Origin of the sequence: Enterococcus cecorum (assembly GCF_052119425.1) — a bacterium.
Lineage (GTDB): Bacteria > Bacillota > Bacilli > Lactobacillales > Enterococcaceae > Enterococcus_E > Enterococcus_E cecorum_C.
On the sequence record NZ_JBQKFH010000018.1, the window covers coordinates 1 to 45,710 of the forward strand.

Consider the following 45,710-nt stretch of genomic DNA (forward strand, 5'->3'; position numbering starts at 1 on the left):
TAAGATAAGCATTTACAACTTGCTTTTTAAACTCAAAAGAATATTTGGACATAAAAATACCGACCTCCAATTGTTAGATTTTATGGTCTAACTTTTGGGGGTCGGTACAAATAACCATTCAGTCTTCCTTCTTTATTACCATCTTATTTTAGTAACTAAATATCGCAGACAAGTGATTGATGATGAAATATCTGATTATGCCAAAGCTACTTTTGAAAGAATTTCAGAATCGTATCATATTACTTTAGTTGAGTGGAATCATGACAAAGATCACATTCATATTATGTTCAAAGCTCATCCTAAAACAGAATTAACAAAATTTGTAAGCGCTTATAAAAGTGCCAGCTCAAGATTGATAAAACGTGACTTCCCAAGAGTCAAACAATTTCTTTGGGAAGAGCAGTTCTGGTCTAAAAGTTTTTGTCTGTTGACGACTGGTGGAGCACCAATTGATGTGATTAAGAAGTATATATAGATAGTAGGTGAATCTTATGGAACAACTAAAAGCATATAAATTCAGAATCTATCCAACAGAGGAACAAGAAATCTTCTTTGCCAAAACTTTTGGTTGCGTTCGTAAGGTCTACAATCTAATGCTTAATGATCGAAAAAAAGCATATGAAGAAGTTAAAAATGATTCTTCTAAAAAAATGACTTTTCCAACACCGGCTAAATATAAGAAAGAATTTCCATTTCTGAAAGAAGTCGATAGCCTCGCTTTGGCCAATGCCCAACTTCATTTAGATAAAGCATACAAGAATTTTTTTCGGGATAAATCTGTTGGCTTTCCACGTTTCAAAAGTAAGAAAAATCCTGTTCAGAGTTATACAACGAATAATCAAAATGGTACAGTTGCTTTGATTGATAGTAAATTCATAAAAGTTCCTAAATTGAAATCATTAGTAAGAATTAAGCTTCATAGACAACCAAAAGGGATGATTAAATCTGCTACAATATCACGGCATTCTAGCGGTAAATACTATATTTCTTTGTTATGTAAAGAAGAAATTAGCGAGTTACCTAGAACCAATTCTGCCATTGGTATTGACTTAGGTATTACAGATTTTGCGATTCTTTCAGATGGACAAAAAATTGATAATAATAAATTCACGTCCAAAATGGAAAAGAAATTAAAACGTGAACAACGCAAGTTATCTAGACGTGCCTTATTAGCTAAGAAAAAAGGTATTCCTTTATCTGAAGCTAAAAATTATCAAAAACAAAAACGCAAAGTAGCTAGATTGCATGAAAAAGTAATGAATCAACGTACTGATTTTCTGAATAAGTTAAGTACAGAAATTATCAAAAATCACGATATTATCTGTATTGAAGACTTAAACGTAAAAGGTATGTTGCGAAATCATAAATTAGCAAGAAGTATTTCTGATGTATCTTGGTCTAGCTTTGTGGCTAAGTTGCAATACAAAGCTGACTGGTATGGACGTGAAATCATTAAAGTGAATCAGTGGTTTCCGTCTAGTCAGATTTGTTCAGAGTGCGGACATAAAGATGGCAAGAAATCGCTCGATATTCGAGAATGGACTTGCCCTATTTGTCATACTCATCATGACCGTGATATCAATGCTAGTATCAATATTTTGACCGAAGGTCTAAGAATACAAACATTGGCTTAGGTACAATCAAAAACCGTAGGAACTACGGGGATAGCTTGGTAAATAAGAGAAACCGCTGTTAGTGAAGAAATAAGCTATCAAGTATGCTCTATTCCCAAGAAGCTCCCACTTCAAGCGTTAAGAACCGTTAGGTTTAGCTAAGTGGTGAGTAGTTCACTAACCTTATGCGTTTATTTTATTGTATACGGTGAACGGATGTAATCGTTTTTGAAATTTTTTCTCGCTTAGTTGGTATTTTCTGACTAAGCTTTTTTATTTGCTTGTTTTTGCCTTAGATTGGTGATTCATTATTAGGGAAAATATTTATACCTTGGCGCACTTGAACCTCATTTTGGGACATTTTGTACTGCTATCTACATAGGACATGATCACATTCGAATAAGCGGTTTTGAAGATGTTTATTGATTTTTGTTTGTTAAGGACTTAAAATTGTGATAAAATACCAAAGACAAGGCGTTTTTAGCAAGACACCAGATTAATAGGAGGAAATTTTTGTGAAGATCACATTACTATATGGTGGACAAAGTGCTGAACATGAGGTTTCGATTTTATCAGCATTTTCCGTCTTAAACGCAATTTACTATGATTATTATCAAGTTCAATTAGTGTATATTACCAAAAATGGTCAATGGGTAAAAGGACCGTTATTAACACAAAAACCTGAAAGCCAAGAAGTCTTGCACTTAACTTGGGAAGGTGAAGGTAAAACGGGTCAAATTATCAACCCAGGTGCGATTAAAGAAGAAGGGACAATTGTTTTCCCACTTTTACATGGACCAAATGGCGAAGATGGGACGATTCAAGGATTTTTAGAAACTTTGAAAATGCCTTATGTCGGTACAGGAGTTCTTGCCAGTGCGTGTGGCATGGATAAAATCATGACCAAATATGTCTTACAAGCAGGAGGCATTCCACAAGTGCCGTATGTTCCAGTGTTAGCCATGCAATGGAAACAAAATCCACAATTAATCTTTGAACATTGCGAAGGTTCCTTATTATACCCAATGTTTGTCAAACCGGCGAATATGGGTTCAAGCGTGGGAATTTCTAAGGCTGAAAACCGTGATGAATTAGAAGCAGCTTTAAATGAAGCATTCTTATATGATACACGCGTGATTATCGAGCAAGGAATTGAAGCCCGTGAAATCGAAGTTGCTGTTTTAGGTAATGAAGATGTTCGTACGACTATGGCGGGTGAAATTGTTAAAGATGTCGCTTTTTACGATTATAATTCAAAATATATCGACAATAAAATTGTGATGCAAATTCCAGCACAAGTACCTGATGAAGTGCAACAAAAAGCACAAGAATATGCCAAAAAAGCTTATACGATGCTTGGTGGCTCAGGATTAAGTCGTTGTGATTTCTTCTTAACCAATAAGAACGAATTATTCTTAAATGAATTAAACACAATGCCTGGATTTACACAATTTAGTATGTATCCAAGCCTTTGGGAAAAAATGGGCTTACCTTATGGCGATTTAATTGAAGAGTTGATTCAATTAGGCTTGAACCGCTTTAACCAACGTCAAACCTTAATTACAGAAGCTCCCGATGGCGATAAATTGTAAAATCAATATCCCAAACACCTTTGCAGCCATCTTGCAGAGGTGTTTTTCATTGAAAGTTAGCAGGTGACTATTTAGTAACCTTAACAGATTGGAGACAAAGAAAAATGAAATTAACAATTAAAGAAATAGCACAAGTCTTGGGGATTTCTGGCATAGTAGATGAGCGAGAAATTTCTAGCGTGGAGTTTGATAGCCGTAAAATTGAAAAAGATGGCTTGTTTGTACCACTTCCTGGAACGCGCGATGGTCATGATTTTGTCCATGCAGCAAAGGAAAATGGTGCGATTGTCACTTTCTGGCAAAAAGATAGAGTAGAGGTGCCGAGTGATATAGTGGTTTTACCCGTTGCCGATGTCACGAAAGCTTTTCAGACACTTGCCCAGTACTATAAACAAAAAATTGCTCCAAAAACGGTGGCAATTACCGGTTCAAATGGGAAAACGACCACCAAAGATATGACAGCTAGTGTGTTAGCGCAAAAATATCGTACCTATAAAACCCAAGGCAACTACAATAATGATTTAGGTGTACCTTATACGATGCTTCATATGCCAGATGATACAGAAGTGTTAATCTTAGAAATGGGAATGGATCATGCAGGTGAAATTCATTTTCTAAGTCAACTAGGGCAACCAGATGTGGCGGCTATCACTTTAATTGGAGAAGCGCATTTAGAAAATTTAGGTTCACGGAAAAATATTGCTAAAGCGAAAATGGAAATTGTGGACGGCCTAGCGAAAGATGGCGTGCTTTTTGTGCCAGCAGATGAACCTTTACTCGCAGACTTGATTGCGCCTCTTAGTCAAGAAGTACAAACATTTGGCTTGGCACAAGGCGATTTACAAGCAGCTATTACTAATGAAACTAGTGAAAGTACTTCTTTTGTAGTCGATGAAGAAACTTTTGTCATTCCAGTTTTAGGCGGGTATAATGTCAAAAATGCTTTAATTGCTTATGGTGTGGGTCGTTATTTAGGACTTTCCCGCGAACAAATCAAAAATGGTTTGGCTCAAGTGGAATTGACCAAAAATCGCACACAGTGGTTACAAGCAAAAAATGGGGCAAAACTCTTAAGCGATGTTTATAACGCCAATCCAACAGCTATGCATCTCGTGCTTGAAAGCTTTGGTCGACTGACTTTACCAGGTCGCCGAATTGCGGTATTAGCTGATATGTTGGAATTAGGTCCGGATAGTTTAGCGATGCATGCAAGTATGGCTGATGCAATTGTTGGCCATTACGATTTTGTCTATCTTTATGGCGAACAAATGCAAGCACTAGCCAATCGTCTAACTGAATTGAATGTGCCTCATGCTTACTTTATTCCAGCACAACGACAAGCCTTTTTAGAACAAGTGAAACAAGAAATAAAACCAACAGATAGTGTCATTCTGAAAGGAAGCAACGGCATGCAGCTATCTGAATTAGTCGCTCTTCTAACTGAATAATCAAGAAACGCTCTAGCTATAATGCTTAGAGCGCTTTTTTATGCTTTCAATGCGTGAAAATCATCAAAAATAGGCAGCTGTGTTATAATTAAAGAAAAAGAAAATGAGAGGTGATGTGCGTGAAATCAATCGTAATTACAGGTGGTGCGCGTGGGATTGGCCGTGCCTTGGTTCAACACTTTGCAAAGAATTGGCAAGTTTTTGTCATGGATATTGATGAAAAGGCTTTAGCTGATTTACGGCAGAATGTGGAAGAAAATGTGCATTTGTTTACTGGAGATTTAGCTAATGAAGAGGATTTGACCCAGTTTGTGGATTTTGTCTTAACTCAGTCGGAAAAAATCGATGCCTTTATTCATGATGCTGCAATCGATCGTAAGGGACTGCTTTCGGGTGCGAGTGCGAATGATTTACTGGAGGTTTTGAAGGTGAATGTAGTCGCGGGTTATGCTTTGATGGCGGCTTTTCAAAATCATTTTACACAAGATGGTGCAGCAATCTTTTTATCCTCTACGCGAAATCATCAAAGCATGCCAGATAATGAAACCTATGTGACTTCCAAGGGCGCGATTTTATCAATGGTGCATGCTCTAGCCAATAGCTTAGCAGGAAAGGTCCGCGTGAATGCGATTAGTCCTGGTTGGATTGAGACCAGAGATTGGCAAGTTCCAAAAGAAGCAGTCGTGCTCTCACGTGAAGACCATGCGCAACAATTAGTGAGACGAGTAGGTGTACCAGCCGATATCGTGGCGATGGCGGAGTTTTTACTCGATACACAAAAAGCCGGTTTCATTACTGGACAAGAAATGATTGTCGATGGCGGCATGAGCAAACAAATGATTTATCATGAAGAATTTGGCTGGACGTATCATGAATAAGCTTTCATTATTTTTTTGAATAGTTGCTATAAGGGAAGAAAAATGTATAAATGAAACTTTGTGATAAAATAGACTTGTAAGAAAAATTGAGAGAAATAATATATAGAAAAGAAGGAATGAATCATGAAAAAAACAAGTCGTCGGGTCGTAGTAGTAGGTACAGGTTTTGTCGGTACAAGTATTGCTTATTCTATGATTAATCAAGGCATCACCAATGAATTAGTGTTAATTGATGTCAATAAGGAAAAAGCAGAAGGAGAAGCACTTGACCTTCTAGATGGCGTTGCATGGGGTAGTCAAAATGTCAATGTTTGGTCTGGAGATTATAGCGATTGTAAGGATGCAGATATTGTTGTAATTACGGCTGGTGCGAATCAAAAACCAGGACAAACACGTTTAGAATTAGTCGATATTAACGCCAAAATCATGAAATCTATTGTAACTGAAATTATGGCGAGTGGTTTCGATGGTTCTTTAGTGATTGCTTCTAATCCTGTAGATGTTTTGACGTATATCGCTTGGCAAACTTCAGGACTTCCTAAAAATCGCGTCATCGGTACTGGTACGACACTAGATACTACTCGTTTTAGAAAAGAATTGGCTTTACGTTTACACCTTGATCCAAGAAGTGTGCATGGCTATATCATTGGTGAACACGGTGATAGTGAAGTGGCTGTTTGGTCGCATACCACAGTGGGTGCCAAACCAATTTTAGAATACATTGTGAATAATGAACATTTGAATGTTGATGATTTAGAAGGCATTGCGGAAAAAGTGAAGAATGCTGCTTATGAAATCATTGACCGTAAAAAAGCGACTTATTACGGAATCGGTATGAGTACTGCAAGGATTGTGAAGGCCATTTTGAATAATGAAAATACGATTTTACCGGTTTCGGCTTATTTAAACGGTGAATTTGGTGAAGAAGATATCTTTACCGGGGTGCCTGCAGTGGTGAATCAAGAAGGTGTGCGTGAAATTATCGAACTCCGCCTAGATCCAAAAGAAAAAATTCAATTTGCTAAATCAGTCGCACAATTGCGTGAAGTTTTGGCTACGGTGAAGGATTAATCAGAATTGAAATGAGAATCTACTGAGAAATTAGATGAAAAAACTTGAAAACTTGCTGAAAGTTTCAAAGTGTGGTATGCTACTTGGTGGAAAAGTGCAATGAAACAATTGGCAAAGAATTTATTGTAGGAAGTAGAACTTTCTAATAGATAGATAATTGGGCTAAGATCTTTATCCTAGCCCTTTTCTTTACGTATAGACCCATGATTTGGCAGTATTTGTCAATCGTTTTATCGCCTAAAATTTAAATAGACTAGCGGGATGCTAAATGAACGTCTATTTAAGCGAGTGTTTACTCAATTTAGGAGGATTTATTTGAAATTTACAGAACTTAATTTATCAGAAGCATTATTATCTTCAATCGAACGTAGCGGATTTGAAGAGGCAACCCCAATTCAAGAAGCGACTATTCCTTTAGCTTTAGAAGGTCGCGATGTTATTGGACAAGCCCAAACAGGTACCGGGAAAACCGCTGCCTTTGGTTTGCCGATGTTAGAAAAGATTGATCCAAACAATGCGCAATTGCAAGGCTTGGTCATCGCGCCCACTCGTGAATTAGCGATTCAAACCCAAGAGGAATTATATCGCTTAGGTCGTGATAAAAAGATTCGTGTGCAAGCTGTCTATGGTGGTGCGGATATTAACCGCCAAATCCGTCAATTAAAGAATCGTCCCCATATCGTTGTTGGGACACCTGGTCGAATGCTAGATCATATCAACCGTCACACATTAAAACTTTCAACTGTGCAAACGCTGGTCTTGGATGAAGCAGATGAAATGTTAAACATGGGATTTTTAGAAGATATCGAAGCCATTATCTCTAAAGTACCTGAACAACGTCAAACGCTATTATTCTCAGCAACGATGCCACCAGAAATCAAAAATATCGGTGTGCAATTCATGCAAAATCCAGAACATGTACGGATTAAAACGAAAGAAATGACCGCTGATTTAATCGAGCAATTCTTTGTACGTGCAAAAGAATATGAAAAATTTGATATCATGACCCGTTTATTAGATGTGCAAACACCTGAATTAACGATTGTCTTTGGTCGTACGAAACGCCGTGTGGATGAATTAGCGAAAGGTTTAGAAGCACGCGGCTATAAAGCAGAGGGAATTCACGGAGATTTATCTCAGCAAAAACGAATGAGTGTCTTACGTAGCTTTAAAAATGGTGATTTAGATATCCTAGTCGCAACAGACGTGGCCGCTCGTGGTTTAGATATTTCTGGTGTGACCCACGTTTATAACTATGATATTCCACAAGATCCTGAAAGCTATGTTCACCGGATTGGTCGTACAGGTCGTGCCGGTAAGATGGGTGTGTCTGTCACTTTTGTCACGCCAAACGAAATGAGTTACTTACACGTCATCGAAAACTTAACCAAAAAACGCATGACACCATTACGTCCACCAACCGAAAAAGAAGCCTTCAAAGGTCAATTAGGCCAAGCGATGGAAGAAATTGAAGCGAAAATGGATGAAAATGGCTTGGAACGTTACATGCAAGCGGCTGAAGAATTGTTAGAAGAATATTCTGCACAAGATTTAGCAGCATTATTAGTCAAAACAATTGCCAAAGACCCAGCCGATATGGTTCCAGTTAAGATTACCCCAGAACGTCCATTACCACCTAGCAAAAAAGGCTTTAATAAAAATAATCGTCGTGGGGGCAATTCACGTAATCGTCGTGACTACAACCGCGATGGCAAATATGGTCGCAATAAAAAAGACTATGGTAAAGACAAACGCCGTGAAAATCGCAAAAACAATAAAGGTGAAAAGAAACGTGGCTTTGTTATCCGTAGTAACCATTAATCAATAAGACATTTAACCAATTCAGTTTACCTGGTATAAAAAGGTTAGCTGGGTTGGTTTTTCTCATTTTTAGGTAATATTTTGATGTTTTATTGAGAAGTAGTGGGAGTTATAGGGATTTAGTTCATAAATTACTCTTAAATTTTCAGAATGTTTTTTGTTTTTTTAAGAAAATTTTGGTAGAATGGGTGTAGTTTTGAAGAAAGTGAGAGAAATATGATTCAAGGGATTGGCATCGATGCGGTGGAGTTAGATCGTATCCAAGAAATAATTGAAAAGAAATCCAGTTTCATCCAACGGGTATTGACTTCCAATGAATTAGCGATTTTTGAAGGTTTATCGTTGAAACGCCAGGTGGAATTTTTAGGTGGTCGTTTTGCGTGTAAAGAAGCCTTCTCCAAAGCTTGGCACACTGGTATTGGTGCAGTAGGCTTTCAAGATATCGAAATCTTACGCGACGATAAAGGTGCGCCTATCGTGACCAAATCGCCTTTTGATGGAGAAGTATTAGTGAGTATTACCCATACCCGCGATACAGCCTTTGCGCAAATTCTCTTACAATCAGGAAAGAAGGAATAACAATGCAGGCTTCTTATTATCGCCCGACGAGAATTACTGTCGATTTGTCTGCGATTAAAGAAAATATTGAATTACATAAGCAAAAATTAGCTTTGGGTCAGTCGATTTTTGCCGTAGTGAAAGCTGATGCCTATGGACATGGCGTACTTCCAGTTGCAAAGGCGGCAATCGAGGCTGGTGCTGTGGGCTTTTGTGTAGCTACCTTAGATGAAGCCCTAGAATTACGTACAAATGGATTTTTAGAACCGATTATTGTTTTAGGTCCGATTGATTATGAAGGGCTGAAATTAGCAAGTGAATATGAAATCAGTATTCCAGTAGTGGATTTGGATTATTTAGATGGATTAATTGCTAAGGTACAAACTTTATCATTATCGAAACCATTATTATTACACTTGGCAATCGATAGTGGGATGAGTCGGATCGGTATTCGCACCAAAGAAGAATTACATCAAGCAGAAGCAAAAATATCCGCTCATTCAGATTTACTTTTTGAAGGAATTTTCACTCATTTTTCAACAGCTGACCAAGAGGATGATAGTTATTTTAAACAGCAGATTTCAATGTTTAAAGCCTTACTCGGTTCATTATCTCAACAGCCTAAATATGTCCATGTGGAAAATAGCGCCACGACACTTTGGCACGAGACTTTAGGAAACATCGTACGCTTAGGTATTTCAATGTATGGTTTAAATCCATCAGGTAAAGCGCTTGAATCACCAATCACTTTACGTCCAGCTTTATCTTTGACTTCAGCGTTAACCCAAGTCAAGTTTGTTAAAAAAGGAACAGGAATTGGCTACGGGAAAACTTATGAGGCTCAGCAAGACGAATGGATTGGAACAGTGCCAATTGGTTATGCGGATGGCTTTATTCGAAAATACCAGGGTTATCAGGTACTAGTAAATGGCCAATTATGCGAAATTGTTGGCAGAGTATGTATGGATCAGATGATGATTCGTTTACCAGAACAAGTCGCGCTTGGCAGTAAAGTAACGATTGTCGGACGCGATGGCCAACAAGAACGAACTTTACAAGATATGGCAGATTACGTGGATACGATTCATTATGAAGTGGCGTGTCTTTTATCGCCGCGTATTCCAAGAGTCTATATAGAAGAAAAGAGGTAGACCATGATTCGCAGAGGAGACTTATTTTTTGCGGATTTATCCCCTGTTACGGGCTCTGAACAAGGTGGGGTGCGCCCAGTCGTGATTTTGCAAAATGATACGGGTAATTTTCATAGTCCAACGGTAATTGTGGCAGCTATTACCGCGAAAACTTCGAAATGCAAATTACCGACACATGTAGAAATCACTTCTCATGCGGATAACCTAGACCGCGATTCAGTTGTCTTAACAGAGCAAATTCGCACCATAGATAAATGTCGCCTGAAAGAAAAAATTGGTTCCTTAGATGTCGAACAAATGCAGCAAGTCGATTATGCCCTAAAAATCAGCTTAGGACTCATCCCTTGCCACGCATGCAAAACCAAAGAAAAACAATAACAGGCTAGTGGAAGGTCGTAAATCGGCTCGATCAGCCATGAGCGGATAAGTTTGTCCAGAACGTCGGGAAAGTCCGAAAAGAAAAGACTTTCCTAGACGAGCTGGCTTATACGCAAAGTGGCTAGTCGATTTACGCCGTATAGAATAAAGGATGTGAGGCGGGTCGAACAGCTCCAAGCAGCTAAGATTGTCCGGAATGTCGGGAAAATCCATTATGTTTTAAGATTTTCCAAGACAGGCCGGCTTAGATGCACAGGAGCTACCCGCCGAACACAGATTAAATAAAGGTCGTAAATCGGCTCGATCAGCCATGAGCGGATAAGTTTGTCCAGAACGTCGGGAAAGTCCGAAAAGAAAAGACTTTCCCAGACGAGCTGGCTTAGATGCACAGGAGCTACCCGCCGAACACAGATTAAATAAAGGATGTGAGGCGAACTTGATCCACATCCATAATAAAGAATATGTAAAGAGCATCTGTATCACGTTGTGGATAGCGCGATACGGATGCTTTTTTGATTAATCAAATTTTGGATAAATAGCTACACGATTTTCCTGAATGGGAATAATTTGAATCGCTTGCTCGTAAAAGTTTTGTAAGTTATCGGGTTGCATCAATAAATCGAGTGGACCTTGGGCAAAAATTCGACCTTGTTTGAGCATCAATAATTGATTTAAACTATCAGGTAATTCATCAATATGATGGGTAACAAAAAGCAAAGTAGGTGCCTCTGGTGTTTCCATTAATTGATTGATAAAACCTAAAAATTGTTCTTTCGCAAATAAATCCAAGCCATTGCACGGTTCGTCTAAAATCAAAAGTTCAGGTTTACTGATTAAGGCACGGGCGATTAAAACAATTTGCTTTTCACCTTGAGAAAGTACTTGAAATGGTTTGCCGATTAAATGTTGGGCATGCAATTGAACTAAAATTTCTTTTGCCTGTTCCAATTCGCTTTTCTTATATTCTTGATAGATGCCAAAGCTTGCAAATTTTCCAGATAAGACAATTTTTTCAGCACTTTCATATTGAGGAATGCGTGTTTGCATGTGATTGGCAATCCACCCAATTCTCTTATTTAATTCAGGAATAGAGGTATGACCGAATGTTTGACCAAGCACGGTTAATTTACCAGTTGTCGGCCAAAGATTTCCAGTAATTAATTGCAAGAGTAGTGATTTTCCGGCACCATTTAGTCCTAAAATCCCCCAATGCTCGCCTTTTTTGATTTGCCAATTGATATCTTGGAGTAAAGTCAGTTGATTTCGAATTAAAGAAACATCTTCAAAAGATAAAATCATGTGACCACACACCTTTCTATTTTTCTTCCTTTTATATTTTTAAATTATAGCGCAACAAAAAGAAATTGCAACGGTAGTAAAACTTATGAATATAGATTGAAAACGATTTAAAATTCGCTATAATAAAGATAACGAAAGGGTGGTTGTATGTTGGAATTGTGGCAAACCTTATTGAGTAAATGGCGTTTAGGCGAAAAAGTGCATCAAGGGATTACCTATCGCTTGGTGAGTAAGTCTTTTAATCAGTATGAGTTGAGTAAAATTATCATTGGTCCATGTGGGGAAAAGAATTATCATCCACGGATTATGATTGAAGAAATTGATGGTCGACCAGTGGCGCAGAGCTTAATTGATTATGAAGTTACTCCGATTTTGAATCTAAAACGTGAAAATGATGAAGAACAGATTAATCAAGCTTTTGTGCAATTGATGGAAGAATTTATAGCCATTGCTTAAAGTTTGGCAGAAGTTTATTAGATTTTTGGTCCTATCAACAGAATTTTCGCTTGCTACGAAGATTAGGGACTAATGAGGCGATGATTCGGCGTTCTTTGTTCCACCAGTTAGCACTATATTTCTATTTGCCATTAATTGGTGCAATATTAGAAACTGGAATTGCCTTACTCTTTTTGAGAGAGATTGAAGGAAAAAGTAAAAGAACCATCCTCTCCTTTTTGGGAGAGTGATGGTTCTTTTTAGTCATTATGAGCTCGTAACGCACTGATAATAGCGACGACATCTACCACTTCTTGGAACATGGCACCAATAAAGGTTGGAATCAATCCAAATGATGCGATAAACATTAAGACAACACACACTGCAATCCCAATGAGCACAGATTGTTGGGCAATTTTTACGGTATCTTTAGCAATCGTAATACTTTGGGCGACTTTGCTAAAATCATCTCTTAAAATGACGACATCTGCAGTTTCGCTGGCAGCCGTTGCCCCGTGAGCCCCCATTGCAATCCCGACACTCGCAGTGGCAAGCGCAGGAGCATCATTAATTCCATCGCCAACCATTGCCGTTAATCCGTGATTTGCAATGGTTTTTTGGATATGGCTAATTTTTTCTTCGGGTAGACATTCAGCAAAGACATCTTCAGTATCAATGCCGACTGCTTTGGCCACTTTTTGGGCAGCTAATTTTTTATCGCCTGTTACCATAATTAAGTGTTGTATTCCTAGATTGCGCAGTTGTTGAATCGTCTGTTTAGCTTCTGGACGTAATGTATCAGTAAAGGTAAAGTGACCGAGATATTGACCATTTTGTGCGACAAAGACACTGGTTTTATTGGTCAAATCTCGAGGAAGCCCCGTTTGAATCAGACTACTTTTACCAATCATATAAGTATGGTTCTCAACACTACCTTTAATTCCTTGCCCTTTGATTTCACTGATGGCATCAATTGGTAAGAATTCAATATGTTGATTTTTGGCTTCTTGGACGATACTTCTAGCTAAAATATGGGTAGAGTTTTGTTCTAGACTTGCTACAATTTGTAAAAAATCAGTTGTTGAAATAGCATCAGTATGCGCAATATTTTCAACTTTCAATATTCCTGAAGTGATGGTTCCTGTTTTATCAAAGGCAATGTTTTTTAGGTGAGCCAGTTTCTCTATTGCTGTTCCGTTTTTAACAACAATTCCATGCCGGCTTTCACGACTCATCCCAGCCACGAAAGCAATCGGCGCTGCTAAAATTAACGGACATGGAGAAGCAACGACCATGACTTGTGCAAAACGAATGGGATCTTTACTTAAATACCAAGCAATTCCACCTAGAATATAAGCAAGTAAAGTGAATGGAATGGCATATCTATCTGCCATTCGGACAAAGCTTGCTGGCGTTTCACTGGATTGTTGCACCAGTTGCACCAAGCGTTGGTACTGACTATCTACGGCTAAATGCGTTACTTTTAAATGTAAACTGACATCCCCATTGATCGCTCCTGACATCAAGTTTTCCCCTTGTTTCTTTTCAACAGGAATGGATTCACCTGTTAAGGAAGCTTCATTAATGGTTGCTACTTCATCTAATAATTCCCCATCGATTGGAATCATTTCATTAGGTTTAACGACAATTGTTTGCCCCACTTTAATTTTTTCTAGTGGATAGTCGACTAATTCTTCCTCTTCAATCACGTGAGCAATTTCAGGTGTTTGGTCGAGTAAGCTTTGTAATTCTTGGTTTGCTTTTTTTCCAGCATAATTTTCCAATGATTCGCCACCAGTAAGCATGATAAGGACGACTAAGCTGGCCCAATATTCACCAACGATTAGTGTTGAGACAATAGCTGTAATTGCTAAGATATCGACGCCAAAATTTCCTTGACGCAAAGTTTGAATCATTTCAATAAACATCGAAAAGGCAATGATACTACTGATAACGGTCACGATGACTTGTGCTGCTAGCTCTTGATGAAAAACAAATTGCAAAATAAGTGCGATTACGCCAATTAGAATAGTTATATATAATTTTTTTTGATCAGACATTTTTCTTCCCCTCTTTCACCTTGAGTATAGCATCAATCAAACTTAATTGATAATTAAATAACCTAATTGAGAACGATAATCGTTGATATATGTAATTGATAATCTTTTTCAATTGCAATTATTTTAAATTAGGTTTAAACAAGCCAAACCATACAAAATTTGGTAAAATAAAACTAAGGATGTGAGGCGACTCGATTAGCTACGAGCGGATAAGTTTGTCCAACACGTCGGGAAAGTCCGAGAAGTAAAGACTTTCCCAGACGGGGTGGCTTATACGCCGAAGTAGCTAGTCGCCGAACACAGATTAAAACTAAGGATGCGAGGCAGCTTGGGAAGCCTCGAAGAAATTCGTGTGCTTACCTACCGCTGAGAAAATCGGATGAAAGGAGATTTTCACAAGCGGGAGGGCGAATTTCACAATGTCTAGCTGCCGAACACAGATTAAACAAAGGATGTGAGGCGGGTCGATTTGAGATGAGTTGCTAAGATTGTCAGAATTAATAGAAAAAAGTAAGATGTGCTTTTTTAGATAGTAATTATAATGAATAGATAAAGAATAAGCGAGGATGTGATAACGATGAAAACAATTAGAGCAATCAAAGAACTTTACCTGATGGATTGGCGTCGAATTTTTTCCGTTCCTACAGCGGTATTCTTGGTGGTAGCGATGCTGATTCTACCTTCACTGTATGCTTGGTTTAATATCAAAGCTTTGTGGGACCCTTATGGCAATACGAGAGATTTACCAATTGCGGTGTATAGTGCGGATGCTGGAGTGAATTTAGAAGGAAAGAAAATTGATATCGGTCAAATGGTCAGCGAACAGCTCCATCAAAATCATCAATTAGGCTGGACTTTTGTGAAATCCAAAGACGTTTTAGAAGATGGGGTTCGTTCAGGAAAATATTATGCTGGCATTTATTTACCAAAGAATTTTTCCAAAGATTTAGTCAGTTTTATAGGTGGAACGATTGAAAAGCCTGAAATAGAGTATTTTTACAATGCTAAAATCAATGCCATCGCACCTAAAATAACTGATAAAGGCGCCTCAACATTACAAAGTGAGATTACGGATAATTTTATCGCAACTTCTAGTCAAATTTTAGCCGAAACGATGAACAAAGCCGGTGTTTCCTTAGAGACCAACTATGGCGAAATTGAACATTTAAGTCAATTATTGATGAAGACTAACGACAATTTAGCGCAAATGGATGCGTATGTGAATCAGTTAAAAGATTTACAACAAAAATTACCTGAAATTAAGGAAAAATATGCTTTAGCGCAAAAAGTTCCGAATTATTATCCAGAAATCAATCGACTGGCAGATAAATTAATCGCTGTCAACCAACATACCAATCAGCTAGATCAGGTAGGACAGACGCTTTTAAAGGTGCAAAAACAATTGCCAGCTATTCAACAGGTGCCTAACCGTTTAGATCAATTAAATCAAGATTTTTCCAAAGTGCAGCCAATTTTAACTAAGAGTATAGAAGAGGCGAAGAGTGCGATAAGTTTAGTAACTCAAGTGCAAGGGTTAGTACCAACGATTCAAGATTTTAATGACAAATCGAATCAATTACTAACAGACTCGGTTACAGGTGTCGAAAAATTCCAGGAAGCTTTGCCAAGTATTGAAAATAGTTTAAATCTGCAATTACAAACACTTTTACTCTTTTCACAAACCATGAGCAGCTTTTTAGACCAACTTAGTCAAGATTTGCAAGTAGTTGATCAAGCGCAACTTACCCCTGAGCAACGCCAACAACTACAAATGCTAGTCACAAAAATAGATGAACGAGTGAATCAAACGAAACAAACGATCGAAAAACAAATCCAATATTTAGAAGTACTAGGGAAAATTACGGGTAAAGATTTTAGCCAGTCTATCAGTCAATTAAATCAATTGTTAGCCAAAATCACTCAAATGCAAGAAAAGGCTGGACAAATCAATGGCGTGCTTGCTAATTTACCAAATCAATTAACAACTGCACAGAAGTTAGTGAGTCAACTTCAAGGGATAAACAATGATTTTAACCGTATCTTGCAAGAAATTGATTTAACTGGATTAAGTAGCCAAATTAATGACACGTTAAGCAATCAATTATTGCCAATCCTTAAAGACAGCCAAAAAGTATTAGGTGAGGTTAGCCAAATTGACTTAAAAGATCTATTAGATAATACAAATCGCGTGTTAAATCAAGGTATTCAAATTTTAGAAACAGTTTCTACGGATTTACCTAGTTATCAACAAAAACTTCAAGCAGCTAACCAACTTGCGAAAAGTCATATGGGCGAATTTACGAATGGTGTGAATCAAGCAGTGCAATTCTATCAAAATGATTGGCCACAAACCAAACAAAAATTGGCCCAAGCAAGTCAATTTGCACAACAAGATTTGCCAGTGATTGAAAGAGATTATCGACAAGCACTCAAACAAATTGATGCGAAAATGCCTGAATTAGATCAAACCATTCAGCAGGTGAATACGTTTATCAATCAAGATTGGCCAGTGGTACGTACAGCCATCCAAAAATCAGCGCAAGCCTTGCAAGTAGGCGAAACCAAATTGCCATTGGATGAACTAATCGAATTGTTGAAAGTGAATGCTCAAAAAGAAGCAGATTTCTTCAAAGAACCAGTGAAGTTAAAAACAACGGCCTTTTATCCAATTAAGAATAACGGTTCGGCTAGTGCACCGTTTTATACTGCACTTTGTCTATGGGTGGGCTCATTATTACTTTCAAGTTTAGCAAGTACGAGTGTGTATCTGAATGACCGTCAAAAAGGCAAATATACTTTACGTGAACAATTCTTTGCTCGTATGCTCTCGTTCTTAACGATAGGACTCGGCCAAAGCTTAATTGTTGTACTGGGTAATCTGTATTTATTGAATGTCAGTGTCACAAATCCAGGTTGGTATATTGCGTTTACTGTCTTTATTGGACTTACCTTTATGTCGATTATTTATGTGCTTGTTAGTCTTTTTGGTAATGTCGGTAAAGGTCTGGGAATTATCTTGCTGGTGCTTTCGATATCCGGTGGTGGCGGAAACTATCCAATCCAAGTTTCCGGTGCATTCTTTAGATGGATTAATCCATGGTTGCCATTTACGTATGCGGTCAATTTATTACGAGAAGCAACAGGAGGAATTTACTTGAGAAATATGTGGGTAGATATCATCTTCTTGATTTGCGCTGGATTATTATTTGTCATTTTTGGCACCATCTTCTTCCCAACAAACGACGCCATGGTGAAAAAATTCAACCACCGCACCAAAAACAGCCACTTCTTTCACTAAGGATGTGAGGCGGGTCGGTCAGCTCCAAGCAGCTAAGGTTTCCTTAACTTATGAAAAACGACGAAATGCATTTTATTGTGTATTTCGTCGTTTTTTGGTATTCGTGATATTTTGTGGTACAATGATGGGGCGATTAATAGAATTAGAAAGTAGGAAAAATATGTTAACAACAGAAGATTTTGATTTTGATCTACCTGAAGAACTGATTGCGCAAACCCCGTTAAAGGAGCGGACAAGTTCTAGATTGTTAGTGATGAATCGCCAAACAGGAGAATTAACTGATAAACATTTTTACGATATTATTGATTATCTGAATCCAGGCGATGCTTTGGTAATGAATAATAGCCGAGTATTACCAGCTCGCTTACATGGCGAAAAGGTCGAAACTGGCGCACACTTAGAAATTTTGCTTTTGAACAATACAGTCAATGATGAGTGGGAAGTCTTAATTAAACCAGCAAAACGTGCCAAAGTCGGAACAGAAATTTCTTTTGGTGATGGTCGATTGAAGGCAGTCGTTAAAGAAGAATTAGATCATGGTGGTAGAATAATTGATTTCAAATATGATGGGATTTTTCTTGAAATATTGGAATCATTAGGAGAAATGCCACTACCTCCATATATCAAAGAACGCCTAGAAGATCCTGATCGTTATCAAACAGTTTATGCCAAGGAAAATGGCTCAGCAGCGGCACCAACTGCGGGGCTACACTTTACTAAAGATTTATTAGCCAAAATCGAAGCTAAAGGTGTGAAATTGGTTTATTTGACACTTCATGTTGGTTTAGGGACCTTTAGACCAGTGAGTGTGGATAATATTGCAGAACATGAAATGCATAGTGAGTTTTATTCATTAAGCCCTGATGCTGCACAGACGCTCAATGAAGTGAAGGCGAATGGGGGTCGAATTGTTGCGGTAGGTACGACTTCTATTCGTACTTTAGAAACGATTGGTAGCAAATTTGATGGAAAAATTCAAGCAGATAGTGGTTGGACCAATATCTTTATTACACCAGGATATGAGTTCAAAGTAGTGGATGCTTTTTCTACTAATTTTCACTTACCTAAGTCAACTTTAGTGATGTTAGTGAGTGCTTTTGCGGGTCGTGAACAAGTGCTTGCTGCTTATCAACACGCCATTGAAGAAAAGTATCGTTTCTTTTCATTCGGCGATGCAATGTTCATTTTTTAAGTCAAAATAAAACGGGGAAGCTGCTCATTGCCTCCCCGCTTTTTTAATGGAAATCATCCGGTTCAATAAGATGTTCTTTTTTTGCCAACTCATTATAAAAGACTGCTTTTGTCATGTACATATAAGGATTAAGCCATAAATAACCAAGCCCTAGAGTCATAAAACATAAAATTTGCCAGCCGATGAAACTTAAATCTAAGACGAAATATTCAAACTTATGGCCTTTCATCATTTGCTCGCTGCGTTTCAGACATTCAAGTAAATCAGGACGTTCTCCGGTTTTTTCATAAAGATCATAATAGACAAATTCAGCCTGAGAGTAAGCGTAACCTTTGATAACACCCGGAATGATTAGTAGCAAACTCCATCCTAAAAGAAAAATTCCTCTTAAAATGTACAGGCAAAATAAAGGAATGAGATGCTTTCTAGAAATTGTCTGAAAGCCATCGTTGATAAGACTGATTTGTGTTTTTTTGCCACGACTCAGATTAATAAAAGTCCAAAAAATCGCAGTTAAAAGATAAAAACTAATTAGATCTACAAAACAACTTGAAGGTAAATCAGAGAAATCTAAAGAATAAGATAATACAGAATCAAAGGAGCGGTTTTGCAATAAGCTAGAATGAATCATAGCGTAAACAGTACTAGCTAAAAAGCCAGTGTAAGTAATACCAATGGATAATAAAGTTGGAATGAGGCAGATTAAAATCGCTTGCGTATAGCGCCCTTTGAGTAAATATTTCGCTTGTAGTTTTAGTTCAGCACGAGACATGAAATCACTCCTTTAAAGACATTATAGCAAAAAAAGTTTTCAAAAAATACTGAAAGTTATTCATGCTTTTTAGTTGCAAACGGTTACAACTAGTGCTATACTATCATTGTAAGGGAGGAAAGAAGCTGAGAGATAAAAGTAAATAATCAATAAAACACCCAAGATTTACTACTAATAATGGAAAAGGCGTCGACTATATAGCACGCATGAAACAAAAAAGTAAAAGAGAAAGTAGTAGCAAGAGCAACAAAATTTGTTAAATCTACAAGATTCACCTAAAGTGTATGCAAAGTCAACTTGCAATGTAGTGTAAGAGGTACGCAGTGAGAAAGTTTATTAGTGCCCGAATAATTTTAGTGTAGAGATTGTAAATGAAACAACGATTTGTAAAAAGCAAGGACTTTGCTACCAATCATCTCAGCTCGGCCTTCTAATTAGGACTCGGTTTATCCGGGTCCTTTTTTTGCACTTGATTCAGTCAATTGTTTGTTTTATGATAAAGAAAAAAAGATTTCTTAAATGGAAAAGGTGAGAGAATGGGACAAACGAAACCTTATGGCACTGTTTTGATTAAGGCGGCAAAAATTATTGATTGTATTGCTGAAAATCCCCATATCGGCTTACAAGAAATAGCTCATCAATGCCAAATGACCATGCCTACAACTTTAAAAATTTTAGATACATTAAATTTAATAGGTTATGTCAAAAAAAGCGAAGAAAAAACCTATCAATTAGGGGCAAAACTAGTACGTTATGCCAATCAGAATATCGAACAAATTGATTTGATTGAGCAAAGTTTGCCTCACTTGGAAAAACTACAAGAAAAAATTGATGAGACAATTCATTTGGGCGTTTTAAGTAATTCTGAAATTTATTACGTCAATAAATTAGAACCAAAATTTCAGTCAATTCGTATGTCATCAAAAGTTGGGATTAGTCGCCCACTATATAGTTCAGCGATGGGCAAGGCAGTTCTGGCGATGATGAGCGAATCTGAAGTGGATAGTTATTTAGAGACAAATGAATTAAAGCCATTTACCGTAAATACAATTACAAATCCACTAAAATTAAAGCAAGAATTATCAGAAATTAGAGCGAGTGGGATTGCTTTTGATAATGAGGAAATGGAAAAGGATATTTTTTGTATAGGTACTGCATTGATGAATAAGGGACAGATCGTTGGGGCGATGAGTATTAGTTTACCTAAATTCCGTGTAACAAATAGCTATCAAGAGAAGGTCATCCAAGCAATTTTAGAAGCAAAGGCCGATATTGAAAAAGAATTAAAATAATATACATAATTAGATGTTGAAGATTTGGTCATGGTGCTAAGTCTTCTTTTTTTTATGTGGAAAATTATTTAATAAGATCCCTTTCAAATATTTTGATTTTGCGGTATACTCTACTTGTATTTCTAAAAGGTAAATTATAATTTCCAAATAAGAAAGAGTGATAGAGATGAAACGTGTGGATATTCTAAACAAGCTGGCTAATTGTGGTGTCATTGCAGTGGTTCGCGGTGATTCAGCACAACAAGCAATCAAAGCAAGTGAAGCGATTGTTGCAGGTGGCATGAAAGGAATCGAATTAACCTTTACAGTACCAAATGCGCAAGAAGCCATCCGTACTTTGTCTGAAAAGTATGCTGATGATGAAGAAGTGGTAATCGGTGCAGGTACGGTTCTGGATGCTACGACTGCTCGTTTAGCGATAATGGCAGGTGCAGCATTTATTGTAAGTCCTTGTTTTGATATAGAAACAGCCAAAATTTGCAACCTATATCAAATTCCTTACCTACCGGGATGTATGACTATTAATGAAATGAAGGAAGCCTTAAAAGCGGGTGCAGATATCGTGAAATTATTCCCAGGATCTGCTTTTGGTCCGAAAATTGTTGGCGCATTCAAAGCACCATTGCCACAGTTAAACATTATGCCGACTGGTGGTGTGAGCTTGGATAATATGGCGGAATGGTTCAAAGCAGGTGTCGTTGCTGTCGGTGTGGGCGGTAATTTATTAGCACCTCTAAAAAATGAAGATTATCCTGCAATTACCAAAGTAGCGGGACAATATATGGCTAAATTACAAGAAATTCGCGAGGGATAGTTATGGCAGAGATACTTACTTTAGGAGAAATTATGCTTAGACTTTCAACAAAAGAAAACCGGTTAGCCTGTACAGATGAGATGCTTGCACATTATGGCGGAGGAGAAGCCAATGTAGCGATTAGTTTGGCCAATTTTGGTCATCAAGCATACTTTGCCAGTAAAGTACCCGATAATGCATTAGGTTTAGCGGTTAAACGGCATTTGAATCGTTTTGGTGTGCATACTGATTTTCTACTTTTTGGTGGTCAGCGCTTAGGTGTTTACTTTTTAGAACAAGGAGTGGGTATTAAAGCGGCTAATGTCATTTATGATCGCGCCTTTTCGAGTTTTTCTCAGATGACTGAAAATGAATGGGAAAGAATGGATTTGTTTGCAGGGATTGATTTATTACATTTATCTGGGATTACACCTGCTTTAAGTCCTGCTTGGCTAGAATTGTTAATCAAATTGATGAAAGAAGCAAAATCAAGAGGCGTTAAAATCAGTTTTGACATTAATTTTAGAGGTAAACTTTGGAGTCAAGCCCAAGCAGCGGAAGCACTAAAAAAAATTTTGCCTTATGTTGATTATTTATCTGCTGGTCGTCTAGATGCCCAATATTTACTTGGTATTAAGCATGCAGAACTTCTACCACTAGAACAATGCTACCAAGAAATGCAAAAACTTTATTCAAATATTCAAGTGATTTATTCGACCAATCGGACCATACTTTCTGCCAAACATAATCAGTTACAAGGAACACTTTATTATCAAAATGCCTATTATGAATCTAAAGTGATCGACATCCCTGAAATTGTTGATCGTGTAGGTGGCGGGGATGCTTATTCTGCAGGGATTATCCATGGTTTGCTTAGTGAATATGAGCCTCAAGCGATCGTAGACTTTGGAACCGCGGCTTCAGCATTAAAACATATGGTCTATGGCGACTGTAATCAATTTACGCTATCAGAAGTGCAAGCCTACCTTGAAAATGATTCTAGTAAAATAAACCGATAATATTTGTAAAAAAGCCTTTTCAAAACCGGTTTACTTATGTATAATGAATTTGTAAATTTCTTAAATGTAAAATATATTTTCTTTATAGGAAATAAGTGTAAGGAGGAAAAGAGAAATGCAAAAGATGGAAACGCGTTACGCACACGCACCCGAAGATATCCGTCATTATTCAACAGAACAGTTACGTAAGGAGTTTTTAGTAGAAGAAGTCTTTGTACCAGGCGATATTCGTTTAACTTATACGCATAATGACCGTATGATTTTTGGAGGAGTGACCCCTACGACAGAACCACTCGAAATTGTATTGTCGACTGAATTAGGTGTCGATTTCTTCCTAGAACGTCGTGAATTGGGTGTCATTAATATTGGTGGCCCTGGTTTTATCACGATTAATGGTCAAAAAGAAGAAATGAAAAAACAAGATGGTTACTACATCGGTATGGGAACGAAAGAGGTCAAATTTGAGTCTCAAGATGCAAGTAATCCAGCAAAATTTTATGTAAGTTCAGTGCCTGCTCATCACACCTATCCAAATATGAAGATTAGCATTGATCAGATTAAACCATTAGAAACAGGCGAAAAATTAACTTTAAATGAACGTAAAATTTATCAATATGTTCATCCAAATGTTTGTCAAAGCTGCCAATTACAAATGGGTTATACCATCTTAGAACCAGGTAGCTCTTGGAACACGATGCCATGTCATACACATGAACGTCGCATGGAAGCTTACGTGTATTTTGATATGGAAGCGGATACTAAAGTGTTCCATATGATGGGTAAACCGGATGAAACAAAGCATTTAGTAATGGGTAATGAACAAGCGACAATCTCACCTAGTTGGTCTATTCATTCAGGTGTCGGAACAAGCAATTATTCCTTCATTTGGGCAATGTGTGGCGAAAATATTACCTATACTGATATGGATATGGTCGCAATGGATGATTTAAGATAATACAATTAATAAGTATCAGAAAGGAAGAGATGAAATGAGTTTTGAAATGGATAAATTCCGTTTAGATGGAAAAGTAGCATTAGTCACTGGTGCGGTATATGGTATTGGTTTTGAAATTGCTAAATCATTAGCCAAAGCTGGCGCAACGATTGTTTTTAATAATTTGAATCAAGAATCAGTGGATCAAGGTTTAGCCAACTATGAAAAAGAAGGCATTAAAGCCCATGGTTATGTGTGTGATGTAACGGATGAAGAAGCTGTGAAGAAAATGGTGGCACAAATCAAAGAAGAAGTCGGAGTCATTGATATTTTAGTGAACAACGCCGGAATTATCAAACGTATTCCAATGATTGAAATGGAAGCTAAAGATTTTCGTCAAGTCATCGATGTGGATTTGAATGCACCATTTATTATGTCTAAGGCTGTCCTTCCAGATATGATTGAAAAAGGTGCTGGTAAAATTATTAATATTTGCTCTATGATGAGTGAGTTAGGTCGTGAAACAGTCAGTGCTTATGCTGCGGCTAAAGGTGGCTTGAAGATGTTAACGAAAAACATTGCTTCTGAGTACGGCCAATACAATATTCAATGTAACGGAATTGGCCCTGGCTATATTGCTACACCTCAAACAGCCCCATTACGTGAATTACAAGAAAATGGAGAACGTCATCCATTTGATCAATTTATTGTAGGTCGTACACCTGCTGCACGGTGGGGTACGCCGGATGATTTAGCTGGTCCTGCAGTATTCTTAGCGTCTGAAGCTTCTGATTTTGTCAATGGTCATATTCTTTATGTTGATGGCGGAATTCTAGCTTATATTGGTAAACAACCATAGTCTTATTTGACCAAAAAGTAAACCGCTTTTCATATAGGTATGGGTGCTTGTATTTTTAATTACGAAAAACCTTTGTATACAAGCACTCCACCTATTTTAAAATAACTAATAATTTATATTATGCTTTCAAAAATTTGTTGGTATAACTTAAATTAAGCAATTATTCATTTTCATAAAAAATCAAAATCATTTTAAAAAAGCCTTTACAATTGTTATGGTAAATGGTATAGTTTAATCAACAGATAAACCGGTAAACATAAAGAGAGGATGCGATAAAGTGATTAAATTAGTAGTTGTGGCTCATGGACATTTTGCTACTGGAGCGGCTAGTGCTTTGGAATTGATTGCTGGCAAACAAGAAGATGTGGCAGTGATTGATTTTTCTGAAGGAATGTCCGCGCAAACAGTCAAAGAAAAAATTGCAGCTGAACTGGAAAATCAATCAGAAGTATTAGTTTTGACTGATTTGTTGGGTGGCACACCTTTTAAAGTAAGTACTGAATTGATGACAACGTTCAACGGAAAAATGAATGTGCTTTCAGGATTGAATTTGGCAATGTTAATTGAAGCGGTATTTGCACGTAATATGTTAGACTTTGATGAATTAGTCGATAAATTAGTAAACACTGCAAAAGATGGCGTGGTTCATGCACAGTCTTTATTTGCTGCAGAGGATCAAGAAGATGAGTTCGAGGGAGGAATTTAAGTGACAAATAAAATTAAAACGGTTGCAATTGAAGAAATCAAAAATCCTGAGCGCTTTTTAGACCAACCTCTACTTACAAAAGCCGAAGTGAAAGCTGCAATTGATTTAGCGATGGAACAACTTCGCGTGAATATGGCATATTTTAAAGATGAATTTCCAACACCTGCTACTTTCGATAATCTTTATCCAAAAATGGACAATACCGAATGGACCAATGGCTTTTGGACAGGTGAGTTATGGTTAGGTTATGAATATACGAATGAAGAAGCGATGAAGGAGCTCGCACAAGCCAATGATCGTTCTTTCTTAGATCGTGTGGAAAAACGGATTGAGTTAGATCATCATGATTTAGGATTTTTGTATACGCCTTCATGTATGGCCGAATATAAACTTTTGCATACACCTGAAGCAAGAAAAGCCGCAATCTTGGCAGCGGATAAATTAATTGAACGTTATCAAGAGGTCGGTGGTTTCATCCAAGCTTGGGGTGAGTTAGGTAAGCCTGAACATTATCGTTTAATTATTGATTGCTTATTAAATATTCAATTATTATTCTGGGCGAGTGAGCAAACGGGGGATCCAAAATATGCACAAATGGCAACCCAACATTTTTACACTTCTGCCAATAATGTGATTCGTGATGATGCCTCAGCTTTCCATACTTTTTACTTTGATCCAAAGACGGGTGAACCTCTAAAAGGTGTGACACGTCAAGGTTATAGTGATGACTCAGCCTGGGCTCGTGGTCAAGCTTGGGGAATTTATGGTATTCCATTGACTTATCGCTTTGTGAAAGATGAAGATTGCTTTGGATTGTTTAAAGGGATGACGAATTATTTCTTAAATCGTTTGCCAAAAGATCATGTTTCTTATTGGGATTTGATTTTTGGCGATGGATCAGGTCATTCAAGAGATTCTTCAGCAACTGCCACAGCGGTATGTGGGATGCATGAAATGTTGAAACACTTGCCTGAAGTAGATAGTGATAAATTAACCTATAAATACGCGATGCATGCGATGTTACGTTCATTAATTGACAACTATGCCAATCGCGAAATCAAACCAGGTAGACCACTTCTTTTACATGGTGTGTATTCATGGCACTCAGGTAAAGGCGTGGATGAAGGAAATATCTGGGGCGACTACTATTACTTAGAGGCATTGATTCGATTCTACAAAGATTGGGAATTATACTGGTAAAAATTAGGAGGAATAGAAAATGGCAACACCAAATATTGTGATGGCACGTGTGGATGAACGTTTAATCCATGGACAAGGACAATTATGGGTTAAATCATTAGGATGTAATACAGTTATTGTAGCAAATGATGCAGTAAGTAACGATAAAATGCAACAAACTTTGATGAAAACAGTCATTCCAGGATCTGTTGCAATGCGTTTCTTCCCATTACAAAAAGTGATTGATATCATCCATAAAGCAAGTCCTGCGCAAACAATTTTTATTGTCATTAAAGATTTAGCCGATGCCTTAACCTTAGTGAAAGGAGGCGTACCAATTAAAGAATTGAACATCGGTAATATTCATAATGCTCCGGGAAAAGAACAAGTAACACGCTCTATTTATTTAGACGACAAAGACAAAGAAATTATTCGAGAATTAAGTGAAAGTTATCATGTAACATTTAATACCAAAACGACTCCTTCTGGAAATGATGGAGCACATGAAGTAAATCTTTTAGACTATATCTAAAGAATAGGAGAAAAAGAAGATGGAAATTAATATCATTCAAGCACTCTTAATTGGTGCATGGACCGCATTCTGTTTTAGCGGTTTACTATTGGGACTTTATACAAACCGTTGTATCATCCTTTCCTTTGGTGTAGGGATTATCTTAGGAGATCTACCTACTGCCTTAGCGATGGGGGCAATCAGTGAGTTAGCTTACATGGGATTTGGTGTTGGTGCTGGGGGAACTGTACCACCTAACCCAATCGGACCTGGGATTTTCGGTACTTTAATGGCTATTACAAGTGCAGGTAAGGTAACGCCTGAAGCAGCTTTAGCCTTATCTACCCCAATCGCTGTGGGTGTACAATTCTTACAAACTTTTGCTTATACGATTCGTGCTGGTGCGCCTGAATCTGCGGTGAAAGGTCTACAAAGCGGCAACATGAGCAAATTCAAAATGAATGCAAACGGAACAATCTGGGTATTCGTTGTCATGGGATTTGCGATTGGTTTCTTGGGTGCATACTCAATGGAAACTTTACTAAAATTAGTTGATTTAATTCCACCAGTATTATTAAGTGGTTTGAGTTTAGCTGGTAAAATGCTTCCTGCTATCGGTTTTGCAATGATTTTATCAGTAATGGCGAAGAAAGAATTAATTCCATTCGTACTACTAGGCTATATTTGTGCGGCATACTTACAAATTCCAATTATCGGAATCGCAATTATCGGTACAATTTTCGCCTTAATGGAATTCTACCGTCAACCTAAAACAGTAGCTGCAGACAACCAAGGAGGCGAACAAGATGACTGGATCTAACAAACTAACGAAAAAAGACTATCTAGTAACTTCATTACGTGCATTCTTCTTACAAAATGGCTTTAACTATAGTAACTATCAAGGAATTGGATATGCTAACGTGATTTATCCAGCGTTGAAAAAACACTATGGTAATGATCAAAAAGCCTTATGTAAAGCGTTAGAAGATAACTGCGAATTCTATAATACCAATCCTCACTTCTTACCATTCATTACGAGCTTACACTTAGTAATGTTAGAAAATGATCGACCAGAAGATGAAATCCGTAGCATTAAGATGGCTTTAATGGGACCTTTAGCAGGGATTGGGGATTCATTATCTCAATTCGTATTGGCACCATTACTTTCAACAATTGCTGCATCCTTAGCACAACAAGGATTAGCTTTAGGACCAATATTATTCTTCTTAGCAATGAATATCATCTTAACTTCAATTAAGTTAGGAACGGGTATGTACGGATACAAATTTGGTACGAAAGTCATTGATAAATTAAGCGACCAAATGGCAAGTATCTCACATGTTGCCAATATTATTGGGGTCACTGTTATCTCTGGTTTAGCAGTAACCTTTGTGAAAATTACCGTGCCAATCACCTATGCTGCCGGTAAAGTTCAAGAAGGTGCTGACCAAAAAATCGTTTCTATTCAAGGAATGTTAGATAAAATTGCACCAGCGTTATTACCAGCTTTATTTACTATCTTTGTATACTGGTTAATTAAGAAGAAAAAATGGACCACTTACAAAATTGTGCTCTTAACAATTGTTATCGGTATTATCGGTAGCTGGTTAGGAATCCTAGCATAATGAATACACAAACACTAACAATTATTGTATTAATTGTCATTGCAATCACTTCTGTTATCCCTAGTCTTTTACAAGCGATGGGGGCAAGACGTAACCAAAAAGAAATGCAAGAACAAATGAAAAAAAGAGAAGAATATCTCGCTAATTTGAAAAAAGGCGATGAAGTGATTCTCTTAGACGGCATTCATGGCAAAATTGTCTCCACCAAGGGAACATTAGTGGAATTAAAAATCTCACAAAACACAATTGTTTACGTTGAAAAAGAGAGCATAATGGGCAAATCCAGAGAACTACTATTTAAGTAGTTCTCTGTTTATTTAGAGGCTATCTAAAGCGTTGGTCAGACATGAAACAGGTCAATGCAACAGACAAAGAAAAGAGGCAATAGGATGATGCAAGACTTTCAAACGCGCCAAGATTATATCCTAGCATTAAAAGAAATCTTAATCCCTTTAAAAGAAAAGTATATGAGTCAACAAAATGGCCGTATTCATTTAGGGAATACAGGTACAACCTATACGCAAAAAACAAGCGAGGTAGAGGCTTTTTTGCGACCGTTATGGGGATTAGCGCCACTTTTATCGCAGCAAGCAGATGAAGAATTAGCTGAAATTTATCATAGTTATTTACGTGGTTTAATCAAAGGGGTCAATCCAATATCACCAACGTATTGGGGGCATCCACAAGAAGATCGGCAATTAATTGTAGAAATGGCGGCAATTGCGACCTCTATCTTGCTTGCTAAAGAAAAATTTTGGGACGTCTTATCACCACAAGAACAAAAGCAACTTCATAATTGGTTGCTTTTAGCGGATACGTGTGAAATTCCGCAAAATAATTGGCATTTTTTCAGGGTATTGATTCATATTGCGATGCGTAAATGCCAACAACCCTTTTCACAAGAGCAAATTGATACGGACTTTTTAGCTATTGAATCATTTTATGACGGGCAAGGGTGGTATTTTGATGGGCGTCAAGAAAAACGTGATTACTATATTGCTTTTGCTTTTCATTTTTATAGTTTGCTTTATTATAAAGAAATGCATACGGTAGATACACTGCGTTGCGCAAAGATAAAACAGCGTGCGATTCGATTTGCTCAGACTTTTCAGTATTATTTTGATGATAAAGGACGCGGATTACCTTTTGGACGTAGCTTGACCTATCGCTTTGCACAAGTTGCCTTTTTTTCAGCGCTTGTTTATGCCGATATTCAAGCTTTACCCTGGCAAAAAATTAAACAAATCATTAGCAGTCATTTTTCTTTTTGGTGGCAAGAAAAAATATTTACGAATCACCATTATTTAAGTATCGGCTATGGGTATGAAAATTTGGTCATGGCGGAAAGTTATAACGGTCCTGGTTCGCCATATTGGGCATTGAAGAGTTTCTTAATCCTAGCTGTTCCTAAAAATCATCCTTTTTGGCAGGAGTCTATGTCAGAAAAAGTCAATACAAATATTTTTGGTCAACCATATGCCATCCAATCAGCAAGAATGATGTTGCAACAAACCGATAATGGTCAGCAGCTTTTGGGTTATCCTGTGGCCCAATGGAGTTTATCGCAAAGTCAGGGAATAAGTAAGTATGCCAAATTTGTATATTCGACGCAGTTTGGCTTTTCTGTGACAAAATCAGCAATCGGTTATGCAGAGGGTGGCTTTGATAGTACGTTAGCGGTGAGTCTGGATAATCGTCATTTTGTCACCAAAGAAGAAGTGACCGAGTTTCATCTACTAGAAGATCGTACCATTCAAGTTTGGCAGCCGTTTACCGGTGTTTGGATTCAGTCAACGATTATTCCTCTGGGTAGCTATCATCTGCGTATTCATCAGATTCAAAGCAATTATCCTTTATATTTATGTGACGGGGGCTTTTCTGTACAGCAAGAACCTCATTTTACGGAAAAGCATGAGGCAAATAAAGTCTCTTATCACAGTCAAAGGGGTCATATTTGCTGTGAGAATATCCAAGGGTATCAGGAGGCGTTTTTGATTGCCAACGCACCGAATACGAATGTGTTGTATCCAAGAACGGTGATGTGTGGATTAAAAAACAAGGTAGCAGCAGGAAAACACTGCCTAATCGGTTTGTTTGGTGGTAGTATAAAGCACTTAGAACATGTAGAGATCAAGCTTTCTGAACAATTAGTCTATATCCGAACATTAGGCAAAGAAAACATCATAAAAATCTAGTAAACCGGTTGAAATGATAACGGTTTCTTTGTAAAATATATCTAGAAAGATTGTTAGGGAGGGGATGATCTGATGAAAAAAGTAACCATAAATGACATTGCCAAGCTTGCCAATACTTCAAAAACCACTGTCTCCTTTTACCTGAATCAAAAATATGATCGGATGAGTTTGGATACGCGCAGAAAAATTGAGAAAGTGATTCGTGAAACTAACTATGTCCCTAGCATTTTGGCGCGCAGTTTAAATGATAAACAGACGAAATTAATTGGTGTATTAATTGGAGATATTACCAATACATTCTCTAATTTATTGGTGAAAGGTGCAGAGAGTGTGGCTCAAAAACGTGGCTATCAAATGATTATGGGCAATAGCAATTATTCACAAGATGATGAGTCCAAGTATATTGATAGTATGATGCGGCTAGATGTAGATGGCTTTATCATTCAGCCGACTAGTCATTTTAGAAAATATACGAATATCATGGAAGAAAATGGTAAGAAATTAGTCTTTTTTGATAGTCAGTTGTATGAATATCGCAATAGTTGGGTCAAGACTAATAATTATGATGCCGTGTATGATACGATGCAAGCCTGCTATCATGAAAAGGGATATCAAAAATTTTTGATGATTACGGCTGACCCTAACCGCTTAAGTACGCGTATTGAACGTTCACAAGGTTTTGTTAATTCTGTAGAGGATTTAAAGGTGACTTATGAGCAGTTAATTATTGAGGATAATGATCCGGATATTGAGAAAATAAAAGCATTTTTATTAAAGCATACCAATGATTTAACGAAAGTCTTAGTATTTGTACCGAATTGTTGGGCTTTACCAATTGTGTTTTCGGCGATGAAAGAATTAAAACTAAAGATGCCTCAAGTAGGTTTGATTGGTTTTGACAATATCGAGTGGAGTGGTTTTTCTTCACCAACTGTGACGACTATTGTGCAGCCAGCTTATCGTGAAGGTCAAGAAGCGATGAATATGTTGATTGATCAAATAGAAGGGACGGATAATACCACCAATCAACGGATACTAGATTGCGAAATTCATTGGAAAGAATCCACTTATTAAGTATCAGAGCAATTTTTGTGTGAATCAAGCAAAAATTGCTCTATTTTTTTGTGTTTTTTTAGAATAATTTTTTAAAAACTTTTACGGGATAATCACAATCTATGAAGTTATATAATTCAACTATAGACGAAAATTGAGACTGTATTAAATAATGTTGGGATGGGTTCCATAGTGAAAAATAATACCAGTATTTTCAAAAAATCGCCGATAAACCCTTGCAAAAACACTAGAAAACGCTTATATTTGTATTGTGGTTACTACCAGTTAGGAGGGTTTACAGTGAGGGAATTTAAGATAGCCGATCAATTTTATTTAGATGGTCAACCGTTTAAGATTCTATCTGGCGCCATTCATTATTTCCGGGTACATCCCGATGATTGGTACCACTCCTTATATAATTTGAAAGCTTTAGGATTTAATACGGTGGAAACTTATATCCCATGGAATTTGCATGAAGCACAGCCAGGCAAGTTTTGTTGGGAAGGTCAGCTAGACATTGAACGTTTCTTAAATTTGGCTCAGGAATTAGGCTTATATGCCATTGTTCGTCCTTCGCCGTTTATTTGCGCAGAGTGGGAATTTGGGGGCTTGCCTGCGTGGTTACTACAAGCAAATGTGCGTGTGAGAAGTTCAGATGTTGGTTATTTAAGACTGGTTCGTAATTACTATAAAGAATTTATTCCTAAATTAGCCCGACATCAACTGAATCATGGCGGAAATATCTTAATGTTTCAAATCGAAAATGAATATGGTTCTTATGGGGAAGATAAGGCCTATTTGAAAGCATTGAAGATGATGATGGATGAATTTGGGATTACGAGTCCTTATTTTACCTCCGATGGTCCCTGGCAAGCAACCTTAAGAGCAGGTAGTTTGATAGAAGAGGATATATTGGTTACTGGAAATTTTGGCTCAAAAGGAACAGAAAATTTTCAGATGATGCAAGCCTTCTTTGACTTACATCATAAAAAGTGGCCGTTGATGTGTATGGAATTTTGGGATGGTTGGTTTAATCGTTGGGGAGATTCCATTATCAAGCGTGATCCACAAGAATTGGTTGAGTCGGTAATGGAAGTTATTAAACAAGGCAGCATCAACTTATATATGTTTCATGGCGGAACCAACTATGGCTTTATGAATGGTTGTTCAGCGCGTGGTCAAAGAGATTTACCGCAAGTGACGTCTTATGATTATGATGCGATTTTAGATGAAGCAGGTAATCCGACAGCGAAATATCACTTGCTTCAAAAGGCGATGCAAGCTGAATTTCCAGATAACTTTTATGCACAACCGCTAGTCAAGCAAATGGGAAGTTATCCAGCAGCTCAGCTAAAGGAATGTGTGAATTTGACAGCGACATTAGATACGCTGAGTCAAGTGCACCAAAGTTTTTATCCAAGTAATATGGAAAGCTTGGGACAAAATACAGGATATATATATTATCAAACCGAACTTTTACGCGATAAACAGGATGAAGAAAAGATTCGCGTGATTGATGCGCGTGACCGTATGCAATTATTTATCAACCAAGAATTAGTGGCGACGCAATATCAAGAAGAAATAGGCGAAGATATTATGGTTGCCTATCCAAGTGAAAAAGTCACACTTGGCATATTGGTTGAAAATATGGGACGCGTAAATTATGGATATAAACTCACTGCACCAACCCAGAGTAAAGGGATTGGTCGAGGTGTAATGGTGGATTTACATTTTGTAGGTCATTGGAAAATGTATCCGCTACCTTTAGAAGATATTTCTAAAGTAGATTTCCAAGGTTCTTTTAAAGAAGGGTTACCTAGCTTTTATCGCTATACTTTCCACGTTGATCATCTGCAAGATACATTCTTGGATTTGCGTGGCTTTGGTAAAGGAGTAGCTTTTGTTAATGGGCATAACCTTGGTAGATTTTGGGAAAAAGGACCACTTCGATCTTTGTATGTGACGCAAAAATGGCTAAAGGAGGGAGCAAACGAAATTGTCTTATTTGAGACAGAAGGGAAATACAAAGAGCAATTGGTTTTTTCTAATACAGCAATTATTGATTATTAATTAAGAGAGGCGATAGTAATGGCAATTATTGGTACACGAATTGATGGACGATTGATTCATGGTCAAGTAGCAAATTTATGGACAACAAAATTAAATATTAGTCGAATTATGGTAATTGATGATGAAGTTGCTCAAAATGACATTGAAAAAAGTGGTTTGAAACTTGCATGTCCAGCTGGAGTTAAATTAAGTATCTTGCCAGTGGAAAAGGCAGCAAATAATATTCTTGCGGGCAAATATGATTCTCAACGATTATTGATTGTTGCACGATATCCAGACCGCTTCTTAAGACTTGTGGAATATGGCGTGCCATTGAAAGAATTAAATGTCGGCAATATGTCACAAACGCCAGAAACCAGACAAGTGACTCGTAGTATTAATGTCGTGGACAAAGATATTGAGGCATTTGAAGCGCTTGATGCTAAAGGAGTTCATTTATATGCACAAATGGTTCCTGGAGATACAGCAAAAGACTTCATGCCATTGTTAGCCAAAGTGAAATAGTGAAAATGATAAAGGAGGAGTTTTCTTATGATTCATTGGTGGCAAATTCTATTATTAACGTTGTACTCAGCTTATCAAATCTGTGATGAGTTGACGATTGTGTCATCAGCAGGTTCTCCAGTATTCGCAGGACTTATTTCTGGTTTAATTATGGGCGATATGAAAACTGGTTTAATCATCGGTGGGGGCTTGCAACTCGTAGTTTTAGGTGTTGGTACTTTTGGGGGTGCGTCAAGAATCGATGCGACTTCTGGGGCAGTTTTAGCTACAGCCTTTTCAGTAGCACAAGGAATTGATCCTGAAATCGCAATCTCAACCATTGCCGTACCAGTTGCTGCTTTACTTGTTTATACAGATATCTTAGGACGTTTCTCAACTACATTCTTTGCACATAGAATCGATGCTGCAGTTGAAAGATTTGACTATAAAGGAATTGAACGGAATTACTTGCTAGGCGCGGTTCCTTGGGCATTATCTCGTGCCTTACCAGTCTTCCTTGCATTAGCTTTCGGTAGTGGTTTAGTAGAAACATTGGTTAACTTTGTCAATGATGTGAAATGGTTAGCAGATGGTTTAACTTTAGCTGCTAGAATGTTACCTGGTCTAGGGTTTGCTATCTTACTTCACTACTTACCAATTAAACGTAACTTACACTACTTAGCTTTAGGTTTTGGTTTAACCGCTATGCTAACAGTCATCTTTAGTAATATCCAAACTTTAGGTGGCGCTGTAGCAGGTGTAGTGAAAGACTTCAACGGTGGTGCATTTAAGACATTACCTATGATTGGTATTGCTGTCATTGGTTTATTCTTAGCTGTATTACGTTACAATGAAACACAACGTAAGAATAATGCGCCAGTTGCACCAACTGCTTCAAATCAATCAGAAAGTGGGGAAATTGAAGATGACGAAATCTAACTATAAATTAACCAAAGAAGATTTTACGCAAATTAACAAGCGTAGTTTATTCACTTTCCAATTAGGTTGGAACTATGAACGTATGCAAGGTTCAAGTTATCTATATATCATTTTGCCACAATTAAGAAAAATGTATGGCGATGGTACACCAGAATTAAAAGAAATGATGAAATTGCATACACAATTCTTTAATACTTCTAACTTCTTCCATACAATCATCACTGGTATTGATTTAGCGTTAGAAGAAACAGACGGTGTAGAATCTAAAGACGCGGTCAACGGTATTAAGACTGGGTTGATGGGACCATTCGCACCAATCGGGGACTCTATTTTTGGATCATTAGTCCCAGCTATTATGGGTTCAATCGCTGCGACTTTAGCCATCCAAGGGCAACCATGGGGTGTCTTATTATGGGTAGCTGTGACGGTTGCCATTAACGTCTTCCGTTGGAAACAATTAGAATTCGCGTATAAAGAAGGGGTTAAATTAGTAACCACTATGCGTGATAAATTATCAGCTTTAGTGGATGCCGCTTCTGTTATGGGGGTATTCATGGTCGGAGCTTTAATCGCAACAATGATTAACTTTGATATTTCATGGAAACCTGCAATCGGTGATAAAGTTATTGATATTCAAGATTTAATTAATATGATTTTCCCTCGTCTAGTGCCAGCAGTCTTCACAGGATTTATCTTCTGGATTTTAGGACGTAAAGGCATGACTTCAACCAAAGCAATCTTAATTATTATCTTGCTTGCATTAGGTTGCTCTGCTGCAGGTTACTTCTTATTTGGTATGAAATAATGAAGCAATTAGTATTAATTAGTCATGGCAAATTTGCTGAGGAATTGAAAAAATCAACAGAAATGATTATGGGGCCACAAGATTGTATCCATACGGTTTGTTTCTTACCAGAAGAAGGACAAGCTGAGTTTCGTGAAAAATTCGAAAAAACGGTTAAAGATCTTGATGACTATGTTGTTTTAGCTGATTTACTCGGGGGAACACCAGCAAATGTCATATCGAAAATGATTCTAGAAGGACAAGATATCCAATGTTATGCCGGAATGAACATGCCGATGGTGATTGGCTTTTTAAACGGCGTGCTACTCGATCAAGAAGTAGATTTAGTTGGATATGGTAAAGATAATATTCATCATATTAATGAAATCATCTTACAAGATTCAGACGATGAGGATGAATAAAGGATTTTAAAAGGTCGCAGTTTAGAAAGTTGTGCATTCAAGTCATCCTTTTTCTAAACTGCGATTCTTATTTTTAAAGAGTGGGAGGATTATTATGTTCCAATTATCAAAGGAAGAATTAGAAAAATTAGGAGCTGAAATTACGACTCGTGAAATTCATCAAGAGCCTGAATTGTGGGAAGAGTTATTAACCAGTTTTACAGCTCAAGAAAAAGAAATAAAAGAATTTGTTAGTCAAATCAATGGTCGTGTGCGGGTGATTTTCACTGGTGCGGGGACTTCACAATATGTGGGAGATACCTTAGTGCCTTATTTAAATCAAAAAGCCGATACGAATCGCTTTATCTTCCATAGTTATGCGACAACTGATATTATGGCTAGTCCATTAGATTATCTATTTCCTGATGAACCTACGCTGTTGGTTTCTTTTGCTAGAAGTGGGAATAGTCCTGAAAGTATTGCAGCGGTCAATCTTGCCAATCAATTAGTCAAAGATTGCTATCATTTGGCGATTACGTGTGCGAAAGAAGGACAATTAGCGCAATTATGCCAAAAGGATACGCACAGCTATGTTTTCTTGATGCCTGAACGTTCTAATGATGCTGGTTTTGCGATGACGGGAAGCTTTAGTTGTATGTATTTAGCGACTTTACTATTATTTGACCAAACCGCTTTAGAAGAAAAGCAAGACTATGTTCGTCAAGCAGAAGTGATGGCTAATCAAGTTTATGATAATGAAGCGACTTTACAAGCTATTGTCGATCAACCATTTGAAAGAATTATTTATTTAGGATCTGGTTGTTTAGCTGGCTTAACAAGAGAAGCGCAATTAAAAGTGCTTGAATTAACTGCTGGAAAAATTGCGACCGTCTTTGATTCTTCCATGGGATTTCGTCATGGACCAAAATCGTTTATCAATGAAAAAGCGTTGGTATTCGGGTTTGTAAACAATCATTCTTATACACGACAATACGATGTGGATGTGTTAAATGAAATTTATCGCGATGGAATTGCCAAACAAGTGACTGCGTTGACCCAAGAAAATGATTTGAATTATGAAGGTCAATCATTTGTCTTTGATTCAAAAGTAGTCTTACCAAGTGGCTATTTAGTGTTACCATATATTGTTTTTGCACAAACGATTGCCTTACTTACTTCTGTCAAGATTGGCAACTTACCAGACACACCTTCGCCAACAGGTACCGTTAATCGGGTGGTAAAAGGTGTAACCATTCATGAATATCAAGCGTAAGACATTAGTTTTGAAAAGAGGAATGAAAAGAAAATGACTTTAACAGCAGGAAAAACAAAAGCAATGAAAAATTTAATGAGCGAAGATGGAATTATCGCTGCTTTAGCTATTGACCAAAGAGGGGCTTTGAAGAAAATGATGAAAGCCCTAGATTTTGAACCTAAAGCAGGAGATATTGAACGCTTTAAAGAGTTAGTCAGTGAAGAATTGACGCCTTATGCCTCCTCTATTTTGCTCGATCCAGAATATGGTTTACCAGCAAGTAAAGTACGTGCTGAAAATAGCGGATTACTGATTGCTTATGAAAAAACCGGGTATGATGCAACAGTTCCTGGACGTTTACCAGATTTATTATCTGTTTGGTCAGCGAAACGTATCAAAGAACAAGGCGCCGATGCTGTAAAATTCTTGCTTTACTATGATGTAGATGAAGATAAAGAAATTAATGAACAAAAACATGCCTTCGTGGAAAGAATTGGTAGTGAATGTGCCGCAGAAGAAATGCCATTTTATTTAGAATTGCTTTCTTATGATGCGAACAATGCGGATAATGGCTCTAAAGAATTTGCGAAAGTGAAACCACATAAAGTAATTGAAATGATGAAGGAATTTTCAAAACCACGTTATCAAGTGGATGTATTGAAAGTGGAAGTTCCAGTCAATATGAAATATGTGGAGGGCTTTGCTGAAGGTGAAGTCGTTTATACGAAAGAAGAGGCTGCGAAGTACTTTAAAGAACAAAGTGAAGCAACCAACTTACCATTTATCTTCTTAAGTGCTGGTGTATCAGCTAGCTTATTCCAAGATACTTTACGTTTTGCTCATGAAGCAGGTTCGACTTTTAATGGGGTGTTATGCGGACGTGCGACTTGGGCAGAGGGTGTGAAACCTTTTGTTACGGGAGACGAAGCACAAGTAAGAGACTGGTTACAAACGCAAGGACGCAAAAATATTGAAGAATTAAATGAAGTATTAAAGGTAACTGCGACACCGGTGAAATTGTAACTTATTGTAGTTGAAAGTTAGTTTTCATTTACATTCTCTTTATATAGTTTTTAAAGGAAAAATAGCTTTTTATTAAGATAGGCTTATACTTTTTCTTGCAATTTGTTATACTACTGTTGTATAGATGAGAAAGGAGCCATTGCGATGGTGGCGATGTTTAATAGCAAGCAGCCGTTGTATGATCAATTGGTTGATTTATTGAAGGAAAAGATTGAAACAGAGTTAGAACCAAATACAAAATTAGAGTCCGAACGTGAATTATCCAATCGGTATGGTTTAAGTCGAACTACAGTACGTCTAGCATTGCAAGAATTAGAAAAAATGGGATATATCTATAGACGTCATGGTAAGGGTACTTATGTTTCGGATTTGTCTAAATCTGCTAAAAATATCACGAGCGCCTATAGTTTCACAGAACAGACCAAAGCATTAGGTAAGACGCCTAAAACGGTCATCTTAGAATTTGAAACGATAGAAGCCAATAAATATTTTGCCAACAAATTGCAAGTTTCATTGGGTGAGCCTTTATATAAGATGAAACGATTGCGCCTAGCTGATAATGAGCCGATGATGTTGGAACGGACTTATCTTCCTGTCAAAAAATTTTGGAATCTATCGCAATCTTTATTGGAAACCAAACCGCTATATGATTTGTTTTCTCAAGATTATCATCAGATTATTCGGATTGCTGATGAGGAGTTTTATGCCAGTATTGTGCGTAATAAAGATATGGGTTATCTTGAAATCGAAGAAGGATCTGCTGTTTTGAATTTGGTACGAACAACTTATAATATTGATAATGAAGTTATCGAATATACGCTAAGTGTTGCTAGAGCTGATCAATTTCACTATCAAGTCAGACATATCAGAAATTAAAGTGAAGTGTATCTTGGTGGTTTGCCAAGATACCTTTTTTTAATAAATATACCAAGAAATGGGGAATAACAGTGATTAAAATTCATTTGAAAAATAGCCAAGATGAAATTGTAGAATACTATTATAAGGGCGAACGTTTGATACGATTGACGACAACTTCAGAGGATATGGCGGTTTTAGCTTGGAAGGAGCATGCTTTTCAAGAAGGGGATTATTTTGAAGTTGAGCTAGAAAATGTAGGAAACTATTTTATTGTTAAGATGGATGAAACTTTACCACCTACTTTTATGTATATCCCATCAAGTACTTGGCGTTTTCCAATTCTCTTTGCTGAAGAAAAACGTTTGGCTTCACCGGAATATTTGTTTATGGCTAAAAATCATAGTGTATATGTACGTAAAGCCTATGATTTTGAAATAAGTCAGTATAAAAACCTTGCGTATAATCCGCATGACCAAGAGCAAGTATCTGGTGCTTATCCACATGCTAGTGCCAATGTTGAAACACGAGGAGAGTCTGTCTTTTTTGCAAAAAATACGATTGATGGCGGCTATGCAAGTCTAGGACACGGTAAGTATCCATTCCAATCATGGGGCATTAACCAACAAGCCGATGCTGCATTAACGATTGACTTTGGTCGAAAAGTGAAGATTAATCGCTGCCATTTAGTCTTGCGTGCTGATTTTCCGCATGATTCTTATTGGACGCAAGCGACTTTGGTTTTTGATGATGGCTCCGAAATCTTGCCATTGGAGAAATCATCAGGAATTCAAGCGTTTGATTTGACCGAACACGTGACGCAAAAAGTAGTGTTAAAGGATTTGATTAAACACGAAGACGAATCCCCATTTCCGACTTTAATTCAGTTAGAGTGTTTTGGCTGGGAAGGTTAAAGTTACTTAATATTACTTGCAAAACATTGTGAGAACCGATATCATTAACTTTGCAATCGGTCTTAAAGGTGTTTTGCAAGTTTTTTTACCTATTAAGACGATTTGGAATAGGGTAATACAGAATGATTAGTAGAAAGAAAGGAAAATGTTTGATGTCAGAACCAGCGATTAAATATCGTTTGATTAAAAAAGAAAAACATACAGGGGCCCGTTTAGGTGAATTGATTACGCCTCATGGTACTTTCCCAACCCCGATGTTTATGCCAGTGGGAACTTTAGCTACAGTGAAAACCATGTCACCAGAAGAATTGAAAGAAATGGGTGCCGGTGTCATTTTGAGTAATACGTATCATCTTTGGTTACGTCCCGGAGAAGATTTAGTCGAAAAAGCCGGTGGATTGCATAAGTTCATGAATTGGGACCAACCGATTTTAACGGATTCAGGCGGTTTCCAAGTATTCTCATTAGCTGATATGCGTAATATTGAAGAAGAGGGCGTCCATTTTAAAAATCATTTAAATGGTTCACCGCTTTTCTTATCCCCAGAAAAAGCGATCAATATCCAAAATAAATTAGGCTCAGATATCATGATGAGTTTTGATGAGTGTCCGCCTTTTAATGAAAGCTATGATTATGTGAAAAAATCCATCGAACGTACTTCGAGATGGGCAGAACGTGGCTTAAAAGCGCATAAGAATCCTGATCGTCAAGGTTTATTTGGGATTATTCAAGGGGCTGGTTTTGAAGATTTACGTCGTCAAAGTGCTCGTGATTTGGTCAGTCTTGATTTTCCAGGATATTCCATTGGTGGTTTATCTGTTGGGGAAAGTAAAGAGGAAATGAATCGTGTGTTAGAATTTACAACCCCATTAGTTCCTGAAAATAAACCTCGCTATCTCATGGGAGTTGGTGCGCCAGATTCTTTAATTGATGGCGTGATTCGTGGAGTGGATATGTTTGACTGTGTGTTACCAACTAGAATTGCCCGTAATGGTACTTGTATGACTTCTAAGGGACGTTTAGTGGTAAAAAATGCGCAGTATGCAGAAGATTTCCGCCCAATTGATGAAAAATGCGATTGCTATACTTGTCGCAACTATACCCGTGCTTATGTCCGTCACTTGATTAAATGTGATGAAACGTTTGGGTTACGCTTAACTTCTTATCATAATCTATACTTTTTATTGAACTTAATGAAACAAGTTCGAGAAGCGATTATGAATGATAACTTATTAGAGTTCAGAGAATATTTCTTTGAAGAATATGGATTTAATAAAGCTAATGCAAAAAATTTCTAGATATGGTAGAATGAATTTGTATCAGTGAAAAGAAAGGAAATGTCAAAATTTGAATTTACTATCAATTTTACCTATGTTGATTCTTTTTGGTGGTATGATGTTTTTCATGTCTCGTTCACAAAAGAAACAACAACAACAAAGAGAAGAATTACTAAACAATATGAAACCAGGTAGCAAAGTAGTAACTATCGGTGGCTTACATGGTGTGATTTCTGCGATTAATGAATCAGCAAACACTGTGGACATCGACTGTGAAGGTGTAATCTTAGAGTTTGATCGTAATGCGATCCGTACTGTGACTGCACCAGCTGCTGTTCAAACTGAAGAAACAACTACTGAAACGGTAGAAGAAACAGAAGAAAAAGAATAATTTGCTTAATAGTGCTGTAGAAAAGGCTGAAAGATTCAATAAAAGAATTTTTCAGCCTTTTTATATTAAGGTCGTGAAGCAGCTCGCTCAGCTACGAGCGTGTGTTGTAATTGATGTAATTTCTTTTTGAAAATTACCTGAAAATGTGAAAAGTTTTTCAATTGTAAATAAGTTGTTCAAACACAGACAGAAAAAGAAAAATAAAAGTGATAATATTTCTCAATTAGATATAATGATATTTTATTTCGTTTAAATATACTTATAAATCAACGTTATAACGATGTCGAATAACTTTAGTTTGATATATTTATAAAAACCGTGAAAAAAATCACAGAAATCTATTTACAAATCTTCTCTGCTGTTGTATATTAAACGTGTGAAATGGTTAACAAAAAAATTATGCGAAGGCGCAGGAGGAACCATATGGCTAAGAAAAATGAAACAGTAGTAGAAGAAGTAAAAACAAATGATGTACAAGCAGTCATTGATGAACTAGCAGCTAAGGCAAATGTAGCGCTAGAAAAAATGAGTGACTTTGATCAAGAAAAAGTAGATTACATTGTACACCAAGGTGCCATTGCTGCATTAGATAAACACATGCTATTAGCAAAAATGGCAATTGAAGAAACAGGACGCGGGGTATATGAAGATAAAGCAATCAAAAATATGTATGCTTCTGAATATATCTGGAACAATATTAAACATGATAAAACAGTTGGTGTCATTAACGAAGATAAACAAAAAGGTTTAATTGAAGTTGCTGAACCAGTCGGCGTTATTTGTGGGGTAACACCAACAACTAACCCAACTTCAACAACAATCTTCAAATCATTAATTGCTTTGAAGACTAGAAACCCAATTATCTTTGCATTCCACCCAAGTGCTCAAAAATGTTCAGCTGAAGCAGCACGTATTGTTCGTGATGCAGCTATCGAAGCTGGGGCACCTGAAGATTGCATTCAATGGATTGAACACCCATCAATTGAAGCAACACAAACATTAATGAATCACCCAGGAGTTGCCACTGTATTAGCAACAGGTGGTGCCGGCATGGTTAAATCAGCCTACTCAACTGGTAAACCTGCTTTAGGTGTAGGTCCTGGTAACGTACCTTCATACATTGAAAAAACAGCTAAAATCAAACGTGCTGTTAATGACTTAATTTTATCTAAAACATTTGATAATGGTATGATTTGTGCTTCTGAACAAGCAGTTATTGTTGATAAAGAAGTTTACGATGAAGTGAAAGCAGAATTTGCCGCTCACAATGTTTACTTTGTGAAACCAAATGAAGTGGCAAAATTAGAAGCTGTGGTGATGAACGAAGCAAAAACAGCAGTTAATCCAAAAATTGTTGGTCATCATGCTCGCGAAATTGCTGCATGGGCTGGTATTGAAGTGCCAATCGATACCAAAATGTTAATTGTTGAATTAGACGGTGTAGGTCCTGATTATCCACTATCACGTGAAAAATTATCACCAGTTTTAGCAATGATTAAAGCCAACAGCACTGAACATGGTTTTGAACTATGTGAAGGAATGTTGAACTTAGGTGGTTTAGGACATACAGCTGTGATCCATACAGAAGACGAAGATTTACAAGTGAAATTTGGTTTACGCATGAAAGCTTGCCGTATCTTAGTGAATAACCCATCTGCAGTCGGTGGTATCGGGGATATCTACAATGAAATGATTCCTTCACTTACTCTAGGTTGTGGTTCATACGGTAAGAACTCTGTATCTAGAAACGTATCAGCCGTTAACTTGATTAACGTAAAAACTATAGCGAAACGGAGAAATAACATGCAATGGTTCAAATTACCACCAAAAATCTACTTTGAAAAGAATGCTCTATTATATCTAGAAAAAATGCCTAACGTTGAACGTGTAATGTTAATCTGTGATCCTGGTATGGTCCAATTCGGATATGCGGATATTGTTCGTGGTGTGTTAAACCGTCGTCGTAACGATGTAAAAGTAGAAGTATTCTCAGATGTTGAACCAAACCCTTCAACAAACACTGTTTACAAAGGATTAGAAATGATTGTAGACTTCCAACCTGATACAATTATCGCGCTTGGTGGTGGTTCTGCAATGGATGCGGCTAAAGCAATGTGGTTATTCTTTGAACATCCAGATACTTCATTCTTTGGCGCTAAACAAAAATTCTTAGATATCCGTAAACGTACTTACAAGATTCCAGTGGCTGAAAAAGTGAAATTTGTATGTATCCCAACAACATCAGGTACTGGTTCTGAAGTAACACCATTTGCCGTTATTACTGATAGTGATACACACGTTAAATACCCATTGGCTGACTATGCATTAACACCACATATTGCAATTGTTGACCCACAATTTGTCATGACTGTTCCTGCATCAGTTACAGCAGATACTGGTATGGACGTATTAACTCACGCGATCGAAGCATATGTTTCTGTTATGGCATCTGACTATACTCGTGGATTAAGTTTACAAGCAATTAAGATTGTCTTTGATTACCTAGAAAGATCTGTGAAAAATCCTGACTTAGAATCACGCGAAAAAATGCATAATGCTTCTACTATGGCTGGTATGGCGTTTGCAAATGCATTCTTAGGTATTTCTCACTCAATCGCACATAAAATTGGTGGAGAATACGGTATTCCGCACGGACGTACAAATGCGATTCTATTGCCTGAAATCATCCGTTACAATGCCAAAGATCCTCAAAAACATGCGATGTTCCCTAAATATGATTACTTCCGTGCAGATACTGACTATGCTGATATTGCGAAATTCTTAGGTTTACCAGGTGAAACAACAGAAGAATTAGTTGAAGCATTAGCAACTGCCGTATATGATTTAGGTTGCCGTGTAGGTATCAAGATGAACTTGAAAGCACAAGGGGTTACTCAAGAAGTATTAGATGCAACAGTTGATCGTATGGCTGAATTAGCTTACGAAGACCAATGTACAACTGCTAACCCTAAAGAACCATTGATTTCTGAATTGAAACAAATCATCTTAAATGTTTATGAAGAAAAATAAGTAAATGAATAGATGATAAATCTGAGCCTTCCTACTATACTAGTGGGAAGGTTTTTTGAATATATATGAAGGTTTTGATTGAAGGTAAAATGCACCCTGAAAATGTGCGAAAAGAATTTTGAAAATTTTCGAGAAAAATACTTGACCTTGATTTTAATTCGTGATATTCTAACAAAGTTGCTGAAATCAAACGGCTAAATAAAATAAACTTTCGATGAGTTTTAAAGTTTTTGAAATTTAAGCTTGACAATGAATTGAACGTTTGTTATGATATAAAAGTCGCTGATTGAACGAGTGACAACTTAAAAAATATTTAAAAAAGTTCTTGACAATTTGTTGAGAGTTGAGTATGATTTAAGAGTTGTTGCTAAACGACAAAGTAGACCTTTGAAAACTGAACAAATAAATGCAAACAACCAATGTGTAGGGTCTTTAGTTTATTACGAACTAAAGAAAAATACATGCAAGCAATAGCTAGCAAAATCAATTTTGAGCTTAAAGTCATTTATGACTTATCAATACTTTTTATGAGAGTTTGATCCTGGCTCAGGACGAA

Annotated in this window: 41 protein-coding genes; 38 read left to right on the forward strand and 3 right to left on the reverse strand. The window is 37.2% G+C overall.

The features are described from left to right. The first annotated feature begins 94 nt into the window (after positions 1-94). From tnpA to ACTQZM_RS06040, 10 genes are all read left to right on the forward strand, one after another. Positions 95-475 carry an IS200/IS605 family transposase gene (tnpA, locus tag ACTQZM_RS05995; RefSeq protein WP_441653197.1) on the forward strand — a complete coding sequence of 127 codons (381 nt, stop codon included), beginning with the start codon at positions 95-97 and terminating at the stop codon, positions 473-475. A 16-nt stretch (positions 476-491) separates the two neighbouring features. Next, a complete protein-coding gene (tnpB, locus tag ACTQZM_RS06000; protein WP_441653198.1) occupies positions 492-1,634 on the forward strand; it encodes an IS200/IS605 family element RNA-guided endonuclease TnpB in 1,143 nt (380 codons plus the stop codon). Positions 1,635-2,128: 494 nt separating this feature from the next. After that, positions 2,129-3,205, forward strand: coding sequence for a D-alanine--D-alanine ligase (locus ACTQZM_RS06005; protein WP_113785251.1), 1,077 nt, complete (start codon positions 2,129-2,131; stop codon positions 3,203-3,205). 104 nt (positions 3,206-3,309) lie between these two features. Beyond that, complete coding sequence (locus ACTQZM_RS06010) at positions 3,310-4,653, forward strand: UDP-N-acetylmuramoyl-tripeptide--D-alanyl-D-alanine ligase (protein ID WP_441653199.1); 1,344 nt, start codon at positions 3,310-3,312, stop codon at positions 4,651-4,653. Positions 4,654-4,772: 119 nt separating this feature from the next. Next, positions 4,773-5,531 (forward strand): SDR family oxidoreductase, encoded by a 759-nt coding sequence (locus ACTQZM_RS06015; protein WP_441653200.1) that lies wholly within the window; start codon positions 4,773-4,775, stop codon positions 5,529-5,531. Positions 5,532-5,654: 123 nt separating this feature from the next. Continuing rightward, the gene (locus ACTQZM_RS06020) at positions 5,655-6,602 is read left to right on the forward strand and encodes an L-lactate dehydrogenase (RefSeq protein ID WP_248629322.1); all 948 of its coding nucleotides are present in this window, start codon (positions 5,655-5,657) and stop codon (positions 6,600-6,602) included. A 315-nt stretch (positions 6,603-6,917) separates the two neighbouring features. Beyond that, entirely contained in the window at positions 6,918-8,423 is a 1,506-nt protein-coding gene (cshA, locus tag ACTQZM_RS06025) for a degradosome RNA helicase CshA (protein ID WP_441653201.1), read from the forward strand. Between the two features lie 216 nt (positions 8,424-8,639). Then, the gene (acpS, locus tag ACTQZM_RS06030; protein ID WP_441653202.1) at positions 8,640-9,002 is read left to right on the forward strand and encodes a holo-ACP synthase; all 363 of its coding nucleotides are present in this window, start codon (positions 8,640-8,642) and stop codon (positions 9,000-9,002) included. 2 nt (positions 9,003-9,004) lie between these two features. Then, positions 9,005-10,132, forward strand: coding sequence for an alanine racemase (alr, locus tag ACTQZM_RS06035; RefSeq protein ID WP_248625646.1), 1,128 nt, complete (start codon positions 9,005-9,007; stop codon positions 10,130-10,132). A 3-nt stretch (positions 10,133-10,135) separates the two neighbouring features. Further along, positions 10,136-10,510, forward strand: a complete 375-nt coding sequence (locus tag ACTQZM_RS06040; RefSeq protein ID WP_441653203.1) for a type II toxin-antitoxin system PemK/MazF family toxin — start codon at positions 10,136-10,138, stop codon at positions 10,508-10,510. 516 nt (positions 10,511-11,026) lie between these two features. On the opposite strand, the gene ACTQZM_RS06045 is transcribed toward ACTQZM_RS06040, so the two are convergent. Beyond that, positions 11,027-11,809, reverse strand: a complete 783-nt coding sequence (locus tag ACTQZM_RS06045) for an ABC transporter ATP-binding protein (RefSeq protein ID WP_441653204.1) — start codon at positions 11,807-11,809, stop codon at positions 11,027-11,029. A gap of 147 nt (positions 11,810-11,956) precedes the next feature. Here ACTQZM_RS06045 and ACTQZM_RS06050 point away from each other — a divergent pair, with 147 nt between their 5' ends. After that, positions 11,957-12,265 (forward strand): hypothetical protein, encoded by a 309-nt coding sequence (locus ACTQZM_RS06050; RefSeq protein ID WP_287852920.1) that lies wholly within the window; start codon positions 11,957-11,959, stop codon positions 12,263-12,265. Positions 12,266-12,504: 239 nt separating this feature from the next. Here the strand turns inward: ACTQZM_RS06050 and ACTQZM_RS06055 are convergent, their stop codons facing one another. Beyond that, entirely contained in the window at positions 12,505-14,304 is a 1,800-nt protein-coding gene (locus ACTQZM_RS06055) for a heavy metal translocating P-type ATPase (protein WP_441653205.1), read from the reverse strand. A gap of 577 nt (positions 14,305-14,881) precedes the next feature. Between ACTQZM_RS06055 and ACTQZM_RS06060 the strand changes: the two genes are divergently transcribed. Together ACTQZM_RS06060 and queA are read left to right on the forward strand one after the other, a co-directional pair. Next, a complete protein-coding gene (locus tag ACTQZM_RS06060; protein WP_441653206.1) occupies positions 14,882-17,602 on the forward strand; it encodes a YhgE/Pip family protein in 2,721 nt (906 codons plus the stop codon). Between the two features lie 160 nt (positions 17,603-17,762). Beyond that, complete coding sequence (gene queA, locus ACTQZM_RS06065; protein WP_441653207.1) at positions 17,763-18,794, forward strand: tRNA preQ1(34) S-adenosylmethionine ribosyltransferase-isomerase QueA; 1,032 nt, start codon at positions 17,763-17,765, stop codon at positions 18,792-18,794. A 43-nt stretch (positions 18,795-18,837) separates the two neighbouring features. On the opposite strand, the gene ACTQZM_RS06070 is transcribed toward queA, so the two are convergent. After that, entirely contained in the window at positions 18,838-19,566 is a 729-nt protein-coding gene (locus tag ACTQZM_RS06070; RefSeq protein WP_113842945.1) for a DUF975 family protein, read from the reverse strand. A 536-nt stretch (positions 19,567-20,102) separates the two neighbouring features. Here ACTQZM_RS06070 and ACTQZM_RS06075 point away from each other — a divergent pair. The 25 genes from ACTQZM_RS06075 to adhE all read left to right on the forward strand — a co-directional run bounded on the left by ACTQZM_RS06075 (position 20,103) and on the right by adhE (position 45,154). Beyond that, on the forward strand, positions 20,103-20,858 hold the full coding sequence (locus ACTQZM_RS06075; protein ID WP_287852911.1) for an IclR family transcriptional regulator: 756 nt from the start codon (positions 20,103-20,105) through the stop codon (positions 20,856-20,858). Between the two features lie 166 nt (positions 20,859-21,024). Continuing rightward, positions 21,025-21,672, forward strand: coding sequence for a bifunctional 4-hydroxy-2-oxoglutarate aldolase/2-dehydro-3-deoxy-phosphogluconate aldolase (locus ACTQZM_RS06080; protein ID WP_243192045.1), 648 nt, complete (start codon positions 21,025-21,027; stop codon positions 21,670-21,672). Positions 21,673-21,674: 2 nt separating this feature from the next. Then, positions 21,675-22,670: a sugar kinase gene (locus ACTQZM_RS06085; protein WP_441653208.1), complete on the forward strand. Its 996-nt coding sequence runs from the start codon at positions 21,675-21,677 to the stop codon at positions 22,668-22,670. A gap of 115 nt (positions 22,671-22,785) precedes the next feature. Then, complete coding sequence (gene kduI, locus ACTQZM_RS06090) at positions 22,786-23,625, forward strand: 5-dehydro-4-deoxy-D-glucuronate isomerase (RefSeq protein ID WP_441653209.1); 840 nt, start codon at positions 22,786-22,788, stop codon at positions 23,623-23,625. Positions 23,626-23,659: 34 nt separating this feature from the next. Continuing rightward, entirely contained in the window at positions 23,660-24,463 is an 804-nt protein-coding gene (locus tag ACTQZM_RS06095; protein WP_171300618.1) for a gluconate 5-dehydrogenase, read from the forward strand. A 280-nt stretch (positions 24,464-24,743) separates the two neighbouring features. Beyond that, positions 24,744-25,169, forward strand: coding sequence for a PTS sugar transporter subunit IIA (locus ACTQZM_RS06100; protein ID WP_171300634.1), 426 nt, complete (start codon positions 24,744-24,746; stop codon positions 25,167-25,169). After that, positions 25,170-26,369 carry a glycoside hydrolase family 88 protein gene (locus ACTQZM_RS06105; protein WP_441653210.1) on the forward strand — a complete coding sequence of 400 codons (1,200 nt, stop codon included), beginning with the start codon at positions 25,170-25,172 and terminating at the stop codon, positions 26,367-26,369. Positions 26,370-26,388: 19 nt separating this feature from the next. Further along, positions 26,389-26,880 (forward strand): PTS sugar transporter subunit IIB, encoded by a 492-nt coding sequence (locus tag ACTQZM_RS06110; RefSeq protein WP_441653211.1) that lies wholly within the window; start codon positions 26,389-26,391, stop codon positions 26,878-26,880. Positions 26,881-26,899: 19 nt separating this feature from the next. Continuing rightward, positions 26,900-27,679: a PTS mannose/fructose/sorbose/N-acetylgalactosamine transporter subunit IIC gene (locus ACTQZM_RS06115; RefSeq protein ID WP_171300616.1), complete on the forward strand. Its 780-nt coding sequence runs from the start codon at positions 26,900-26,902 to the stop codon at positions 27,677-27,679. Continuing rightward, a complete protein-coding gene (locus ACTQZM_RS06120) occupies positions 27,666-28,484 on the forward strand; it encodes a PTS system mannose/fructose/sorbose family transporter subunit IID (RefSeq protein WP_171300615.1) in 819 nt (272 codons plus the stop codon). Before ACTQZM_RS06115 ends, ACTQZM_RS06120 begins: the two co-directional genes overlap by 14 nt. Next, positions 28,484-28,789, forward strand: a complete 306-nt coding sequence (locus tag ACTQZM_RS06125) for a preprotein translocase subunit YajC (RefSeq protein ID WP_349279287.1) — start codon at positions 28,484-28,486, stop codon at positions 28,787-28,789. Before ACTQZM_RS06120 ends, ACTQZM_RS06125 begins: the two co-directional genes overlap by 1 nt. An 84-nt stretch (positions 28,790-28,873) precedes the next feature. Next, a complete protein-coding gene (locus ACTQZM_RS06130; protein ID WP_441653212.1) occupies positions 28,874-30,679 on the forward strand; it encodes a DUF2264 domain-containing protein in 1,806 nt (601 codons plus the stop codon). 69 nt (positions 30,680-30,748) lie between these two features. Continuing rightward, positions 30,749-31,753, forward strand: coding sequence for a LacI family DNA-binding transcriptional regulator (locus ACTQZM_RS06135; RefSeq protein WP_441653219.1), 1,005 nt, complete (start codon positions 30,749-30,751; stop codon positions 31,751-31,753). Between the two features lie 279 nt (positions 31,754-32,032). Beyond that, entirely contained in the window at positions 32,033-33,802 is a 1,770-nt protein-coding gene (locus ACTQZM_RS06140) for a glycoside hydrolase family 35 protein (protein ID WP_441653213.1), read from the forward strand. An 18-nt stretch (positions 33,803-33,820) separates the two neighbouring features. Continuing rightward, positions 33,821-34,306 (forward strand): PTS system mannose/fructose/N-acetylgalactosamine-transporter subunit IIB, encoded by a 486-nt coding sequence (locus ACTQZM_RS06145; protein WP_016251431.1) that lies wholly within the window; start codon positions 33,821-33,823, stop codon positions 34,304-34,306. A 27-nt stretch (positions 34,307-34,333) separates the two neighbouring features. Then, positions 34,334-35,224 (forward strand): PTS mannose/fructose/sorbose/N-acetylgalactosamine transporter subunit IIC, encoded by an 891-nt coding sequence (locus ACTQZM_RS06150; protein WP_113785235.1) that lies wholly within the window; start codon positions 34,334-34,336, stop codon positions 35,222-35,224. Further along, a complete protein-coding gene (locus ACTQZM_RS06155) occupies positions 35,211-36,029 on the forward strand; it encodes a PTS system mannose/fructose/sorbose family transporter subunit IID (protein ID WP_113785234.1) in 819 nt (272 codons plus the stop codon). Before ACTQZM_RS06150 ends, ACTQZM_RS06155 begins: the two co-directional genes overlap by 14 nt. Then, on the forward strand, positions 36,026-36,430 hold the full coding sequence (locus tag ACTQZM_RS06160; RefSeq protein WP_441653220.1) for a PTS sugar transporter subunit IIA: 405 nt from the start codon (positions 36,026-36,028) through the stop codon (positions 36,428-36,430). Before ACTQZM_RS06155 ends, ACTQZM_RS06160 begins: the two co-directional genes overlap by 4 nt. Before the next feature lie 94 nt (positions 36,431-36,524). Beyond that, complete coding sequence (locus ACTQZM_RS06165; protein ID WP_441653214.1) at positions 36,525-37,682, forward strand: SIS domain-containing protein; 1,158 nt, start codon at positions 36,525-36,527, stop codon at positions 37,680-37,682. A gap of 33 nt (positions 37,683-37,715) precedes the next feature. Beyond that, positions 37,716-38,687, forward strand: a complete 972-nt coding sequence (gene lacD / locus ACTQZM_RS06170) for a tagatose-bisphosphate aldolase (protein ID WP_441653215.1) — start codon at positions 37,716-37,718, stop codon at positions 38,685-38,687. A gap of 144 nt (positions 38,688-38,831) precedes the next feature. Further along, positions 38,832-39,563: a GntR family transcriptional regulator gene (locus ACTQZM_RS06175; protein ID WP_441653216.1), complete on the forward strand. Its 732-nt coding sequence runs from the start codon at positions 38,832-38,834 to the stop codon at positions 39,561-39,563. A gap of 71 nt (positions 39,564-39,634) precedes the next feature. After that, positions 39,635-40,456 (forward strand): hypothetical protein, encoded by an 822-nt coding sequence (locus ACTQZM_RS06180; RefSeq protein WP_441653217.1) that lies wholly within the window; start codon positions 39,635-39,637, stop codon positions 40,454-40,456. Between the two features lie 152 nt (positions 40,457-40,608). Next, positions 40,609-41,754, forward strand: coding sequence for a tRNA guanosine(34) transglycosylase Tgt (gene tgt / locus ACTQZM_RS06185; protein ID WP_047242414.1), 1,146 nt, complete (start codon positions 40,609-40,611; stop codon positions 41,752-41,754). A 49-nt stretch (positions 41,755-41,803) separates the two neighbouring features. Further along, positions 41,804-42,124 carry a preprotein translocase subunit YajC gene (yajC, locus tag ACTQZM_RS06190; RefSeq protein WP_205247457.1) on the forward strand — a complete coding sequence of 107 codons (321 nt, stop codon included), beginning with the start codon at positions 41,804-41,806 and terminating at the stop codon, positions 42,122-42,124. Positions 42,125-42,547: 423 nt separating this feature from the next. Further along, a complete protein-coding gene (gene adhE, locus ACTQZM_RS06195) occupies positions 42,548-45,154 on the forward strand; it encodes a bifunctional acetaldehyde-CoA/alcohol dehydrogenase (protein ID WP_441653218.1) in 2,607 nt (868 codons plus the stop codon). Positions 45,155-45,710 lie beyond the last annotated feature (556 nt).

Bases quoted from the DNA above. Each gene is read 5' to 3' on its own strand.
- tnpB (WP_441653198.1), top strand. From the start codon at position 492: ATGGAACAACTAAAAGCATATAAATTCAGAATCTATCCAACAGAGGAA.
- ACTQZM_RS06010 (WP_441653199.1), top strand. From the start codon at position 3,310: ATGAAATTAACAATTAAAGAAATAGCACAAGTCTTGGGGATTTCTGGC.
- ACTQZM_RS06020 (WP_248629322.1), top strand. From the start codon at position 5,655: ATGAAAAAAACAAGTCGTCGGGTCGTAGTAGTAGGTACAGGTTTTGTC.
- acpS (WP_441653202.1), top strand. From the start codon at position 8,640: ATGATTCAAGGGATTGGCATCGATGCGGTGGAGTTAGATCGTATCCAA.
- alr (WP_248625646.1), top strand. From the start codon at position 9,005: ATGCAGGCTTCTTATTATCGCCCGACGAGAATTACTGTCGATTTGTCT.
- ACTQZM_RS06040 (WP_441653203.1), top strand. From the start codon at position 10,136: ATGATTCGCAGAGGAGACTTATTTTTTGCGGATTTATCCCCTGTTACG.
- ACTQZM_RS06045 (WP_441653204.1), bottom strand. From the start codon at position 11,809: ATGATTTTATCTTTTGAAGATGTTTCTTTAATTCGAAATCAACTGACT.
- ACTQZM_RS06050 (WP_287852920.1), top strand. From the start codon at position 11,957: ATGTTGGAATTGTGGCAAACCTTATTGAGTAAATGGCGTTTAGGCGAA.
- ACTQZM_RS06055 (WP_441653205.1), bottom strand. From the start codon at position 14,304: ATGTCTGATCAAAAAAAATTATATATAACTATTCTAATTGGCGTAATC.
- ACTQZM_RS06060 (WP_441653206.1), top strand. From the start codon at position 14,882: ATGAAAACAATTAGAGCAATCAAAGAACTTTACCTGATGGATTGGCGT.
- queA (WP_441653207.1), top strand. From the start codon at position 17,763: ATGTTAACAACAGAAGATTTTGATTTTGATCTACCTGAAGAACTGATT.
- ACTQZM_RS06070 (WP_113842945.1), bottom strand. From the start codon at position 19,566: ATGTCTCGTGCTGAACTAAAACTACAAGCGAAATATTTACTCAAAGGG.
- ACTQZM_RS06075 (WP_287852911.1), top strand. From the start codon at position 20,103: ATGGGACAAACGAAACCTTATGGCACTGTTTTGATTAAGGCGGCAAAA.
- ACTQZM_RS06080 (WP_243192045.1), top strand. From the start codon at position 21,025: ATGAAACGTGTGGATATTCTAAACAAGCTGGCTAATTGTGGTGTCATT.
- ACTQZM_RS06085 (WP_441653208.1), top strand. From the start codon at position 21,675: ATGGCAGAGATACTTACTTTAGGAGAAATTATGCTTAGACTTTCAACA.
- kduI (WP_441653209.1), top strand. From the start codon at position 22,786: ATGCAAAAGATGGAAACGCGTTACGCACACGCACCCGAAGATATCCGT.
- ACTQZM_RS06095 (WP_171300618.1), top strand. From the start codon at position 23,660: ATGAGTTTTGAAATGGATAAATTCCGTTTAGATGGAAAAGTAGCATTA.
- ACTQZM_RS06110 (WP_441653211.1), top strand. From the start codon at position 26,389: ATGGCAACACCAAATATTGTGATGGCACGTGTGGATGAACGTTTAATC.
- ACTQZM_RS06115 (WP_171300616.1), top strand. From the start codon at position 26,900: ATGGAAATTAATATCATTCAAGCACTCTTAATTGGTGCATGGACCGCA.
- ACTQZM_RS06120 (WP_171300615.1), top strand. From the start codon at position 27,666: ATGACTGGATCTAACAAACTAACGAAAAAAGACTATCTAGTAACTTCA.
- ACTQZM_RS06125 (WP_349279287.1), top strand. From the start codon at position 28,484: ATGAATACACAAACACTAACAATTATTGTATTAATTGTCATTGCAATC.
- ACTQZM_RS06130 (WP_441653212.1), top strand. From the start codon at position 28,874: ATGATGCAAGACTTTCAAACGCGCCAAGATTATATCCTAGCATTAAAA.
- ACTQZM_RS06145 (WP_016251431.1), top strand. From the start codon at position 33,821: ATGGCAATTATTGGTACACGAATTGATGGACGATTGATTCATGGTCAA.
- ACTQZM_RS06150 (WP_113785235.1), top strand. From the start codon at position 34,334: ATGATTCATTGGTGGCAAATTCTATTATTAACGTTGTACTCAGCTTAT.
- ACTQZM_RS06155 (WP_113785234.1), top strand. From the start codon at position 35,211: ATGACGAAATCTAACTATAAATTAACCAAAGAAGATTTTACGCAAATT.
- ACTQZM_RS06165 (WP_441653214.1), top strand. From the start codon at position 36,525: ATGTTCCAATTATCAAAGGAAGAATTAGAAAAATTAGGAGCTGAAATT.
- lacD (WP_441653215.1), top strand. From the start codon at position 37,716: ATGACTTTAACAGCAGGAAAAACAAAAGCAATGAAAAATTTAATGAGC.
- ACTQZM_RS06175 (WP_441653216.1), top strand. From the start codon at position 38,832: ATGGTGGCGATGTTTAATAGCAAGCAGCCGTTGTATGATCAATTGGTT.
- tgt (WP_047242414.1), top strand. From the start codon at position 40,609: ATGTCAGAACCAGCGATTAAATATCGTTTGATTAAAAAAGAAAAACAT.
- adhE (WP_441653218.1), top strand. From the start codon at position 42,548: ATGGCTAAGAAAAATGAAACAGTAGTAGAAGAAGTAAAAACAAATGAT.